Consider the following 57,671-nt stretch of genomic DNA (forward strand, 5'->3'; position numbering starts at 1 on the left):
ATAATGTATACACAAGGTCAGGAGAGGTGGCCTCGTCGTTTTACATAGGGAGATTACGGCGGACGTCACAGACCTAAGCAAAGGCGGATTTAAATACCGCCTTTTTCTTTTTGCAAAAAATTTGTCAGACAATTCGAAACAATAAAATCATAAGTCAATACAAAACAATTATATAGACTCAAAAATGAAATCTGATAGGAATAAGATGAATTGTACAGATTAGCTGTAAACCAGCCAATTCTTTTCTATATAAAATTAGCTCCTGTTAATAAATAGAAAGGATAACTTAAATTATTCCTTATATTATTCGTATTTCGGAATATAATTAGACCTAGACTTTACAAAAATAAGGTTTCGTAATATACTCTTTAATATACATTTTGTATAGTTTGGGCAATGAAGCCCGTAGCCCTAGTATTTGCTGGAGTTGCGGTATTTTGCCCGCAACACTTGATGAGGTCGAGCTGCTAGCGATGATTGAGTTTAGTGATGCTCACTGAAAAATGGGCTGCTGATACAGTCCATTTTTGTTTTGCATCTTTTTCAGGTGATGACAATTGCTATAGGGAGGATAGGTTATGGATTATGGACTTATAATAAAACAGGTCAATGATTTTGTATGGGGACCTGTCATGCTGGCGTTGCTGGTGGGTACCGGTGTTTTTCTTACGGTGCGGCTGAAGTTTAAGCCTTGGCTTAATTTGCCATACGCTCTCAAAATGATTTTGGCCAAGAAGGATTCATCAGAGGGTGATGTTACTCCTTTCCAGTCACTTATGATTGCCCTTTCTGCTACAGTGGGAACCGGTAATATCGTGGGTGTGGCTACTGCTATGGTTTTAGGTGGACCGGGTGCTTTGGTGTGGATGTGGATTTCCGCCGCCTTTGGTCTTTCCACCAAATATGCTGAATCCGTTTTGGCGGTTAAGTATCGTGAAAACAATAATAGGGGAGAAATGGCCGGTGGCCCTATGTATGCCATGAAAAATGGTATTGGTGGCTTTATAGGTAAGACCATGGCAACCCTGTTTGCGGCCTTTGCCGTATGTGCTTCCTTTGGAATTGGCAATATGACCCAGGCCAACTCCATTGCCGCTGCCTTTAATTCCAGCTTCCATGTGGATCCGGCCTTTGTAGGTGCTATTCTGGTTATTCTCACCATGGTGGTACTCTTTAAGGGTGTTCGCTCCATTGGTGCTGTATCCAGTATTGTAGTGCCTGTTATGGCTGCTTTTTATATGATAGTAACTGTAGTGGTTATTGTTGCCAATGCCGCAAATCTTCCAGCTGGTGTTGCTGAAATTTTCACCATGGCATTTGCCCCTGAGGCTATGGCTGGTGGTGTGGGCGGTTCCATTGTGGCTACTATGATGTCAGCCATGCGTTGGGGTGTTGCCCGTGGTGTTTTCTCCAATGAGGCGGGCCTTGGTTCTGCCCCTATTGCGGCGGCTGCAGCCCGTACAGACCACCCATCCCGTCAGGGCTATGTAAATATGACTGGCACCTTCTTTGATACCATGATTATCTGCGTGCTCACTGGTCTGGTTATTGCCTCCTCCGGTGCCCTGGGAACCATTGATCCGGAAGCTGGCAAGGCTGTATCCGGCGCTCATCTGACTATTTTGGCTTTTTCCACCGTATTTGGGGAGCATGCCAGAGTGATTATTTCCTGTTCCTTGGCCCTCTTTGCCTTCTCTACCATTCTTGGTTGGGAGTATTACGGCGAAAAGGCTTTGGAATACCTGTGGGATAATCACGACCTCACTGTAATGTACAGAACCGTTTATGCTTTTGTAACCTATATCGGTGCCACTCAGGCCCTGGATATGGTATGGGATTTCTCCGATACTGCCAACGGTCTTATGGCCATTCCAAACCTTATCTGTCTACTGTGGCTCAGCAAGGATGTGGCCCGGGAATGCTTCGATTATGAGGAGCGGGTAGCAGTTCGGGAGAAGAGGGGCGAAAAGGTTAATCTTAATCTTGAGTCCACGGACTATGCAAAGAAGAGCTTAATTTAAAAATAGAATTTAGATAAAAAAAGCTAGGGTAAATGCAGTACAAATATGTGCTACATACCCTAGCTTTTTTATTGAATAGTTATGGATAGCAGAGCGTTTCCTGTAGCAAGAACCCGTCACTAAATTTTTTTCTTTCCCTCATATAGTAGCAAAAATTACAACTCGCTTCGCCCTTACAGTACTTGCTTCGCTCAAACAAGTAATTTTTACTACTAATACATAGGTAAGGCAAGAAAAAGAATTTTTAACGCTCCGTGTTCAACTGCTCCAGGAAATCGCTCTACTATCTATCTCATATTGCCTCTAAAGCCTGCTTCAGATCATCGATAAGGTCATTTTTGTCCTCAAGACCGCAGGACATGCGCACCAGTCCTGCTGGAATTCCAGCAGCTGTAAGCTGTTCCTCTGTAAGCTGACGATGGGTGGAGGTGGCAGGATTCAAACAACAGGTTCTGGCATCTGCCACATGGGTTTCAATGGCTGCCAGCTTTAAATTCTTCATAAAGGTCTCTGCTGCCTTACGGCCACCCTTTAATTCAAAGGATACCACGCCACAGCCACCCTTTGGCAGATACTTCTGGGCGAGGCTGTTATACTTGTTGCTCTTGAGTCCAGGATAATTTACGGAAACAACCTGTGGCTGGCTCTCAAGGAATTCAGCTACAGACTGGCCATTTTCCACATGACGGGCCATACGCACATGGAGGGATTCCAGACCGAGATTCAGCATAAAGGCACTCTGAGGGGACTGAACGCAGCCCAGATCACGCATAAGCTGAACAACGGCCTTGGTAATAAAGGCTCCCTCCTTGCCGAATTTTTCTGCATAAATAAGGCCGTGATAGGACTCATCAGGGGCAGTAAGGCCTGGGAACTTGTCCTTGTGGGCTATCCAGTCGAATTTTCCGGAATCGATAATGGCACCGCCTACAGCAGCACCGTGGCCATCCATATACTTAGTGGTGGAGTGGGTAACAATATCTGCACCCCACTCTATTGGTCGGCAGTTTACAGGGGTAGGGAAGGTGTTATCCACGATAAGCGGTACTCCGTGGGCATGGGCCACCTTGGCGAATTTTTCAATATCAAGAACAGTAAGGGCAGGGTTGGCAATGGTTTCGCCGAACATGGCTCTGGTATTTTCCTTAAAGGCGGCTGACAGCTCCTCCTCGGAGGCATCAGGGGAAACGAAGGTGGCTTCGATGCCCATTTTTGCCATGGTTACTGCAATAAGGTTAAAGGTACCACCGTAAATGGAGGATGATGCCACAATATGGTCTCCTGCTTCACAGATATTGAATAGGGCGAAGAAGTTGGCTGCCTGACCGGAGGAAGTGAGCATGGCGGCACTGCCTCCCTCTAAATTGCAAATCTTGGCTGCTACAGTATCGCAGGTAGGATTCTGCAGACGGGAATAGAAATAGCCAGTGGCTTCCAGGTCAAAGAGCTTTCCCATATCCTCGCTGGTATCGTATTTAAAGGTTGTGGACTGGATTATTGGAATCTGACGTGGCTCTCCGTTGCCGGGAGTGTAGCCGGCCTGAACACATCTGGTGTTAATGGAATAATCATTGTTCATATACAAAACCCCTTTTTATCAATATGAAATAATTATAACGCCATTGTTCAATTTTTTCTTCTAAAAGAAGAAAAAAATTCTAATAATGAAGAAAATGTGTAAAAAAAGGCACTGGCCGAAGCCAATGCCCTTTAAAATTTTAGTTTAAATTTTACTGCACGTTCAGTGTAAGAGGAACGAACATGTTGGAGAGCTGTGCTCTCTGGATAACTTCCTCAGTGATAGGGTCGCCTTCGTTTACGATAACGACACCAGTTGGAGAAGTAAGGGTACGGCGGGCAGTCTTGCCAAGGATAAACTTGCGCTGTCTATCAATGGTAGTGTTGTTTGCCGCCTGATGCATGGAATCATGGGCTGCAACTGGTTCAGGTGCAGGTTCTTCTTCCTTAACCTCTTCAGCTGCTGGCTCTTCCTCTGGCTGAGCCTCCTCTGCAGGAGCTTCCTCCACAGGAGCCTCTTCAGTTGGTTCCTCAACTACTGGTTCCTCAGCTGCTGGCTCTTCCTCTGGCTGAGCTTCCTCTACAGGAGCTTCTTCCGTAGGAGCCTCTTCAGCTGGTTCCTCAATTACTGGTGCCTCTGCTGCTGGTTCTTCAACGACAGGAGCTTCCACAGCAACCTCAGTGGATTCAGCAGGAGCTGCACTTAATTCATCAGTTTTTTTTTCCGAGTCGATGATGGTTACCTGCTTACCAAAAATGGAAATCTGGTCAGAGGTGATTTCAGACAGGCTGCCATCTGATGCTTCGATTTCGCACTTTTCGATCTTGCCGCCTTCACCGACATAAATCTCAACTACATTACCCTGGATAGTACCGGACTTGGTGATGGCCTTGGTGCCGATAACCTTTACGTTTTCGTCCATCATGGTCTCATAGTCACCGGCATTCTCAAGGGTGAGAATGGTTTCGCTGTTAACAACGGTTACAGCGTCTTCACCGATAGCTACTACAGAAGAATATGGGAGAAGCTTTACGCCTCTGTACCAATCCTCGTCCTCAATAATAATGGCAGCAATGGCACCATTCTTGGCATCAACCAGCAGGCCCTTGCTCATGCCCAGTTCACGGCCCTCAGTGATACTGATGACTGGCAAACCGATAATTTCTACACTCTTTTTCATGGAAAAATCCTCCCTAATGATTTATCAAATAGAGCGAGCCTTTCTCTCATTGTAGATAGACTCGATTTTTGACATATAGTCCTTTGGAATATCGAAGAATGGGGTATCAGGCTGATTTTCTGATATCAGCACCTCTTTGGTGGCCTCAAGATAAATCATACTGTCCTCAAACTCCGCCAGCATGTCAGGACTGTCCGCAACTGCTGGTATTTCAAGTGCATCATAGAAGCACTGAATTGCTTCGTCATAACGTCCGTGATCCTTGTGGATATTGACAATTTCCAGTACAAGGAATGGGGCGTAGGCATCGTCACGATACTGCTCCAGGGCATAATTGTAAGCCTTCAGAGCACTGCTCCAATCAGAAGAGCCCTTTAATTCAAAGGCATAATCCAGAACATCGTCCAATGTAGCAGTGTCGGCCAGCTTTTCATCCACGGAAGGTACTGGCTCAGCCTCAATCATAGGCTCTGGCTCTGGAATTTTTTCTTCTGGCTCTGGTTCAGAAGTATCTTCAAGCTCTATTTCAACTTCAGCCTCAGGAGCTTCCTCCTCAACTACAGTCTCGGTTTCTGTTTCTTCAGGAGCTTCTTCTTCAGCCACATCCTCAATCACAGGCTCTGGTTCCGAAATTTCTTCTTCTGGCTCTGGTTCAGACGCTTCTTCAAGCTCTATTTCAGCTTCAGCCTCAGGAGCTTCCTCCTCAACTACAGTCTCGGCTTCTGTTTCTTCAGGAGCTTTCTCCTCAATTACAGCCTCGGCTTCTGTTTCCTCAGGAGCAACTTCCTCGACAACAGCCTCAATCATAGGCTCTGGCTCTGGAATTACTTCCTCCACCTTTGGCTCAGCTTGAACAATAGGCTCTGGTTCCGGCTCCTTGTCCTTGGCAATTAAAGCCTCGACCTCTTCATCGGAAAGAATGGCTGAATTGACCACTGGAACCAGTTCTTCCTTAGCTGGAGCAGCTTCCTGCTTCAGCTGGCTGTTTTCGCCATCAGTAGCTTCCAGCTGCTTTCGTCGTTTGCGGATAAAGAAATGATTAATACTGGTTATAACTATAGCCGCAACGAGAACCATGGCGCCCAAAACGGTGAAACGGTATTCCGTAAGAAATGGTGCCACTGGAATTGACAGGAAATTTATAAGCAGTGCGCAAACACCACAACCCACCAGGGCCGGAAGGCTCAAGGCCCAGTCCAGGGCACGGGCTACCTTATACACGACCAAAATGGCCACTGTCATAATGATAGCCGTCATAATAAAGAACATCAAATAAAATCACCACTATAGAATTGTAAGTATAGTTTGTGGTTATAACTTGTAGATATTATTCCCCACAATAAAAATATATTCGACAAACCACAGGAAAATCCTTTAAAATAAGCAGAGGAACAATAAAAACTGCATTTCCTTGCAGGGGATTTTCCCATTGTGTCGAATATACAGTTTTGCATTACAAGTATAATTTTATCATAACAATTTAAATAAGCATAGTAGGAAAAGAGGTATTTTTATGCAGGAATTAAATTTGAAGGTATTAAACAAGCCAGGATTACATGCGCGTCCAGCCAAGGAACTAGTAAAATTCAACAAGGGAATTGAGTCTGATGTGGTAATTAAGTTCAATGGCAAAAGTGCCAATATTAAGAGCATGATGGCTGTTATGGCTTTGGGTGCCAAGCAGGATGCTGAGGTTACCGTTACCATTGAGGGTCCAGATGAGGCTGATGTGGCAAAGGCTGTAACTGAAATGTTCGCCAATGGTTTTGGATTCCCTGAAGAGCTGTAATTAAATACTGATCCGTGGGGGGAGGATTTGTTTATGTCAGAGAAAATTCAGGGGAATATTGCCATCCCGGGAATTGCCATCGGAAAAATAATGAAGGTGGGCCAGTCTCTTGATGGGTATATGGCAGCCTATAATCCAGGCAGTGCAGAAGAGGAACTCTCCAAGCTGGAGGAGGCTATTGATACAATATCTGCAGCTATTGATGAAAGCGTTGAGGCCATGCGGGCAGCAGGGCAGGATGAGCAGGCTGAAATTATGGAGGCACATTCCTTCTTGCTGATGGACCCAATGCTTACTGATGGCATGAATGATAAGACCCGTGAAATGGGCCATGCTCCAAAGGCTGTTTTGGAGGCTGCCCAGGAATGTGCTGAAATGCTGGCGGGTATGGACGATGAATACATGCGGGAGCGTTCTGCTGATGTAAAAGACATTGGTCGTCGTATTGCCCGTCATTTGTTGGGGGTCAAGGAGCCGGAAATCGGTGAGGAGCCAGTGGTGCTCTGCGGCTTTGAGGTGGAGCCATCTGCCATTGCCAATATCTCCGATGATAAAATTGCCGGCGTTATTATGGGCCAGGGCAGTACCACCTGTCATGCCGTTATTATTGCCAAATCCAGGGCCATTACCACTGTTGTAGGTCTGGAAAACCGGGTGGAGGATATTCCTGAGGGGGCCAAGGTGCTGCTGGATGGCAACGAAGGCCTTGTGCTGGTAAATCCGTCTGCGGATGAGCTGGCAGCCTACGAGGCAAAAATTAAGGCCCAGCAGGAGGAGCAGAAGCGTCTGGATGCTCTGAAGGATCTGCCGGCTGAAACCACTGATGGGGTGAAGGTGCAGCTGGCTGCCAACATTGGACTTCCAGAGGATGCAGAGGCTGCAGCCAAGTTTGGCAATCAAGGTGTTGGCCTGTTCAGAAGTGAGTTCCTTTTCATGGGCCGTGAGAATATTCCGGATGAGGAGCTGCAGTTTGAGGCTTATAAGCGGGCCATTGTGGCCTGCAAGGGGGAGACCTGTGTCATCCGTACCATGGATATTGGCGGTGACAAGCCTCTGGCATATTTAAATATTCCCCATGAGGACAATCCATTCCTTGGTTATCGGGCTATCCGCATAAGTCTGGAGCGCCCTGACCTGTTCATGCCACAGCTGAAGGGCATTCTGAGAGCCGGTGTATACGGTAAGGCCGCTATTATGGCCCCTATGGTTATCAGCGTGGATGAAGTAAAAGGTATTCGGGCTGCCATGGAAAAGGCTATGGCGGAGCTGGAGGCTGAGGGTAAAGAATACTCCAAGGACGTTGAACTGGGTATTATGGTGGAAACCCCGGCGGCAGCTGTAATGACTCCGGTACTGGCAAAATATGTGGATTTCTTCAGCATTGGTACCAACGATCTGGTACAGTACACTTTGGCAGTGGACCGTGTAAATCCACAGATCAGCAAGCTCTATGATCACTTTAATCCTGCTGTGCTGCAGCTGATTTACCGCACCATTAAATCCGGTGTGGAGAATGGAAAATGGGTAGGCATGTGCGGTGAAATGGCCAGCGACCCTTATGCAGCTGTTATTCTTATGGCTATGGGGATTACTGAGCTCAGTATGAGTGCGCCTTCCATTCCAAAGGTAAAGGAAAAAATCCGTTCTGTATCTATGGATGAGGCCAAGGCCCATCTTGAAAGGGTTATGGCCATGGAAACAGGTGCAGAAATTCGTGAATACCTACATAGCAAAATCTAAAAATAGTGGGACTGCGTTTGCGGTCCCTTTTTCTATTTTCATTTGCTGTGGTATACTTCTTTTTAGGTGATAGTTGTGAGAATTTTTACAAATGATTGGGAACAATATCTGCTTCCTGAAATGGAGAAGCCGTATTATAAAGAGCTTCGACAGTTTCTTATAAATGAATACCGCACCCGGCAAATCTTTCCGGATATGTATTCCATATTTAATGCCCTGCATTATACCAGCTTGGCGGATACCAAGGTGGTTATCTTTGGGCAGGACCCATATCATGAGCCGGGGCAGGCCCACGGACTGAGTTTTTCTGTATTGCCGAATGTGCCACCACCTCCATCCTTGCAGAATATTTTTAAGGAGCTGGAAACGGATTTGGGCTGCAGCGTGCCGGATAATGGCTGTCTGGAGCCATGGGCAAGACAGGGAGTATTATTGCTAAACACTGTTTTGACGGTGCAGGCCCATAATGCCAATTCCCACCAGGGAAAGGGCTGGGAAATTTTTACTGACAGGATAATTTCCATTCTTAATGAGCGGGAAAAGCCTATGGTGTTTATTTTGTGGGGGGCACCGGCAAGACGGAAAAAGGCCATGATTACCAATAAGGCTCATCTTATAATTGAGTCGCCCCATCCAAGTCCTCTTTCTGCTTATCGGGGCTTTTTTGGCAGTCGGCCATTTTCCAGAGCCAACGAATTCCTGAAGTCAACAGGCCAGGAGCCTATTAATTGGCAGCTGCCAAATATACATTAGATTTTATTGGGCAAATGACTAATGGCTTTCACGCCGTCCCTGTGCTAAAACTTTTTCTTGCTTTTTATATAGCGGCAAAAATCATAACTCGCTTCGCCCTAAAGGACTAGCTTCGCGTCGCTCAAACAGATGATTTTTCCCACTATGATTAAGGTATAGCAACAAAAAGTTTCTGAACGCACAGTGACTAAATGTTCAAGCCACTAGTCATTTGCCCATAAATCAAATATTAAAAAATAATTGTTGACAAGCTGCCACCTTTTAGATATAATTCTCGTTGTCTGAAAGACTAATAGGGGTATCGCCAAGTTGGTAAGGCACTGGATTCTGAATCCAGCATTCGTAGGTTCGAGTCCTGCTACCCCTGCCATTTAACTTCAAGAGACTGCGTTGCAGTCTTTTTTTTATGCCTTACCCTATGGGGAAGGGGAATTGTCCCAGTCTTTTGAGACGTTGGATGAGGTAATAAAAAATATTTCTTGCATCGAATCTTTCAGAGTGATATAATTTTCAAGTCACAAGGACAAAGATAGTTTCAAATTTTCGTTTGATAACTTTCTCTGCTCCTTATGTAATAAGGAGCCAAAGACCAAAGAGGGAGGTGATTTCGTGAGAAAGTACGAAGTCATATTCATTGTTAAACCAATGGAAGAAGAGGCAACTAACGCTGTAGTTGAGAAGTTCACTAAGCTGTTTGCTGCTAATGGCGGTACTGTTGATTCCGAGGATCGTTGGGGCAAGAAGCGTCTTGCTTATGAGATCAAGGATTGTACCGAAGGCTACTATGTTCTGCTTAACGTAACTGCAGAGCCTGCTTGCGTAGCTGAAGTTGACCGTGTTATGAAGATTACTGATGATCTTCTCAAGCACATGGTTGTACGTGTAGAAGAGTAATAGTTTCGGGAGGTAAACCATGAACAAGGTTATACTGGCAGGCAGATTAGCTCGTGATCCAGAAATGCGTTATACCACTTCTGGTAAGGCAGTTGCATCATTTTCTTTGGCAGTAAATCGCCGTTTTGGCCGTAATGCCGGAGATCAGCAGCAGACTGCGGATTTTATTCCGATTATCGCTTGGGAAAAATTAGCTGAAATTTGTGGTAATAACCTCATAAAAGGAAGTCAGGTATTGGTAGAAGGCCGTATGCAGGTGAGATCCTACGATGCCCAGGACGGATCCAAGAGATACGTTACTGAGGTAGTTGCGAACGAGATTGAGTTTATGGGATCAAAGCAGCAGCGTGACCCTAATGGTGGTGGATTTGCTCCATCCCCTGCTGCAGCACCAGCTGAAGCAGCTCCTATGGGCGGTTTTGGTGGCAGCCCAGTACCGGATGACGATATTCCATTTTGATAGGAGGGAATATACTTGATTAAGCGTGATAGAAGCAGAAGACCTCGTAAGAAGGTTTGCAGTTTCTGCGTAGATAAAGTAGAAGTTATCGACTATAAGGACGTTGCTAAGCTCCGTCGTTATATCACCGAGCGTGGTAAGATTTTACCTCGTCGTATTTCTGGCAACTGCGCAAAGCATCAGCGTCAGGTTACCGTAGCTATTAAGCGCGCACGTAACATCGCTTTGTTGCCATTTACTGCTGAGTAATAAAATGATAAGGAGGTGTCACTTCGGTGATGCCTCTTTTTATTATGTTCCCTTTTTGAGAGGTTTTTATGGCAACCACAGAAAGATTAATTAAGGATATAACACGGGAACGGCGCTTTCATTTCCGTTTATTTATAGAAGGAATTATTGTAGGTATTTTTGCAGGCTGTGTCATCGCTCTGTTCAGATACCTGTTGGGGGCTTCGGAAATCCTGCGGCCCATGATTTATAACATGGTGGCAGACAGCTTCGTGGCTGGTGATTATTCATTGCCCCTGCTGTACATCGCCACCTTTGTAATAATTGGCTGGCTGCTTATGAAGATAGTTCAAAATGAGCCCATGTGTACCGGCAGTGGTATTCCCCAGATAAAGGGTATACTCATGGGGCGCATGAATATGCGATGGCTGTCCGTGTTGGTTTCCAAGCTCATTGGTGGTGTGCTGGCCATTGGCGCCGGTTTGTCCCTTGGCCGTGAGGGCCCTAGTGTTCAGCTGGGGGCATGTGTGGGGCAGGGAGTGAGCCGCAGACTTATCAGAACCCGTTACGAGGAACGCATATTGATGACTGCTGGTTCCGGAGCTGGCTTGGCGGCTGCCTTTAATGCACCTTTGGCCGGGGTGATTTTCGGTTTGGAGGAGCTTCACAAGAGCTTTTCCCCGGTGCTACTTATGGCTTCTATTACTGCGGCAGTAACCGCCACCACCTTTACTCAGGTTATTTTTGGGGCGGGACCCGTATTTCATATTGGGGATCTGGCAATTTTTCCCTTAAATATGTTTGGTATCCTCATTTTATTAGGTGCTTTCATTGGCCTGTTGGGGCGCATTTTTAACCCCTCCCTGCTCTTTTCCATGAATACCTATGACCGTTTGGGGCTACGCGGTATTAAACGTCCGCTGCTGCCTCTTTTGCTGGCGGCAGCTCTTGGCTTTATTTTGCCGGATATTTTAGGGGGCGGCAATCGGTTGGTGGATGCCCTTTCCCATAATTGGTATCCCCTTTATTTTCTCATAATACTATTTGTGGGTAAGTTCCTCTTTACCATGGTGTGCTTTGGTTCCGGAGTACCGGGTGGCATATTCCTGCCTATGCTGGTGCTGGGGGCTGCTGGAGGTGCAGTATTTGGTAGTGTACTGGCCAGCTTCGGAGTATTGCCTTACATATATGTAGGGGATATTATCGTTTTCGGTATGGCGGCGTATTTTGCGGCGGTGGTAAAATCTCCGATTACTGGCAGTGTTCTCATTATGGAAATGACAGGCTCCTTCCATCATTTGCTGGCCCTTATATGCGTATCCATGACAGCCTATCTGGTGGCGGATCTTACGGGGGGTAAGCCTGTATATGAGGAGCTTTTAAATCGTGCCATCAGACTGAAGGAAAAGGCTCACGGAATAGGTGCCAGCTCCTCTGGACGACGTATTGCCCTGGAGCTGGTGGTGAGCTCCGGAAGCGTTGTGGATAAGGCACTTATCAGGGATATAAAATGGCCTGAGCAAACTGTTGTGGTGGACATAAAAAGGGGGCTGCAGCGCATAAACCCCATGGAGGATGCCCGACTTTATGCAGGGGATTTTGTGTATTTGTTAACCAATGATACTGATATTTCCCTTTTAAAAGATATGATAGAAAAGGAATCTACCCCGAAGCGTTAAAAAATAAATTTTTTCAGTTGTAGTATTTTTTGAAATTTCGTGCAAAAGAATATGAAATATGATAAAGTAATAACGAGTTAAAATGACTGTTGTCTCGTTGAAACGCTATTTTGAAGATTTTTCTTTTTGCAAAGAAAAATTTGAACAATGGCGTTATACCTGGAAAATTGAGACTCATTTAGGATTTTATATAAATTTGATTGTAAGGACGTGGGATAGATGTTTTTGGAAGAGCGCCAGGAAAGCATTATGAATTTGCTTAATGCCGAGGGTAAGGTTCGGGTTAAGGAGCTTAGTGCCAAGTTTAACGTTACAGACGACTGTATCCGTAAAGATCTAGGGTCCCTGGAAAAGCAGGGCCGTCTTAAGAGAACCTATGGCGGCGCAGTGGCTATCAGAGAGAATATTCACGCCATCGAGGTCAGCAAGCACAAGGGCTCCGATGTGGATGCCAAGCGTCGCATTGCTCAGGCGGCAGTTAAGCTCATTCACGAGCACGATATGGTTTTTTTGGATATTTCCACCAGCAATCTGGCCATTGCGGAGCTCTTGATAAAGGACCAGCGGGAGCTTACCATTGTTACCAATATGATTGATATTCTGATTATTCTGGCCCGTCACCCTAGGATTCGCGTTATCTTTGCCGGTGGCAAGATTAACAAGAGTCGTGATGGCTTCTGGGGCGGCATGACCATGGATTTCATCTCCCATTTGAAGCCGGATATTGCCTTTGTGGGGGCTGTAGGTGTGGATGTAATGGAAAACAGCGTATCCACCTACGATATTGAGGATGGTATCAATAAGTCCCGTATTATCCGGGTTAGCAAGCGGGCCTATGTTGTGGCTGAGGCCAAAAAGCTCAGCACCGACGGCAACTATAATTATGCCACCCTGGACACCCTGTCCGGTCTAATTACTGACGCCCTGCCAGATGAGAAAATCCGCAAGGCGGCTGCTGACTATGGCGTGGACATTATTGTGCCATAAGATTTTAATCAAGGAAGTAATATGACAAATAGTAATAAGAACCAGTTCAAGGACTGGAATAATTATTATAATCTTATAATCAAGGGGCTGAAGGTATTTCTTTTTTATCTCTCAGTCCTTTCTCTTTGCCGTGTGATATTTATCGGCCTCCTTCGGGATTACATGGGTGCTGATGCAGCCTCTGCCGATATTTGGCTGGCCATTTTCGGGGGGACCCGCTTAAGTATACAGACGGCTGGTCTTATGACTATGGTGGTGGGATTGCCATCAGCTGTGGCTGCTGTTTTCAGCAGAAAAGGCGGCAAAATACTCTTTAAGGTATTAAGTGCTTTGACAGCGGCTGTTACCATGATACTGTTCTTTGCCAGCATACCCTATTACCATCAGTTCCATTCAAGATTTCATCAGATGCTGTTTAATACAGCCAACGATGATGTTTATGCCCTTTTTGTATCTCTTGTTCAGGAATTTAATCTGCCACTAAGGCTTGCCGGGGCTTTGCTGGTGGCCTTTATGGTGTGGTGGCTGCTCAATAAATTTCTTGAGTTCCAATTTACGGAACGTCTTTGCATAAAGGGAAAGCTGGCATCATTTGGAAGGACCGGTATTTGGGCAGAGAAAATATTGGTAATTGCTGTCTTTTATTTGGTGGCCCGCCTTGTATTTTTCGGTGGCAGCCTTAGCTGGGAAAACTCTGTCAGCTGGGAAAATGCGGGAATTACCAGGGATGCCTTTTTGAATGAGGCTATTTTGGACGATTATCAGGCCATTTATCGTGGGTATCGTATGAACGGGCGGTTACTGTCCTCTGAGGGATTGGATTTTACCCCTCAGCAGATTCAGGAGCTGGCTGCTCACATGGTGGGCAAGAACCCGGACAGCAATAATCTGGAGGATTATATTACCAGAAGCGCCCAGGGTCCCCAGATTGAGAAGCCAAAGCATATCTTCTTAATAGTTTCTGAAAGCTACGCCAACTGGCCTCTGCTGGATAAATACAAAAATCTTCATATCGCCGATGGTATGAGGTCTGTTATCAAGGAACAGGATACAGCCTATTGTCCGGCATTTTTGCCTAATGGGGGCAGTACCGTTTCTGCTGTAACTGGCATTGTGACTGGGCTGGCGGATGCCAATCTGTATCTTACCACTATGCCCGAGTCCTTTGCGGCTCCGTATCCAACCTCCATTGCTCCACAGATGAAGGAGCTGGGCTATGATACCACCATGTGGTACGCGGGGCCTTCCACCTGGGAGAGGATAGAGCCATTTGTATTGGCCCAGGGCTTTGACCATTTTCGGGGCAAGGGCAGTATGCCTCAGGAGGCCACCGGCAGTGTATGGGGTGTTGATGACGAATACCTTTATCAGGCGGTGCTGGAAGGGGTTGACCCTGAAAAGGACAGCTTTAACGTGATTCTTAATGTTTCAAACCATTCACCATTTAATGTGGATCTGAAATCGAAGGGCTTTGATTCCCAGCAGGTTATTGACGGACTGCCTGAGGAGGCCAAGGGAGATGCTGAGCTGATTAATCAGCTGGGACATTTTTGGTATGCGGACCGTGAAATGGCAAAATTTATCAAAACCATCAAGGAAAAGTATCCTGACAGTTTGGTTTTGGTGGTGGGTGATCATGCTGAGCGATATAACATCGATAAGACACCTAACATTTATGAGCGCTATGGTGTGCCTCTTATCATTACTGGCAAGGGGGTAACCCCAAATCTTATGATTCCAAAGGCAGCGGGAAGCCAGATAGATATTGCTCCAACTATTTTGGAAATGATAGCCCCTAAGGGCTTTAAGTATATGTCCATAGGCTCCAGCCTTACCCGCCAGAATACCATGGGGGTTAATTATGCCGTATGGTTCACAAGGGATTATTACGGTGAGGCGGATATTTATCCTCTCCAGCCAATTCCTATTGATGCCAACGGGGGAGCAGAGCCAATGGATGTGTTGGAAATGCAGATATATTGTGATACAGTTCGCTCTATTTCCTGGTGGCTGCCAAAATACGGCAATATTATGGATGAGAGTCTGATGGAGGCAAAGAAATGAGCGGCATTTTAGATAATGGTGTAGGGGATTTATTGGCAGACTGTTCCATATGCCCCCGCCTTTGCCACGCTGATCGCGTAAAGGGAACAGGATTTTGTGGAGGGGGCCTTAAGGCCAAGGTGGCTTTGGTGAGCATTCACCCATGGGAGGAGCCGGTAATTGCCGGAGAAAAGGGAGCTGGAACGGTTTTCTTTTCCGGCTGTAACCTTCGCTGTATGTTTTGTCAGAATCATGAGATTAGTCACGGCCATAAGGGCATTGAGGTATCTGATGAGCGCTTGGGGGAAATTTTCTATGAGCAGCAGCTGCGGGGCGCATCAACTCTTGATTTGGTTACGCCTACCCATTACGTTCCCCAAATAATTAGAGGATTATTTTTTGCAAAAAAGAAGGGTTTTTCACTGCCCGTGGTGTATAATTCAAGTGGATATGAAAATATCTCCACTTTGGATTTACTTGGAGATATGGTGGACGTGTTTTTGCCGGATTTAAAGTATTATTCGGAAGATTTGGCCGGTGAGTATTCCAAAGCACCGGATTACTTTCGGGTGGCCAGCAGGGCCATCAGAAAAATGGTTCAGCTGACAGGAGCTGCTGTGGAAAGGGGCGGTATACTCCAAAAGGGGGTGCTGGTACGGCATATGGTTTTGCCTGGAGCCCGAAAGGACAGTATGGCTTTGTTGAAATGGTTGTGGGAAGAGTTTGGTGACAGCATTATGGTGAGCATAATGAATCAGTATACTCCAGCCTATAAGGCCCTTGCCCACCCAAAGCTAAAACGGCCTTTGACCACCTTTGAATATGATTCTGTGGTGGATTTTGCACTGGATTTGGGATTTACCAGATGCTTTGTACAGGAATCCGGGGCGGCAAGGGAAGAATTCATTCCCAAGTGGACAGGCCAGGGAGTTGAAACTTTCCATATATAATTTAGTTGTCTAAACTAATTATTAAAGGTATAATGGTATTATCCATCTTTTGACGTAATTTGAGAGATCAATTTATCGTGTGTTAAAAACAAACTTCACAGGGAGAGGTGCTTATTTATGGCAGATTTAGAGAATATTCGCGTGCAGGATATTTTTGACATGGACTTCTTACAGAAATTCCAGGATACATTCGCTCGTGCAGTAGGCATGACAGCAGTAACTGTTGATGCAGATGGTAAACCAATTACCAGACCTACTGACTGGTCCGATTTTTGTATGAAGTACACCCGTGATTCCAGAGAAGGCTGTCGCCGTTGTGAGGAGTGCGACAAGCGTGGTGGTGAGACTGCAGCCAGAACCGGTCGTCCATCTGTATATGAGTGCCATGCTGGCCTTATGGATTTCGGTGCTCCTATTCTTCTCAATGGTAAGCAGATTGGTTCCATTTTGGGCGGTCAGATTTTAACTGCTCCACCAGATGAGGAAAAGTTCCGCAATTATGCACGGGAGATTAATGTGGACCCGGAAAAGTACGTTGAGGCTGTTCGCAAGATTCAGATCGTTCCAAAGGCTCGTCTGGAGCAGGCTGCTGATTGCCTTTTCCTTATGGCTACTACTCTTTCCAATATTGGCTATATGGAGTACCGCCTGAAGACTTTGGCCAGCTCCATTAATGACGCCGTTCTTCATTGCTCTGCAGCAATGGAGGAGCTTGCAGCTTCTGCCAATGATGTAAATGATAACCAGAAGGGTCTGAATGTTGAAATTCAGAACGTATCCGATATTTCTGGTAAGATTAACGAGTTTACCTCTCTTATCCGCGATATCGCCAAGCAGACCCGTCTCCTTGGTCTTAACGCTTCCATCGAGGCAGCCCGTGCAGGTACTGCAGGTGCAGGCTTTGCCGTTGTATCCGAGGAAATCGGTAAGCTGGCTGACAGCTCCCGTGAGACTGTAGACAAGATTCAGGAATTCACTGACCGCATTGGTGAGTCCGTTCAGGAAACCGTTGCCAAGGGTGAAGCTACCTCCGATATCGTTGGTCAGCAGTCTGCTGCTATTTCTGATGTAGCTCAGGAGCTTACTTCCCTTTCTGAGACTGCATCCCAGCTGGTTGCTTTGGCAAATAGCAGTAAATAATATTTCATAGTATAAAAAGTTATCCCCATCAATGGATATGCATCCGTTGATGGGGATTTTTCGTTTACAAATTTTTTAAATTTATGAGTGCAGTTTACTTATTTTACGATGTGCTTTCCGGCGGTAAAGGCCTTCTTCCAATATTCATTGGAAAGCTCGTCTATGCGGATACCCTTACTGGAGGAAGCATGGATGAATTTACCGTTTCCTAAATAGATGCCGCAATGGCTGACGCCACCAGAGCTATCGGTGTGGAAGAATACCAGGTCCCCTGGCTCCAGCTTGCTTACAGGAGCGTATTTTCCCAGCTTATACTGCACATCTGCAGTACGGGGCACATCAAAGCCGTTCTGCTTAAAAACATACTGGACATAGCCGGAGCAGTCAAAGCCCTTTGGCGTGGTGCCACCGGAAACGTATTTTACGCCAATATATTTCTTTGCTGTGGCGATAATTCCATTTACCTTGCTCTTTGGCAAAAACGGTTGACTTTCCGGAACGTATTTTGGTTTTGTAGTGGCAGCCGGTTTATCGGTTTTGCTATTTGTATCAGCGGATGGTTTTACTGCAGGCTTTGGGCTCTCAGTTTTTACTGTCCCTGGCCTGAGAGTGTTAATGGCCTTCATGGTTTTTTCGTCCACATTGCCACTGAGCTTGATTTTATTGTCTCGCTGAAAGGCCAGAACCGCCCGTTTCGTGCTGTTGTCGTAAACACCGGAAACCTTCTTGATGTTGTAGCCCAGATCCTTCAGCTTCTGCTGTACTGCCACTACCTCCGGTCCGGAGGAATTCATGGTAAGGGTTTGGGCCATAGCTATGCCGGAATTAAGGGTAAACACTGTTGCCAGTGCTACGCCTGCAACCAGTGCCTTCCTTTTTAGGGATAACCAGTTTGTTATCATGGGGCAATCACCACTTTTCTAAAAGTAACTTGCTTAACAACAGAATTCTGTGGATAAGTCACGGTTTATTCAACTAAAAACACAAGTTATCCACATTGTTATCCACTTTTGCGAAAAAATGTGGATAAACTACTAAAAAATACTTGACAATAATTATATAGAACATCCAGATTAAAATCAGATTAGAAAATCTTTAGAAAACCTTAACAACATCGTAACCCGCATCATTTAAGGCCTTGGTGAGCTTCTGAATGTGGTCATGGTTGTTGGTTTCCACGGTAATTTCCAGTTCTACCTTCTTGAAGCTGTCAGTAACCTTGGACTGGTTGTGATCCAGCTTAATAACATTGGCATTGTTGTCTGCTATAATCTTGGCCACATTCACCAGCTGACCAGGCTTGTCCGGCAGAAGCACGGAGAAGCAGAATACACGGCCTCTGGCAATAAGTGCCTTGTCGATAAGGGCTGAAATTGTGGAGATATCAATGTTACCGCCACTGATAATGGCTGCCACCTTCTTGCCCTTGAATGGCAGCTTGTTAAGGGCTGCAAGGCTAAGTACACCGGCGCCCTCTGCAATGAGCTTATGCTTTTCGATAAGGGAAAGAAGAGCAGACATGATTTCCATTTCGGAAACAGTAATAATCTGGTCCAGATACTTTTTGCAGAAGGCGTAGGTAAGGTCACCAGGGGTCTTTACAGCACAGCCATCAGCCACAGTTTCCACAAAGGAAAGGCTGGAAACCTGTCCCCGGGCAAAGGAATTTTCCATGCAGGCGGCGCCCTCAGGCTCAACGCCAATTACCTTCACATGAGGATTAACAGCCTTGGTGGCCAGGGCTACACCACTGGCAAAGCCGCCACCGCCGATTGGTACCAGAATGGCATCCACATCCTTTAGCTGGTCAATTATCTCCAGAGCAGTGGTACCCTGACCCAAAAGAACCTGCTTGTCATTAAATGGATGGATGTACACATATCCCTTCTTCTTCTGCAGCTCCAGGGATTTTGCATAGGCATCATCGAAGCTGTCACCATGCAGTACAACCTCAGCCCCCATGGCCTTGGTGGCCTCCACCTTTAAAAGTGGAGTGGTGGCAGGCATACAGATAACTGCATTTACCCCCAGCTTCTGGGCAGCAAAGGCCACTCCCTGGGCATGGTTACCGGCAGAAGCAGTAATTACACCAATCTTTTTTTCCTCATCGCTGAGCTGACTAATTTTGTTGTAGGCTCCACGGAGCTTAAAGGAACCCGTATTCTGCAGGTTCTCCGGCTTCAGATAAACGTTGTTGCCACAAAGATCAGAGAAAAAAGGACTTTCAATGAGCTTTGTTTTCTTTGCCACACCGTCCAGCTGCTTTGCAGCCTTATAAACGTCAGCAATAGTGGTATTTTCCAGTATTTCCTCTACGGTACTTACTTTTACTTCTTCTGCCATGTATGTTTCTCCTTACATAATTACGTGATTTGTCTTAAAGTGTAGCATCTGGAAAAAAGGGTGTCAACGCAGGCAACAAAAAGTTGCAAGAAAAGGGGAAGAAGGACACTGGAAAAAGTGGAAACAAAAAAGCGGGGAAAAGGCTCCCCGCCAAATAATCACTAAACATCATATAGTACAATGTCATTTTCTTTTAATGTTTTCTGTACATCAATAACCCGTTGATTGCTGCTTCCCCGGAAGCTGAGGGAAATATCGCGCTTCCATTCCTGATATGGGCCATCCACCAGAACATCAAGCTCCTTCAGCAGTTCCACCTGCTGTGGGGTTCCCTTTAAGAGCTGTTCTATGGTATAGCCGGTGTAACACCAGACATCCAGACCATGCTGATGAATCTTGCGAGCCAAATCAGCCAATGGCGCCGGCTGGCAGAAGGGTTCGCCTCCACTGAAGGTGACGCCCTGCAGCAGCGGATTATCCAAAATAGTCCCCAGTATATCATCCGTATCTTCCACATGACCTCCGTCAAAATCATGGGTCTGGGGATTGTGGCAGCCAATGCAGTTGTGAGGACACCCCTGGGTGAAGATGGTAAAACGGTACCCTTCACCGTCTACAACTGAATCATTGACAGTACCGGCAAGCTTAATTGAGGCCATGCTTTACGCGATCATGCTCCTCGGAACGCTTGGCATTGTTCCAGCGATCAATAGTACCAACCAGATAACCGGTGATGCGACGGATACGCTCAAACTTTGCAGGCTGTAACACGTAATCAAGGGCTACGGAGCCATCCTCTGCCGGGGAAATGGTGAGGCTGCTGAGATCCTCATCGTTTTCCTCCTCCAGCATGTCGATGTAGCTCATGATTTCCTGCTCGCTGACATCATTCAGTCCCTTTACTGTTACATCAATTCCATTTACTACCATTTTTTTACACTTTCCTTTCATATAAAATCACACCTAATAATTACACGCGTGTATTACTTGTCATATTGTGGTCTGCGAACAATCCGGCGCATCTTGTGAGCTGCTTCACTGCGTCCGCACTGAGGGCAAACATCATATATTATACCGTTGTAGCCGCAAACCGGATCCCGGTCAACAGGATGATTTACTGAGCCATAGCCAATGCCATTATCGTGCATGCAGCGAATAATGGCTTCAAAGGCCTTGAGATTCTTGGATGGATCACCGTCCATTTCCACATAGGAAATATGGCCGGCATTGGTGAGAGCATGATATGGACCCTCCAGCTCCAGCTTCTTGGCAGCGGCAATCTTGTGATAAACCGGAACATGGAAGCTGTTGGTGTAATAATCCTTGTCGGTAACTCCCGGGATTTCACCGTATTCCTTGCGGTCAAGACGCACAAAGCGGCCACTGAGTCCCTCGGCAGGAGTAGCCAGCAGGGTGAAGTTAAGACCTGTCTGCTGGGATTTTTCATCCATGCGCTTGCGCATGTGTTCTACTATTTCAAGACCCAGCTGCTGAGCTTCCTCGGATTCACCGTGATGCTTTCCTATAAGGGCGATAAGTGTCTCTGCCAGACCGATAAAGCCCATGGAGAGAGTACCATGCTTTAATACCTCGGCCACGCTGTCGTCGGTTTTCAGCTTCTCGCTGTCAATCCATACACCCTGTCCCATGAGGAAAGGATAATTGCGGACTGTCTTGCTGCACTGAATCTTGAAGCGGTGGAGAAGCTGGCGGAATACCAGCTCAATAATGCTGTCCAGCTCATTGAAGAAAACCTTCTTATTGCCCTTGGCCTTAAGAGCCAGACGAGGCAAATTGATGCTGGTAAAGCTGAGGTTACCGCGCCCACAGGTCACCTGACGGTTCTTGTCGTGGACATTGCCCATTACTCTGGTACGGCAGCCCATATAGGCCACCTCGAAGTTGTAATCCCCCTCCTTGTAGAACTGGAGATTAAATGGGGCATCCAGGAAGGAGAAATTAGGAAACAGCCTCTTGGCAGAGGTGCGGATGGCCTGCTGGAACAAGTCGAAGTTAGGATCGTGCTTGTTGTAGTTGACCCCTTCCTTAACCTTAAAAATCTGAACCGGGAAGATAGGGGTTTCACCATTGCCCAACCCTGCAGTGGTGGCCTTTAAAAGATTTCTGATAACCATGCGGGCCTCAGGGGAAGTGTCAGTACCATAGTTAATGGAGCTGAAAGGCACTTGGGCACCAGCACGGGAATTCATGGTGTTGAGGTTATGGATAAATGCCTCCATAGCCTGATAGGTGGCATCCTCAGTGGCATCCACTGCAGTAGCCACTGCGTAATTATGGGCCCTTTCTGTCTGATTTGGAGAAATGGCCTGATAATTGTGACTCTGCTGATGATATGGCAGAAAGTCCACCAAATGATGTAGATACTCATCGGTATTACCAAGGCGGATATCCATAGGGATGCAACGCCGGATTTCCTTGGACAAGAGCTTTGCATCATTGGAATTCATGCTGAGAACTGCTATAAAGAAAGCAGCCAGAGCCTTGAAATACTCCTTGGCAAAGGTTTTGGCCACACCAGGTGCCATGGCATAATCAAAGTTTGGAATAGACTGTCCACCGTGCATTTCATTTTGATTAGCCTGAATGGCAATACAGCCAAGAGCCGCGTAGGAACGAATGCCGTTTGGCTCCCTCAGATAGCCGTGGCCTGTGGAAAAACCATCCTTAAATAATTTAAGCAGGTCAATCTGGCAGCAGGTCTCGGTGAGCATGTAAAAATCCTTGTCATGGATATGAATGTCGCCGTCAATATGGGCAGCGGCAATATCCTTTGGCAGGATGTAGTTATCAATATAATATTTGGATCCCTCGGAACCATATTTCAGCATGGTTCCCATGGCAGTGTCCGCGTCAATATTGGCGTTTTCCCGCTTTATATCGGCATCGGCTGATTTTTTAAAGGTCAGCTCGTTATATATATCCATTAGGTTCCCCTGAGCCTCACGAATCTTGGTGTGCTCTGCCCTATAGATAATATATGCCTTGGCGGTGCTGGCAAAATTGTTGCGAATCAGTACCTTTTCAACAGTGTCCTGAATAAATTCCACAGTAGGAATATCCTGGGCGGAAATGGCCTCTGTTACCTCGTTGGTGAGGCGTTCCAGTTCCTTTGCTGTAAAGGTATCATCAATGGATTCCAGATTAGCCTTTCTGATGGCATCTGTAATCTTCTGCGAAATAAATGGGACAATGTCCCCATTGCGTTTTCGTATATTCTGTATATAACTTGCCATGTAAACTTACCTGTCCCCCCTCTATAATCTACAGATGATTTTACAATATATAGTATCTAGTGTCAAACTGAAACACTACATCTTGTGGTTTACCTTATCCACAACCGCATATTAGTATATGTGAGTATATTGCATAAATATGCAGAAAATGAAAGAAGACCGCTAATAAAAGTCGGCCTTCTTATTGTATATACAACACATGTATATGAAATTTTGGGGATAAGTTAGTAAGTAGAAATCTTTAGTATGTTAAAAGAGTATAAATAGGTATAGGCATTACTCTTTTACCTCATCCCAGAAGCTCTGTCCTCTTGTGGCATAAGGAATACGCATAATTTTGGAAACAGTGGCGGCAATATCAGCAAAGCTGTGTCTTGTTCCCAAATCAACACCCTTCTTTATTCCCTCACCATAAATCATCATTGGTACATATTCTCTGGTGTGATCTGTGCCGGCACCTCTAGGGTCACAGCCATGATCGGCGGTAATAATCAGCACATCGCCCCGCTTCATCTTAGGAAGGAATTCTCCCAGCTGCTCATCGAAACGGGTGAGGGCAGCTGCATAGCCGTCCACATCTCTGCGGTGACCGTATTTCATATCAAAATCCACCAGATTTACGAAGCAAAGTCCGTAATAATTTCTGTCAAGCTCCGCAATGGCCTTTTCCATGCCATCCTCATTGCTGGTAATTGCCACATGGCGGCTAATACCCCGTCCTGCAAATATATCATTGATTTTACCAATACTTACCACGGAATTTCCTGCCACCTTCAAAAGGTCCAGAATAGTATCTCCCGGTGGCTCCATGGAATAGTCGTGACGTCTAGGGGTACGCTCAAAATTAGGGAATTCACCAATAAACGGACGGGCAATAATACGGCCTACGGAATGTTCACCACTCATTATTTTCCGCGCTTCCTTGCAATATTCATAAAGCTGCTCAACAGGCACTACATCCTCATGGGCGGCGATTTGCAATACGCTGTCTGCTGAGGTGTATACTATGAGGGCACCAGTTTCCATGTGCTCCTTGCCGTAATCTTGAATCACCTGGGTACCGGAATATGGCTTGTTGCAGATAACCTTGCGTCCAAAGGCAGCCTCCAGCTTTTCAATGACATCCTTGGGAAAGCCATCAGGATATGTAGGTAGAGGTGTATCGGAAACAAGGCCGGCAATTTCCCAATGACCAATGGTGGTATCCTTGCCCTTTGATGCCTCCTGAAGTCTGGCGAAGGACGCATCGGGATTCGGTTCCTTTTCGCCATCTTCCACTCCATCTATGTTGAAAAGCCCCAGCTTCTTCATATTTGGAATGTTTAATTTATCTGAGGTCGTAACGCTCTTTAAGGTATTTACGGTGTCTGCATCACCGAATTCATTGGCATCAGGCTCAGCACCAATGCCAAAGCTGTCCAATACTATGAGAAATATTCGCTTGAATATCATAATAAAATCCCCCATTCGAAAAATAATCTTTATCTTACTTTAATTCTACATTTTTCCGCCGTACCCTGCAATTTTCTCTTTTTACAGGAAAATTTCCAATAATTGGGTTATACTTACTATTGAGCAAGTATGAAATAACAATGAGATACTATTGAAGGAAAATGAATGATGTATCTCGGTTTGGAGGTAATATATGTTTGATTTTACAGACTTTGATGTGCATTTGTTCCGGGATTATGTGGAGTCACTTAATCCCCATGAATTATTCCTTTTATTTTTGCCACCGATTATAGGTCTTGTGCTGGCCATATTTGTGGGCTGGTGCTGCAATAGATATGTGAGCAATCAGATAGAGTCCCATCCTACATTACAGAAGCTGACCTGGAAGACCGCACTGATTCGTGGACTGAAAGGGGCCCCTATCCTCATAGTTGTTTCACTATATCTGAGCTTCGTTACCAAAATGATGAGTATGCCAGAACCGGTAGAGCATCTGCTGACCTATATTTTCTTCATTATTTTAATTATTACGGTAATGCAGGTTATAGCCCGCACCGCCACTGCTATTATCAACAATATAATAGTAGCCAGAAATGAAAATATTTCAGAGACTTCATTGCTTACTGATATGGTAAGCTGGAGTATATATGTAATAGGAATTATCATTATATTGGCAGAATGTGGAATATCCATTACACCTTTTATTACTGCCATGGGTGTTGGTGGTATGGCTCTGGCTCTTGGTATGCAGGAAACTCTGGCCAGTGTCTTTGCTGGTTTCACCATGATTTTTGCTCCCCAGATCCGTAATAATGATTTTGTTCGCCTCAGTAACGGCCAGGAGGGGCGTATTGTGGATATCGCCTGGCGGTATACCACCATTGAAAACCTTGAGGGGAATACTATTGTGGTGCCCAATAAGCAAATTGCTTCTGCTATACTTACCAATTACAGTGTTCCGGCTCAGGACATCAAGGTGAAGCTGCAGTGCGGCGTAGCCTATGACAGTGATCTTGATAAGGTGGAGCAGGTGGTGTTGGAGGTGGCCCAGAAGATTCAGGATGATGTAACCAAGGATATTCTGGCCTCCAAGGGGAAGATAGCAGCGGATGCTTCAGTGACAACAGCCAAGCCGGGAATATTCTTTCATACCTTTGGTGACAGTGCCATAGAATTTAGCGTAACCCTTAACTGTAAGGCTTTTACCCATCAGTACCGCATGAAGCACGAATTTATTAAGGCCCTGACCAAACGGTTCCGGGAGGAGGGCATCGAAATTCCATTCCCTATTGTGACTGTACAGCAGACCAGGGACGATGGAGAAAGTAGTAATTGATCGAAAATTACACGAAAATAAAAAACGACAGCAGAGATCCCCTTCTGCTGTCGTTTGTTTTCTTTTATAAATCCCCTATAAATTTAATAATAAAATCTTTACTTTAACTGATTTCCCCCGTAAATCATGGTAGTGGCCTTAAGACTAGGCAACATCAGCTTCATTTCTTTGAAGAAGCTATCCAAGGTATTCGTGTTTTGGGGATTAAGGGACAACATATAATCATAGCCTGAGCTATAATTGCTGTAGCAATTCTGCACAATGTTGTCCTTAAGGAAATAATCCAAAAACAGTTTCTCCTCCTGTGAGTTTTCGATACTTACATACATGTGGGCCTTCAGACCGGGATCTATATGTAGTTGCTGTTCTTGAGTAACAACAGAATTTTTCCTCCTCATAATAATAAACCTCCCTTAAAAATAAAACTTATATGATAAATAAATTTATCACGATGATTATTATAGCACTATTGTCCCGTAATTCAAGAGGATTTAAGAAAATAATCAGGAAAAACTATACTTGTTTAGAATATTTAGTATAACAATTGATGTTAAAGTATAAATAACTAATAATTATAGATATAAATTCTTAATTAATTTCTTTTATTTTAGTAATGGTACAAGTCCAAAATCATGGAGTATTATATTTATATCAGAAACACCAAGATGCTTTTCCAGCCCGTACCATATAACCCTGTCCCAGGAATTCTTTACGTAGAGCTTTTCCTCTTTGGCATAATATAATAAGCGTTGTACTTCTTCGTGGGAAAGCTGCATAGCTACTGCAATGGCCAATAGCTTTGGGCGTCCAGGATTTTTGTCTCCTGAGAATATTTTATAGCCGTAGGTACGTTCCAGATTTGCTGCTTTGATTACATCCTTGGCTTCCATTTTGTGAATTTTGAGCAATTCTTCCAGATATTGACTTACTGAAAGCTTCGGGATTATATTTGAAATATTATTAACGGATTCAATATCATTGGAGGCAGATATTTGATTTTCCAATTCCCTGGTATCGATTTCTTTCATAATGGATTCCTTTCCCCTTGATAGCTTGTATATTTTGATGGTTGCATTCTATTATATTATGGGGTAAGAGTATTTAACAAGGTAGGTGTACCATCCTTGCATAAACTCACTATGGACTTTTTGCAGGAACAATATAAAAAAATAAAATTACTCAGAAGCTCCAGCAAGGGTGAGGTGTGGCTGGTAACTCAGGCAGATGATATAGTTTTAGGTTGCCTGGTGGGCAACCTTTTTGCTTCTGGCTCCTGTATACTGTTTATTAAGCAGGAAAGTTATATTATGTTGTAGAAATGTAGCTAACGAGGGAGGACTAATCATGAAGGATAAAATTATTGATGCAGATTTCAGCGAGATTGAGGTAGAGAATTATACTGAGAAATATTCTGAAGAAGATTTTTGGACTAAAATAAAGAATAACGTCACCAATATTGGAATCAGCCTAATTTACAAGGCGTTACAGCTTTATTATGTGACACAATCACCAAAATGTCCTATGAAGGTTAAGGCCGGAATTTACGGTGCTCTGGGATATTTGATTTCTCCGTTTGATATTATCCCTGATTTCACCCCAATCGCTGGTTATACTGATGATGCGGCAGCTATTGGAGTTGCCCTAATTTTGGCTCAGATGTACATAGATGATAATATTAGGGCTCAGGCCAAAGGGAAAATAAAGGATATATTTGGTGCGAAGGCTCTGGAAAAGCTGGACGAAGACTAAGGGTGTTGCTATGGCTGAAAACGTTTTAAGCAAAAAGAAAATTGATATTAGGGATATAGCCTGTGATGGCTATGGCTTGACTGCAGAAACATCTGGGCTTAACAGATATATGTCGAAGTACCTGGAAAAAGTTATGGCAGAATCAGAGCATAAGCCTGCACATCCTGAGAAAAATGGCATCGAGCGACAAGATAAGTGATAAAGAATTGCTACTTGTAAAATAAAAGTAACTGCGTGAGGCAGTTAATTACCTCATTTAATGAACTGCATGGAAGGTAAAATCCCCGCTAAGGCTGTATGGTCGTACAGTCCCTAGCGGGGATTTTTGCAATTTATTTGTAAAGTCGTGGCAAATCCACCATAAATATTTTTTTCTTTTGTGCATTAGTTTTAACCCAGTCAGAGAAACCACTCTTGGAGAAAAGCAGGTATTGGACTACTTGATATTTTTTATTAAGCAAATCCTTTCTTTCTTCCAGTTGTTCAAAGACGCTCTTATCCAATAATTCATTCTTGTATTTACATTCACCAATAATAGCCTGTTTTCCAATAGTATCAATACCTACTACATCAATATCAGTTTCTTCTTTTTTGGCTGGGTTAGTGCCCCACCATTTTCCGACCTTCATTACCATACAAGCCAATTCACCAGTACAACCTGCATCCATAGTAAAGTAACGGCACATATCCTCAAAAACACTCCCCATATAGTGGGCAATGTTATTTTTTACCACATTTTCGTAATATACATCTCCACGTCCATAGTCAATCATGCTAACGCCCGGAGAAACAAACTGATACCAAAACCTGAACATATTGTCAGCTAATACATACTGGACTTTACGCTTATTGCTCTCATCAGTAATGGCATAGTCTTTACTGAGTATTCCTGTACTAACCAAATTCGCTACTGCGTGAGAAACCTGGGTCTTTTCCATGTGTGTAAGGTCAGCAATGGTGACAATTCTGTTTCTGCCGGATGCTACAGCTTCAATGATGGCATTATAAAGAGCTACATTTTTAAACTCCTGTGTCAGAAGATTATTAGGCTCCTCATACAAATATCCTGTGTCGGAGAAAAACAGATTCTTAAGGTTATCATCCAATGATAATCCATCGTCAAACATAGCCAGATACTTGGCTATACCACCAGTAACACCATATACAACAGCTTTATCTTCAAAACTGTATTTTGGTACAAATTCTGCTGCTTCCCGATAGTTGAAGGCTTTTAATTTTAATTGTGATGTCCTGCGGCCGAACAGAGGACTCTTTTCGCTTAATACTTCATCTTCCATGAAACTGATTGAAGAACCGCTCAGGATAAAGAACATATTTCCTGTGATCCATTCTCTGTCGATATACTTCTGCAGCACTGAAAGCAGCGATTTATCCTGCTCAGCCATATAAGGGAACTCATCAATTATAAATATGATTCGTTCATTTCTGGCCTTTTCACCTATCCAATGAAATAATTGCTCGTATGAATCAAAGCTAATGCCCTGCATTTCTGGAGCCAAAGCCTCAACAACATAATCACTCAGAAGTTTAAGGTTCCTTTGACTGCTGCTTCTCACAGCTGTATAAAATATTGATTTCTTTCCTTCAATGAATTTCTGTAGCAATGTGGACTTACCAACCCGGCGCCGACCATAAAGCACCATCATTTGGAAGCCTTCCTTTTTGCAAATACCATCAAGAGCATTAAGTTCACGCTGACGACCAATAAATTCTTTCATTGTATTCACCTGCCCATCGGATTTTAGTTGAAAATGTTTTCAATGAAATTAACTTCAGCTTATTATACATTATTTTTGATAATATCAGCTACATTTTTCTTTTTCGCTCTCATTCTTCTGCTCAGAGTAGATTTTGAAATTTTTGCTTATGTCTGGCACACAAAAGGCCCTATGACATTTTCTGTCATAGGGCCTAAATTTCTTTCTGGAGCGGGCGAGGGGAATCGAACCCCCCTCTAAAGCTTGGGAAGCTTCCATTCTACCGATGAACTACGCCCGCGCTCAATTCCTTATTATAACGCATTTGTTCAGTTTTTTCCATCAAAAATGGAAAAAAATTCCAATTAGGCGTTTCAACGAGGCCAAATTATTTATGACTCGTTATAACGCATTTGTTCAGATATTTCCATCAAAAATGGAAAAATATTCCAATTAATCATCCAGGAAAGGACTCTTGGTGCTGTTTCTGGAACTGCTGAGAGCTGCGCTGAGTCCTGGAATGCTGTTAATCTTGTCCGCCAGTCTTTCCTGATCACGCTTGGCTGCCTCAGTCATTGGCGGTGCTGTAAAGCTGCCCTCAGTAGGGGATACAGGCATGCCATTGGAATCCAGCTGTGGCTTTGCAGGGGCCTCAACTGCAGTGGAAGCATCCTTTTCACCATTTCCTGCTGCAGAGCTGTGATGTGATTCTATATCGGAAATAATAACCTCCAGAGTATCACCGTTCTTAATAGGATCGGTAAAGTTCACCGGCTGGTTGTTTACCAGAATAGTAAAGGTCTTTCTGGAGGAAGCAGCAGGTGGCTGGAAGCCTACAGCCAGTAATGCATCACTGATGGTAGTGGTTGCCCTGAGGGACTTCATGTAACGTACCTCGGCGCCGTCCTCAATAATGGTTCCAGTGCTGGCAGGATGTCCATTTACCTCCAGAGAAACAGTGGCGGAAGGAATCTTATGCTCCTGTCCCTCGTAGTAGATAACCAGAGTTGCATCCAGCTCGGATACGTTCAGCACGTTGCCCAGCTTTGGCTCCTCGGACTCAATGTATTCAATATAATCCTTTTCATGCACCTCTGTGGACAGAGTAGCAGGATTATCATTCAGCAAAATTGTAGGGGACACAGTGAACTGGGACTCCTTGCCGTTAAGGGTGTATTTTATCTTACGGCCCATAGGTGGCATATTCAGGGAATTCAGCACCTCACCTAACAGGCGGGTGTCCTTGCTGGTAATAATATCCCCATCCTTAAGGAGCTGGCCTGGTTCTGCAGGCTGGCCGTTAATGGTGAACTGGGCGTCAATATGGCGTTCCTCACCATTTATATAAACAGTGTAGGAAGGCGGAATTTCCAGTACATCGTTGATAGTTACCTCTGGCTGAGTACCATCCTTTCCCTGGATAATCTCAATGTGGCTGTCTTCCTTAACCACGGTGTCCAAAGTAGCAGGACGACCATCAAGATTAAGCTGGGCCATGGTACCCATGGTGCCAGGAATGAATTTATTTTCCCCATTCACGGTGAGCATAACACCAAGGCCAGGACGGCCGTTCATTTTTTTCAGCTGAATACCCGCATTTAAGAGGGCATCGGAAACGGTGAGCTCACGGAAATTAAAGAGGCTGTACTCGTCATTATTTACGAATATTTTAAGGAAATGCAGGGAAGTAAGGGCGGCTACCTTCAAAATACCCAATGGAGTAACTGCATCTGGCAGCTTCAGCTCATCTGGAATTTCATTGATTCCGTCAATCTTTTCAGGGTGGCGCACTGCCACGCGGCCAGGAGCCAGTCCTAATATTTCTCCCACATAATCAGCAAGGTGTGGAGTAAGGGAACCGCCACCCACCATAATAACGGCCTGTGGCTGGTCGCTGCCATTCAGCTCCATAATCTGCTTGGCAATAGCATCTGCCAGATTTTTGATGTTTGGCAGAACTGGATCCAGAACATCCTTGGCGGAAAGATCGTATTCTGCTCCCAGAATATCGGTAAAATGAACATCCTTGCCATGGGCAGCATCCCGCTTTAATTGCTCGGCGACGTTAAAGTCCAGAAGGAATCGCTGGGAAATGGCTTCAGTGACCTCATCACCAGCCTGTGGTACCATACCATAGGCAATAACAGAGCCGTTTTTGGTAATGGCCACGTCTGAGGTGCCCGCTCCAACATCCACCAGTACCAGATTCAGGTGGCGCATGGTAGGAGGAATCAGTACGTTGATGGCAGCAATTGGCTCCAAGGTAAGTGCCCGCATATCCAGCTTAGTAGCCTGGAGAGCTGAGTGCATGGAGTCAATAACTTGACGAGGCAGGAAGGTGGCGATAACTGTAGCGTTGGCTATACGTCCGCGCTGTCCTACCAGAGTCTTTAACTGGGTACCATCCAAATCATATTTTATGGTGCTGTAACCAACACAGTAATACTTGGTGGGATCATCAATTGTCTTGGAAGCCGCCAGTTTGGCCTGGGCAGCCTGAACACCAGCAAAATCCAGTGCTCTTTCCTGCTCTGGGGTAATAATGCCATTGATTTCCATGTCAGCATCAGCAGTCATGGTGTAAAGGGCACGGCCGGCGGCGGCCACGGCAGCACTCTTAAGAGGACCAGTCCGCTTAACCAGAGCTTTTTTTACATTATCAATGATTTCGGCTACCTGAGGAACATCGTGAATCTGTCCGTCCAGCATGGCACGGGTTTTATGCTCCTGACGCTCGGTGGCCACGATTTTAAGACCGTTGGCTTCCTTTTCGGCTACGATACCAATAACGCTTCTGGTACCAATATCCAGAGCAAAGATGCGCTCCTTCCGTTCCTTCCTCGGCTCGGAAGTTTTCTTTTTGGTACCCCGTTTTTTAGTGGACTTGCCACGGGTGGTTTTTCTGGTTTTCTTGGTGCTCTCAGCAGTTTCGGTATCATCAGCCTCTGCTGATTCTTCCACTTGGGAAATAATTTCGATTTCCTCAGCTGCTTCCACGGCCTCAACTGGTTCAGGTGCTTCAACAGTCTGGGCTGTAGCAGATTTTTTGGATGCCCTGCTAGCTCTTGAGCTTCTGGTGGTTACCTTGGTTTCTGCAATCTCTTTGGTGTCTTTGGTAGACTCTTTATTGACTGATTTTGCCATTGTATTGTCCTCATTTATTCAAAATTTAAAGGTGATAAAAAAGGTTTATTCGAATATTTCGCGAATAACACAGTAGATTCCTTTTTTGGATTTGCAAAACATAACCTTATTATAACGTATTTGTTCTAATTTTTCCTTTACATTTTGAAAAAGGAGAAATATTCCTATTGGTATCGCGACGAGATGGTGGACATTTTTCATCGAGTTATATATGATTTTGAATGAGAGAATAAAGTCATTATGCTTTATGGAGGCATTAGCTAAAAATGGCAGACACGATTGATAACGATAATACAGGAGAAATGATAACGGGAAGTGACTATAAGCGCATGGTTTTGGGTGCTTATGGGGAGTTTCTCAACGAGTTTGAAAATATAAATGCCGTAAAAGAATCCTCTACATTTTTCTACTCCGGCAAGCCGGGCTCCGATGTTTTGCGTACTATGGGGGCGGCGGTGATTCCTTTGACCGAGGCGGTAAACGAGAGTATTGGCGGCTTGGCCAGGCGCGTTGCAGACGCGTCTGTTTTGGGTGCCCGTGGAAATGCGGGGGTTATTGTTTCCCAGATTTTAAGGGGTATTGCCAAGGGGCTTATTGGAAAGTACACTGCCACCTCCCAGGAGTTTGGCAAGGCGTTCCAATATGGTATTCTCTACGCCCAAAAGGCTGTGCCAGAGGAAAAAAATCGTCCTATAATTGTGGCCTCAAAGGTGGTGGCCAAGGGTGCCCATGATGCGGTGAAATCCGGGAAGCATATCAGCGATATTCTTTTGGCGGCCATTAAGGCCAGCAGCGAAAATAACTCTACCCATAAGGATTGTGGTGAGCAGATTTTGCAGGTATTTTTGGAGGGCTGCTTAAAGGGACTCCAGGGAGATTTAAACTTACCACCGATTGATGTGGGAAAGAAAATGTATGAGGCCAGGGGCATAGTAAGCCCTATCCATGACAAGGCCCGTCCTTACTGCGTCAGCTTTTTGGTGGCAAATCCTAAGCTGTCAGTGCCTCTTATCGAAAAAGAGCTTCAGGAGATCGGTAACTTTGTGGTGGTGGAACGCCGCTTTAAGACCATATTTATTCATGTTCATTCCGAGCATCCCGGCACTATTTTGGAGCGTGCTGTTGCCTGGGGGCACGTGGGAGAGATTCATATTAATATTATGGCAGAGCCTCATGCCATGGCCATGGTGCAGCAGGCCTGCATTATGCCACAGGCTCTGTTGACTGTGGCAGAAAATGAAGAATGGGCCCAGAAGCTCCAGGAGGCCGGGGCCATGGTTATTATTGACGGCAGTGATCCTTCGGGACCATCAGTGGAGGAAATCGTCAATGCGGCCCATAGTGATATTGCCAATAAATATATTCTGTTGACGGATTCGGAGCATCTGCGTCTTGTAATGCATCAGGTGAAGCGTATTATGGGTGACCGTGTCAGTGTGGTGGTGGCCAATAACAATGAGGAGCAGATTTATGCTGTACGGGCATTTTTCCCTGAACTTTCCATGGAGGAAAATGTGGCTCAAATGCGGGAGGCTATCCGCCGTATGTCACAGGACAGAAAAAAAAATATCCCTCAGGAAGATAAGGATAATTAACTGTATAAAAACAAGAAAGGAGCTGCTACCGAAGTAACAGCTCCTCGAAAGCGGGGTCCGCATATGCCGTAGTCCAACAGGCTAAACCTGTATGTTAAAGTGGGTATCCTAAGTAACAGGTTCTGCTATTCGTTCGGAGACGATCCAGCATCTGCTGCACAAAATCAGATTCCCTTATGAAAAAGAGTCGGCTAGACGATGAATGGAAGCTACGGTCAAAGAAGATTATCCCTCTTTAGCTGTATAATACCATAGGTTCATAGGAATAACAAGACTTGACAAAATGGTTAAAAGGTGGGTAAGATTAAAGAATAGTGTGGTAAAATTATAGTTACTATATACAAAATAGCATACAAAGTAGAATCTTTTTTATATGTAGAAAAAATACCCAAAAAAGCTGAAATTTAGGAAGGAAGATAAACAAGGATGAGTAACCAGCAGATGATGCGTGCCATATTGATTGAACCAGGCAAGGACCCGTCTATTATCAAGCTTCCAGCAGCTCATGGACCTCATGATGAGGCCATCAAGGATACTCTGGAGGGCAACTATGGTGCTGTGGAATTTTTCCAGATTCAGCCGGGTATTTCTTTGTTTATTCTGGTTAATGACTTGGCGGCAGCCCTGGGAATGAAGCCGAACCGCCGCTTCCCTGGGGCTGACAGCGACCAGATTATTTGGGGCAAGGCTATTTTTATTGCAGCCTATAATGGTGACGATGAAACCAAGGAAGGCACCTTGGATATGTCCGAGGAAACCTGCCTTATGTTTATAGAGCAAATCAAGCTGAATTTTCCAATGTGCGATGGCACAGAGGAACCACGGCCGGAGGATACCCTTTATTACGATGAGGATGAGGAGGGCAATCCTGCACCATATCGTTGGATTGAGATTTCCAAGCCTTCCGGCTTGCCAAAGCCACTGGAGGCCGGTCGTGTAAAGTTTTACCGTATGCCAGCCCAGGAGGTAATGGAGATAAATGATCGCTACTTTAAGAAGGTGGCGGTATATACCTCTGATTCAAAGCTGAATTAATGCTAGCCAAAATTGACTTTTGTAGTATAATATTAACGTCAATATGAGTAGTTAATTATGAATATATTTTAAGGGAGAAATAAAATGGAAGATAAAATATATAGCGTAGCTGTAAGCTGCCGTGGAGTTAATGGCTGGGTAGAATATGATTCCGAGGCTAAGACTGTAAAGGTATTTTTGGATGATGAAAAGGCTGTGGCTGATGCTGAGAAGTTCCTTAGCGAGAAGCATGTAATCAAGGTGCCTCACGAGTCATTGCTGGACTTTACCGAGGAGACCTTCGATCCTTTAGCAGACGTAAAGAGCTTCCAGACCGTGCTCACCAGACTGTGGGAGAACACCGAGGTCCACGTGGACTGGAGCCGTCCTGTGGAGTACGTAAAGGCTCACCCAACCCTAGATTAAGATGCATAATTAAAAGACAGGTAGAGAGTTGTGAGGGCACCTCAGAAATCTTACCTGTCTTTTTTAGTTGGATTATTGTTTAAGGAAGGGGCGATGTCGATTGACTAGAGCAGTTGAAGCCAGAGCGTAAAGAAATTTTTTCTTATCGTACCTATGTATTAGTGGAAAAAATTACTTGTTTGAGCGAAGTCCTATAAGGACGAAGCGAGTTGTAATTTTTTTTCACTATATGAGGAGAAGAGAAAATTTTAGCGATGGATTCGTGCTATAGGCAACGACCTCGCCGCTTTTATTAAACCTCTGAATCCATCTTGTCCTTTAAAAGCCCCACGGCGGCGCTGGCTCCGATGCGCTCACAGCCTTCAGCCAAATACTGCTTCATATCCTCCAGTGTGCGGATGCCACCTGCGGCCTTCATTTTCACATTTGGACCAATGTGGGCGGCAAAGAGCTTAATATCCTCATGGGTGGCTCCCCCTGTTCCAAAGCCTGTGGAGGTCTTAATAAAGTCTGCCTTGGCATCGGTAACGCATTTGCACAGGGCTTTCTTTTCCTCATCTGTAAGGTAGCATACCTCGATAATAACCTTCAAGATATTGTTCCCCACGGCCTTTTTTATTTCAGCAATTTCTTCGGTGATTTTTTCAAAGCTTCCATTTTTGGCATCCGTAATATTGATGACCATATCAACTTCTTTTGCACCATCTTTTATGGCCTGTTCAGCGGCGGTAATTTTTGCTTCCTTGCTGTCATAGCCCAAAGGAAAGCCAATAACAGTACAAATATTGAGCTTATCCCCAAATTCCTTATGAACCGGCGCCACATAGCTGGCAGGAATACAAACAGAGGCGGTTTTACAGCTAATGGCCTCCTGGCACAGCTCCTTGATTTGTTCCCAGGTGGCTGTTGGCTTCAACAAGGTGTGGTCCACGTGGGCAAGAATTTCAGATCCCTTCATAATAGAAAATCCTCCTATATCGTGATATATTTTAATTATACTATTTGTTAATTCAATGATGAGTTTAATTATATAACATAACATGGTAAAAATTAAGGTGAAAATATGAAGGTAATTGTTAATGGCAAACTGATTACTCCAGGTCCAAATGGGGACTTTCGGGTGGAGCAGGACAAGGTAGTTATATTTGAGGACAGAATACTTGAAATAATTGATAAAGCAGAATTTGATACGCGTGACAGAAGCTCCTTTGAGGAAGTATATTACGCCCAGGGACAGTATGTGTCACCGGGATTTATAAATCTTCATATCCATGGCTGTGTAGGCTCGGATACAATGGATTGCCGGGAAATGGGACTTCGTCGGATGACTGTTTTTCAGGCATCTACGGGAGTAACTTCCATGCTGCCCACCACTATGACCTATGATATGCCAAAGGTGAATGCGGCACTTAATCTTGTTCGTCAGGCTACATCCTACAGGGATGGTGCCAGAATTCTGGGGGCTAATATGGAAGGGCCTTTTATTAGTGAAAGCCATAAGGGAGCCCAGAAGGCATCCAATATTAGAAAGGCTGATTTTGAGCTGATAAAAGAATACAGTGATGTGATAAAGCTTATAACTATCGCCCCTGAGGAGCTGCCAGCTGGCAGTGATTTTATAAGTAAATGCCATGATGCTGGTATCATGGTGTCCTTGGGGCACACCTCGGCAGATTACGACTGCGCCATAAATGCCATTAATAATCAGGGCGCAACCCATATTACACATCTCTTTAACGCCATGACGGGACTTCATCACCGTAATCCGGGAGTGGTGGGAGCAGCCTTTGATTCCGATGCTTTTTGTGAGCTCATAACGGATAATATTCATGTGTCCCCGGGCGCTCAGCGCATAGTACATAAAGTAAAGGGAAAAGAGCGGACAGTTCTGATTACTGATTCCATGCGGGCCTGTGGCCTTGGGGATGGTGAATCGGAACTGGGTGGGCAGAAGGTTTTTGTCACCGGGCAACGGGCTGTTCTTGAGGATGGTACCATCGCCGGCAGTGTACTCACCATGGATAAGGGAATATATAACTATGCCCAAAATATCCATATTCCATTATGGGAGGCCGTGGAATGTGCCACCATAACCCCAGCCAGGGCCATTGGTATGGAAAAGGCTTTAGGCTCCATAGAAGTCGGCAAAATGGCAGATTTGACAGTTTTTGATGAAAATGTTCATGTAAGTATAACATTTTGTGCAGGAAAAGAAATATTTTTGGAATAAATTTGCATAGTTCAATATAAAAGTATATTATATATGTAATATATTATATACTGCGGAAGGTATGATTTTATGGAAATTAAAGACATGCAGGCGTTTTACGCCATTGTAGAAGAAGGCAATATCAGTCATGCGGCCATTCGACTGAATGTGGCCCAGCCGGCACTCAGCCGTCAGATGAAGCGTCTGGAGACTTCTCTGGGGGTAAAGCTCTTTGAGCGTGGCAGCCGCCGTATTCGTCTTACTGATGCGGGAATGCTTCTCTATTCCAGGGTAAAGCACATATTGGGCATGGTGGACGGCACCATGAGGGAGCTGATTGATATTGGCTCCGGCGTGGCGGGAACCATTAAGCTGGGAACCATTACTTCATCTGGTTCCATGCTTATTCCGGAGCTGGTGGAGGACTTCACCAAAAAGTATCCGCTGGTAACCTTCCAGGTATGGGAGGGTGAGGGGGCCCGTATGCTGGAGCTCCTTGACAGTCATATTATTGAGATCGCCATTACCCGTACCCAGGTGGATAACGCCTCCTATGAGTCCATTATCCTTCCGGATGAGCCGCTGGTTTTGGCTATGCACAAGAGCTTTTGTGACGATGACAAGAGTGAGTTTGTTCACATTCAGGACCTGAAGGACAAGCCACTTCTGGTGCCTCTTCGCTGGAAAACCGCCTTTATGTCCCATTGTCAGAAGGCAAAATTTGAGCCAAATATCTTAAGTGTCAGCGACAGCCAGATTCAGAATATGCTGTGGACCCAGCGGGGCATCGGCATTTCCCTGGTTCCATTATCTGCCCGTAGTCTGATGCGTTCCGATGATATCGTGTTCAAGCATCTTGAGGAGGCAGAAATCTATACCCATACTGTTGTATCCTGGCTGAAGAGCCGCACTCTTTCCAGCAGCTGTCAGCATTTTATTGAAATGTTCCGTCAGAAATACGTTAAGTAAGTTGATATTTAGTGAGGTATAAATATGGCAGATGGAAAAAAGATTTTTATAGTGGAGGATGAGAACCGCATTGCCCGTTTCCTGCAAATGGAGCTGGAGCATGAGGGGTTTGAAACTGAGACGGAATCCAATGGCAGCCGTGCCTATGAGCGCATTATCCAGGGTGACTTTGATCTTGTATTGCTTGATGTGATGCTGCCGGATATGGATGGCCTTACAATCTGCAAGAAAGTGCGTGAGCTTTCAGATGTGCCGATTATTATGCTTACAGCCCGGGATGACGTAAATGACAAGGTCCAGGGCCTTGATATCGGTGCTGATGACTATGTTACCAAGCCTTTTGCAATTCCGGAGCTTTTTGCCCGTATGCGGGTGGCTCTCAGAAAGCGTACTGCCCCTGAGCATTCCGGGGAGACCTCCAATGGTGAGGAGCTGAAGCTGAAAAATCTCACCATGAATATAGCCCGTCATGAGGTTATGGTGGATGATGTGCTGGTGGAGCTGACCAAAAAGGAATTTGACCTTTTGGAATACCTTATCCGCAACAAGCGCAGTGTGCTTACACGTGACCAGATTCTCTCCCAGGTCTGGGGCTATGACTATATGGGTGATACCAACGTGGTAGACGTTTATATCCGCTATTTGCGGGCCAAGCTGGATGATAAATTTAATGAAAAATACATTCATACCATGCGGGGGGTAGGCTATGTCGTCAAAGACTAGTCTCTGGAAAAGAATCATCAACTACCCAAAGCAGTGGGAAATTTCCACCCGTCTTACCCTCATTTATGCCGCGGTTATCACCATTCTTTTGGGCTGTGCCTGTATGGCCTCGGTTATCGGTATGTATTATATAATTTATCATCAGGCCGAAACGGAAATGACCATCAGTGTGGAAATAGCCCTGGATAAAATGAATGATCCGCAATTCATGAGCCAGGCGGAGGAAAAGCCCCATGAGGCCACCGAGGAAGTGCTGCTTCCGGGAGTGGTGCTGAGGGTAGCCGACGAGGATGGCAAAATCGTATATGATACGGATAAGCATTTTGCTTCAGTGGACAGGCTTAGGGAGAATTTTACTGATGACAAAATGTTTTGGGCTTCCGAAAAATACCAGCTGGTACGGCTAAAGCATTTTATGATTTATTATCATGAGGTGCCTATGGACTACAAGGGACATCACTATACCTTGATTTTTAGTCGCGTTATTACTGCTGAACGGCCAATGCTGGCCAAGATGCAGGAGCGTCTCATTTTAGGCGGTGCCATAGGAATCCTGTTTGTTATGCTGATTGTGTACATCGGTATAAAGCGGGCCTTCAGGCCTTTAAGGGATTTTATTGCTACGGCCAAAACCATTGAGGTCAGCGACTTGAGTACCCGTATGGAGGTGCCTCCAAGTCATGACGAGATGACGGAGCTGGCTACCACCTTCAACAGGATGCTGGACCGAATTGAGGAGGGCTTTAAGCTTCAGCAGCGTTTTGTTTCTGATGCCTCCCATGAGCTGCGTACTCCGGTGACGGTAATTAAGGGATATGCAGATATGCTGAGCCGTTGGGGACATTCTGATGCGGCGACTCTTGATGAGGGAATTAATGCCATAAAAACCGAGGCGGAGGACATGCAGGAGCTTATTGAAAAGCTGTTGTTCCTAGCCAGAGCTGACCAGAACCGTCAGATTGTGAACAAGGTTCCGCTGGAGATCAGTGAGTTGGTGGAGGATGTATACAAGAAGCTGAAGCTAACCGCCGTCAATCATACCGTGGAGCTTCTTCGCAACGAGGAAGGCTACATAATGGGTGACAAGGTCATTATGAAGGAGCTTATACGGATTTTCCTAGAAAATGGTATAAAATACACACCTGAGGGTGGTACAATCACCATTGACAGCCATGAGATGCCCCACTATATGTGTCTGGAAATTGCAGATAATGGCATTGGTATTGCTCCTGAGGACAGGGAAAAGATTTTCCAGCGGTTTTATCGTGTGGACAGCTCCCGAACCAAGGCTGCAGGACAGCCAGGGGGAACCGGGCTGGGACTTTCCATTGCCAAGTGGATTGCAGATAATCACGATATTGGTATTTCTCTGGACAGCGAATTAGGGAAGGGTACCAAATTTATTTTGATGATTCCGCTGATTGAGGAAGAAAACTAGTGGTAAATAAAAAGGGCAGATGGCAGTTGATTGGAGCGGTTGAACAGGTCGCGTTAAGAAAACTAATTTTTACATTCCTGCATTAGTGATAAAAATTATTTGTTTGAGCGAAGCGAGTTATAATTTTTATTGCTATTACAATAGTTGTAAAAAATAGTTTTAGAGTCCTGTTCTTGCGACAGACAACTGTTATCTGCCCGTTGCTATTACGCAAATAAAGAGAAGCCCGTTCTGCGGTGTGCAGAGCGGGCTTTGAGTTTTAATATGAATTTGGCAGTGGATTACAGAGTCTTGGAAATCAGAGCCATAAATACCAGATCTCCGGAGGAGGAGGCATTCTCGATGCCGTGGCCTTCCCCGTCAGGGCAGTAAGTGGTGGCGCCTACACCGATGGTCATTTCCTTGCCGTTATCGTTGTAGAGAGCCTCACCCTGAAGAATGTGATAGGTCTCAGCATTGCCATGGTGCTCATGGAAACCGATGGAGCATCCAGGTGGAATGGTAACCTTGGCGAACATGTCGTTGCCACCCAGCTCCTTTTCTCCCAAGAGCTTTTCAATGGTGATGGTACCCTTGCCGCCAGCCTTGTTCTCAGCCTTTACGATGTTGCTTGTTAATGTCTGCATAGTTCTTTCTCTCCTTTATTACACAATATGATAACCATATTATCTCACTTATGGTATATTATAACGTAGTTGTTCAAATTTTTCCTCTATTTAGGGGAAAAATATTCTTTATTGACGTTTCGTCGAGGCATAGGTTTTTCTCGACATAACGTAGTTGTTCAAATTTTTCCTCTATTTAGGGGAAAAATATTCTTTATAAATATCAGGGGAGTGGACTGCTGCGTTGAACATTGAGTACCAGTGCGTTAAGAAACTTTTTATTGCTATACCTTGGTTATAGTGGGAAAAATCATCTGTTTGAGCGACGCGAAGCTAGTCCTTTAGGGCGAAGCGAGTTATGATTTTTACCACTATATAAAAGCAAGAAAAAGTTTTAGTGCTGGGACGGCGTGAAACGTAGCAGTCTACTCCCCGAATAATCATTCGATATTTTGGAGCATTAACCATGATTTATATATTAAAATTTGGTGCCAGCCTTCTCATGCCACCGGGAATTTTTATTCTTATATTCTTGGCGTTGGGAATATGGCTTTGGCGGAAAAACGAGAAAAGGGCTGCTTCCGTAGTCGGGGCGGTAACAATAGTATTTTATCTGCTGTCCACCTTCTGGGTTTCGGGACTTCTTATAGGTTCCTTGGAAAATAAGTATTCTATGCCAGAAAAATTTAATGGTGATTGTATTGTGATGCTTGGGGGCGGTGCCTTGTCCGGAACACCAGCATTAGATGGTGAAGGCACTCTTTCCGGGGCGGCGGCCAGTCGTATGGCCTTGGTGGCCCAGCTGTATAAAAAGACTGGATTTCCCGTTATTGTCAGTGGTGGCCAGGTTTATGATGACAGCGGCAACGAAGCCCATATTGCCACTCGGGAGCTGATGCTTCTGGGGGTTCCGGAGGATAAAATATTTATCGAGGATAAGAGTCTTAATACACGGCAAAACGCCATATACACTTGTGAAATTATCAGAAAACATGGCTGGAACAGGCCAATTTTGGTAACCTCTGCCTTTCACATGGATCGCTCGGTGCTGAATTTTGAAAAAGAGGGAGTGGAGGTTATTCCTGCTCCAGCGGATTTTCGCACAAATCGTCCTCAGAGCTTTAATATGAATAAGCTCCGTCCAAATGCAGATGCCTTGAGCGACAGTGTAATTTATATGCAGGAAAAGCTCAGAAGTGTGGTGACTCAGTATCTGGGTTATTGATAATCATAGAAAGTAAGGTCTTATAATGACAAAAAAATTAACTGAAGGTAGTCCTGCAAAGCTAATATTGTTTTTCACTTTGCCGCTAATTGGCGGAAATATTTTTCAGCAGCTATACAGCTTTGTTGATACCCTGATAGTAGGCCGCTTTTTGGGGGTTGAAGCCCTGGCAGCTGTGGGCTGTACTGGCTGTATCATGTTTCTTACAGTGGGATTTATAATCGGCCTGTCATCGGGACTTTCCATATTTACTGGTCAGCGGTTTGGCGCCAAGGATTATGAGGGAGTTCATCACAGCGCTGCCGCTTGTTTGGTACTGGGCTTGGCGGTTGGCTTTGTTTTGGCGGTAATCGGCTACGTCTTTTCGCAGGATGCCTTGGTATTTATGGATACACCACCAGAAATACTGGAGGGGGCGGTGGATTTTATTTCCATTGTCTGTGCTGGTATTCCGATTACAGTGGTTTTCATGCTGGAGGCAAATCTTATTAGAGCTCTGGGGGACAGCCGTGCTCCAACCTATATTTTGGCCACAGCCCTTATTATTAATATTATTGTGGAGCCTTTGTTTCTGCTGGTTTTTGAGTGGGGTATCCCGGGAGCTGCCTACGGCATCCTGGTGTCCCAGTTCATTGGTGGCGTAATTGTGGTTACCTATATTTGGAAAAGGGTTCCTCATTTGATAATTCGCCGTCGGGACTGGCAGTATCTTAATTGGGACTTTATGAAAAAGCATCTGGTCATTGCCTTGCCAATGGCCTTTCAGACTTCTATTATTGCCGTGGGTACCATTATTGTGCAGATGGCCCTGAATCGCTTGGGACCTGTGGCAGTGGCAGCCTTTGCGGCGGCCCAGAAGGTGGAGATGATAGCCCTGATGCCAATGATGTCCTTTGGTATTGCCATGGCGGCATATACGGCACAGAACTATGGTGCAGGAAAATTTGCCCGTATAAAAAAAGGCGTGAACCAGTGTATACTCATGTCCGGAGCATTCAGTATTCTGGTGGGAGTGTTCATTGTTATCTTTGGGCCAAACTTCATGGAGCTCTTTGTGGGAGCCGAGGAGATTGATGTAATTGAGCTGGGGCATGTCTATCTGGTAACTACTTCTGCGTGCTATATTGTGTTGGCGCTGCTGTTTATTTACCGTAATACTCTGCAGGGGTTGGGACAGAGCTTTGTACCAACCTTTGCGGGAATTATGGAGCTGGTTATGAGGGCCATCGTTGGTCTGTATTTCGTGGATACATTGGGCTTCTGGGGGGCCACTATTGCCAGCCCCGCCGCCTGGTTTGGCTCCTGTATTCCTTTGGCTCTGGCCTACTATTATACCCTTCGCAGGATGAAGAAAAATATTCGAAAACTAAAAAGGGAACAAATAATTTCAAAATAAACAAGGACTTTTGAACTGAATAGAGAAATATGTAAGGTGAAAGACTTATAGGGGGGATTTTCTATGGAGTTAAAATTAAAATCCGGTTTTACCTTTGATTACGGCAATCTTGTGGGTGATGGCAAGGTTACTAAGGAAGATGTTAAGGAACTGGCTGGAAAGATTGATGAAGCCAACAAGGCCATTAAGGTTATGCGTGAAGAGGGCATAATTCGTGGGCATCTGTCCAAGGATGGCACACCGGAGAAGGTTTATTTCTCCCAGCTGCCTTATGTGGAGGAGGGGCATCTCAATTCTCCTGCATCCATTAAGCATCTGAAGGAGCTGACTGCTTCTGTAAAGAATCGTGTTGATGCTGTGGTATCCCTGGGTATTGGCGGTTCCTATCTGGGGGACAAGGTTATTTTTGATGTTCAGTGCGGTGAGTTTTGGAATTCCATGACCACAGAGGAACGTGGTGGTATGCCAAAGATTTACTTCAGCGGCAACAATATTGATCCACGTCGCACCGGGGATTTAATCAAGGAGCTGGAGCGTTCAGCCCGTATTGCCAAGTCCCATCTGAAGCGCAAGCTGGTGGTGGATTTGATGGTTATTTCCAAATCCGGCGGCACTCTGGATACCATGTCCAATTTCATGGTTATCTATGAGGAGCTTAAGAAGAATCCGGATATCGAGGTGGAGGTAATCGCGGTTACCGATCCTAACGAGGAAAAGCCTACTATCCTGAAAAAGCTGGCCATGGACAACAACTGGCCACAGTACAGTGTTCCAGATGGTGTTGGGGGACGCTTCTCCATTTTCTGTGATGTGGGCCTTGTGCTGGCGGCTGTATGCGGCTTTGATATTGAGGCTTTCCTCAATGGTGCCAAGGATATGGATATTGCCTGCCAGAACGAAGATGTATGGCAGAATCCGGCTCTACTTAATGCAGTGCTGAAATATATCGCCTCTGAGAAATATGGCCGCGATATGGAAGTTATGATGCCTTATGGTGATTATCTGAAATCTGTTTCCGAATGGTACATTCAGCTGTTGGCTGAATCCCTTGGCAAGCAGGTGGACAGAAACGGCAAGGACGTGTACTATGGCCGTACCCCTATTGTGGCTGTGGGTACCACTGATATGCACGCTCAGACCCAGCAGCATCAGGAGGGCAAGCTGAACAAGGTGGTTCAGTTTATCAGAGTGGAAAATTGGGATACGGATTTTGTTATTCCGAATTCATTCCCAGAGGTGAAGAAGCTGGCTGATATTTCCGGCGTAAAGATGAGTCAGGCTCTGGAGGTGGCCCGTCAGTCCAATGCAGATGCCTTGGCTTCCAACAACCGCTTCAATGCTCTGTTCTCACTGCCAAAGCTGGATGCCTATCATTTAGGTGAGCTCCTTTATATGCTGGCTTTGACCATTGCTTACGAGGGGGAGCTGGCAGATGTGGATGCCTTCAATCAGCCTGGTGTTGAGGCCTATAAGCGCATTATGGGACCAAGTCTGCAGGCACTGAAGAAGTGATCCGTATTTAATATTATTGCCGTGGGCAGGGAACTGCTGCGTTTCACGTCGGCCCAGCACTAAAACTTTTTATTGCTCTTATATAGTGGCAAAAATCATAACTCGTTTCGTCCTTTCAGGACTCGCTCAAACAAATGATTTTTTCCACTATAATCAAGGTATAGCAATCAAAAGTTTCTTAACGTACTGGTCCTAATTGTTCAACTCATCAGTCCCCGACCATGTAACTTATTTTTAAACTAAATAATTCAGTATTATATGGCAGAAATTCGCAAGCGTGTATCCTTTTGCATGGTTTTTCTGTCAGCATAATATGTCGAAAAGGAGAGGCAAAAATGCAGGGAATGATTCAATCCCTTGCTGAAAAGGCTGGCCGGCATTTATTGCAGTTAATGACATTGCTGAAGGAAAATATGCTGGCGCGGGTGGCTTTATTTACAGTCATCTGCGCCCTTATTTTTCTGGCATTTACGGTAATTGATGGCCTGGGAGATTCCTCTCAGGCCATTACTGCTTTTTCAGAGGGGAATTTAATGGAGGAAAATGAGGTTGTCAAAGGCGGCTTTAAGGAAATAAAGGGCATGAAGGAGGTTCGGGAGTTTAAGGGCCTGAATAATCCATTTGAGGAAGGACAAGGAAGGCAGGGGCGGCGAGATAGATTTAAGAAAAGTGATATAACGAAAGCTGGTAATAGAAATTTCGGCGGGGAAAATTCCTCCAGGGAAAATACGAAGGAAGCCAAGGATAAAAAAGCTCCGAAAGGAACAGCTCCCAGGATAAAAGGTATTGTGGAGGGGAGCAGTGGCCCGGCGGTGTTGCTGGAGTATGGCGGAAGTCAATATATGCTGTCAACGGGAGATGTGGTGGACAATATATTCGTGGAGGCAGTGGGAGAGAACAGTGTTAAGGTGAATGTACAGGGGAGAATAATGTGGGTAGAAAGATAATAATTATAGGGCTGCTCATGGCCTTAATGAATGTATTTTGGGGTACTTATACCATGGGTGAAGCCCTGTCCATGCGGGTGGCTGATGGCAGTGCAGCAGAGCTTATCCGCTTTGCGGCCCGGGAAGGAAATATTAATGTGATTATAGACAGCGGGGCGGACAGCCATGTGAGCGTAAATTTTCAGGATATCTCCCCGCGGGAGGCCATTGATAAAATCGTGCTGGCCAGTGGACTTAGCATCAGTGAGCGGGAAGGTACTTTAATAATTGGCAGGGGAAAAAATATTGTGTCCCAGCTGGGGCAGGTCCATGTGATACCGGTTGCCTATGGAGATTTGGAGGAGCTTAAAAGGGAAGCGGAACTGTATTTTCAAAACAAGTATTTAACGGAACCGAAAAAAGCAGCTAAAAACAAGGAGACCAAGTCTGGAAAAGCATCTGAAAATGCCATCAGCAATGATATCAATAAGGAATCAGGGAAAAGCTCCCAGCGAGTTGATGCGGCTGGAAATAGCAGTAACAGCGGCAGCAATATCAGCAAAAATCCCCGGGTGGAGGTGGACATTAATACCCGTTCTCTGTTGGTATATGGTACTCCGGAAGAAGCCAGGGAAATAAGTCAGCTTTTAAAGAGGGTGGATATTCCGGCACCTCAGGTGGCTTTGGAAGCCAAGGTGGTGGCTATGAAGCGGGAGGATCTGGAGAAACTGGGGGTGACCTGGGAGTGGACTAAAATTCCCCATGATTTTACCTATGATGCCACATTGGATTTATTAATTTCCAAGGGCAAGGCCAAGGTGCTGTCAAGACCAAATATCGTCACCATGCAGGGGCGGGAGGCGGTTATAAATATTGGTGGAGAGGTTCCTGTTCCCGAGGTTTCCATTACAAATACCACCACCACTACCTCCATAAAATACAGGCCAGCTGGTATTCTTTTGCAGTGCCGTCCCTTTGTAAACGAGGATGGCTATATTGATTCCCAGCTGAATATTGAGGTCAGTGCCCCCAGCTATGTAAAGGAAATGAATGCCTACAGCTTTCAAAAGCGCTCAGCCCAGACCAGAGTGAGACTCAAAGACGGGGAAACTCTGGTTATCGGTGGTCTCATTAGCAGGGAGGAGATTAAGCAGCTTCAAAAGATTCCATTTTTGGGAGATATCCCTATTTTGGGAAACCTTTTCAAGGCAAACTCCTCCAAAGTGACGGAGGAGGAACTCACCATCTTCATTAAGGCTACAATTTTGTGAGGCCACTAGAACAAAGGTCTTACAATAAAAGATAGTAAAAAAAGGCTATATGAAAAGCCTTCAACAGATAATTCAAATATGGTATAATGTTGAGGTGATGAGTGACTACACTTTTTGTAGTGAATGAAGTGAGGAATTACAATGGCGATAAGAGTGTTAATTGCTGATGATCATGCTCTTTTGAGACAGGGGCTTAAAAGAGTGTTAAATTTTGAAGATGATATTGAGGTTGTGGGAGAAACAGAGGACGGCCAGGAGACACTGGCTAGGACTTTGGTGTTGCAGCCCGATATTTTATTATTGGATCTCAATATGCCTGGGCTGAATGGCTTGGACGTAGCCAGCCAGCTTCAAGCTGCCAAGTGTAATACCAAGATTATTGCTCTGACTATTCATGATAATGACAATTATGTATTGGAAATGCTGAAGAATGGTGCTTCTGGTTATCTCCTGAAGGATGTGGAGCCGGATATGCTCATTAAGGCCATTCACATCGTCTATGAGGGTGGCGCCTATATTTATCCCGAGCTGGAGGAGCGCATTTTCGGCAGCCTTTGTGTGGAGGACGATATTAACGAGAAGGCCAAGGAGCTGTGGCGCACTGGTCGCGGTGAACGCCTTACCGCCAGAGAGCTGGATGTGCTGTCCTGCATTGCCAAGGGCTTCAGCAACCAGGACATTGCTCAGGCCCTGTTTGTCAGCGAGAAGACAGTTAAGAACCACCTTACCAACATTTTCCGTAAGCTGAATGTTAATGATCGTACTCAGGCCCTTATTTATGTTTTGAAGCATAATATCATGAAACTTGACTAAGGCAACCTATGAGCCATGGCATCGCCTGCTGTGGCTCTTTTAATTTGCCCGTGAGTGGTGTATAATTATAAAGATGAATATGATTCATTTAATTGCTTTTTGAAGAGGATAAAATGTATCCAATCAATTTGAAGCTTGATAACAGAAAATGTGCCGTGGTGGGTGGCGGTAAGGTGGCCTGCAGAAAGATAGGCAGGCTGCTGGAAAATAACGCCCAGATAACGGTTATATCCCCTGAGGCGGACAGTGAAATTCAAGACTGGGCCCGGGAGAATAAAATTACATGGAAACAGGAGACTTACAGTAAGGATTTGCTGGAAGGTTTTTTTTGTGTCTTTTGTGCCACGGATAATGGAGCTGTGAACCGTCAGGCGGCAATGGATGCCAAGGCGGCCGGCATTCTGGTGAATGTGGCCAGTGAGCCGGAGCTTTGCGATTTTACGGTTCCCGGCGTGGTAAATCGGGGAAGGATTCAATTTACCGTGTCTAGTGAGGGGGCCAGTCCCGCCTATACCCGATTGCTCAGACAAGATCTGGAAAAGCGGTATCATCATGGATTTGGGGAAATGGCAGATTTTATTGACAGCATACGTCAGGAGCTTATCCATGGAAAAAATGAGGACAAGGCTGCCACATCACAACAACGACAGAAAATTTGGCGTCAGGCACTGACACCAGAAATAATAGAACTAATTTACAATCAGGATTTGGATAGGGCGGAAAATGAAATCAGGAATGCAATTAATCGCGCTGGGTCTTAACCACAGAACAGCCCCCGTAGAAGTGCGGGAAAAATTCAGCCTGTCCCCGGAGACTATCCGGGAGGGCTTAAAAAAACTATATAAATATGAGCATCTCCACGAGGCCGTGGTCCTTTCCACCTGCAATCGTAGTGAGATATATGCGGTGGTTAGCCGGGGATGCAGCAACGCCTTGGCCAGCTTTTGGGGGGATCTGAACAAAACGGAATGCTCCCAGGAGTTTTTCCATCGCTACACCTATAAATATGAGGATGAGGACTGCATAGAGCATTTGCTGCGGGTTACCGCCAGCCTTGATTCTCTGGTTATTGGTGAGGGACAGATTCTCAGCCAGGTGAAGCATGCTTATGCCATTGCCCAGACTGCAGGGGCCACTGGTACTATTTTGAATCTTATGTTCAATAGGGCCATTGCTGCGGGCAAAAGAGTGCGCACCGAAACCAGAATTGCCTTTAATGCAGTATCTGTCAGCTATGCGGCAGTAGAGCTGGCAAAGGGCACCTTTGGAGATTTTTCCAATAGCAGTGTTCTGCTCTTTGGTGCGGGAAAAATGGCGGAGCTTACAGCCACCCACCTTATGAGCCATGGTCTGAAGAATCTCTATGTGGCCAATCGCCATATTGAAAGGGCAGAGCAGCTGGCGGATAAGTACGGTGGCACAGCTGTGGACCTGAATGATGTGTTTGAACTGTTGGACAAGGTGGATATAATTATCACCTCCACCGGTGCTCCCCATTATGTCATTTACAAGCGGGAAATGGTCCATGTGATGGCGGCCCGTCAGGGGAAGCCACTGATGCTTATAGATATTGCCGTGCCTCGTGATGTGGAGCCCGATGTAGGCTGTCTTGCGGGGGTGAAGCTCTATAACATTGACGACCTGGAGGCTGTAGTAGACGACAATCTCCACGAGCGACAGCGTGAAGCCGTCAGGGCCCAGCGCATAATTCAGGAAGAGGTGGACGCTCTCTTGGAGCGGTTTAACTACCTTTCCATGCAGCCAGTTATGGCTCAGCTTACGGACAAGGCAGAATTTATTCGGGAGCGGGAGCTGAAGAGAGCCATGCGGAAGCTGCCGGAGCTCACAGAGGAAGAATACAAGGTTGTTGATAAAATGACCCACATGATAGTGCGCAAGATGCTTCGGGATCCTATGCGCATGGTTAATAATACAGCAGGCACCTCGCGGGAAAGAGTGCTGAAATTTGCCATCCGCAAGCTGTTTAAGCTGCAGGAGGAATCCATAGATGAGTGACAATAAAAAAGAAAAAATCGTAATCGGCACCCGCAGCAGCCAGTTGGCCCTGTGGCAGGCGGATTACATTGCAGACAGACTGAGAAAACAGTATCCGGGTCTGGTGGTGGAAAGGGTGCTTATGACCACCAAGGGGGATAAAATTCTTGATGCCCCATTGGCTAAAATCGGTGGTAAGGGACTTTTTACCAAAGAACTGGAAACGGCCATGCTTAATGGTGATATTGATATAGCAGTACATAGTCTGAAGGATATGCCCGTGGAGGTGCCTGAGGGACTGAAAATAACTGCAGTTACCCAGCGTGAGGACCCGGGAGATGTACTGGTAAGTCCTAAATATAAGCTGTTCAGCGAGCTGCCTAAGGGGGCCAAAATCGGTACCTCCAGCCTCAGAAGAAAGGCCCAGCTCCTAAGTGCAAGGCCGGACCTTACCATTTGTGATTTACGGGGAAATGTGAATACCCGTCTGAAAAAGCTGGAGGAGGAAAACTTCGATGGCATCATTCTGGCAGCGGCTGGGCTGAAGCGTCTGGGCTTTGGCAGCCGAATTACCGATGTGCTGGACAAGAAGGTTTGTCTCCCAGCAGTGGGCCAGGGGGCCTTGGCTGTGGAGTCAAGGGCTGATGACAAAGAAGTCAATGAACTGGTGGCTTTCCTTAACGATGATGACACACTGACCTGCACCAAGGCCGAGCGGTCCTTCTTAAACCGAGTTCAAGGTGGCTGTCAGGTTCCTGTGGGCGTATATGGCACCATGGATGATGGTGTCCTCAATGTGGAGGGGGTTATAGCCTCTCTTGACGGCAGCAAGGTCTACAGAGACCACATCATGGGCCAGCCAACAGATGCAGAAGCTTTGGGACAGCAGCTGGCAGACCGACTTCTGGAAGCCGGCGGCCGAACAGTTCTTGCAGAGTTAGGTATAGAGCTGTAATAAAGATAAAAGAAGCGGTGAAACTTTTTCGGCTTCATGCGAAAAATTTCCCCCGCTTTATTAAGTGATAATTATAGTACATGAAGTGGCAAATGACAGTTGACTAGCGCGGTTGAACAGGTCGCGTTAAGAAAATATTTTTTACATACCTGCATTAGTGATAAAAATTATTTGTTTGAGCGTAGCGAGTTATAATTTTTATCGCTATTCCAATAATAGTAAAAAATATTTTTAGTGACCTGTTCTTGCGATAGGCAACTGTTATCTGCCAATATTAAGGAGATAACATAAGGAGAACAATATGGCAGGAAAAGTATTTCTCGTTGGCGCCGGTCCCGGAGACTATCGCCTCTTAACCATAAAGGCAGTGGATTGCCTTAAAATAGCCGATACCGTTGTATATGACCGCCTGGCAGACCCACGCATCCTTCAGTATGCCCCAAAGGATGCAGAATACATCTATGTGGGCAAGGCCTCCAGCCAGCACACCATGACCCAGGACAAAATATGTCAGCTTCTGGTGGATTTGGCCAAGGAGGGCAAGACAGTAGTACGTCTTAAGGGCGGCGACCCATTTGTCTTTGGCCGTGGTGGCGAAGAAGCCCTGCTTCTGAAGGAAAACAATCTGCCCTTTGAAGTGGTACCAGGGGTTACATCAGCCATTTCTGTACCGGCCTATGCGGGCATCCCTGTTACCCATCGGGGCGTAGCAGCATCCTTTTCCGTAATCACCGGCCACGAGGACCCTACCAAGGAAACCTCTGACATTAACTGGCCACAGCTGGCCAAGGCCACTGACACTCTCGTATTCCTCATGGGTGTGGCCAACCTGCCTAAGATTACTTCAAAGCTCATTGAAAACGGCAGACCAGCATCTACACCTATTGCCATTATCCGTTGGGGTACCAAGCTGAAGCAGCAGGTGTGGACCAGCACCCTGGATGATGCGACGGATATGGCTAAGCGTGAAGCCATTAAGCCACCATGCATTTTCCTTGTGGGTGATGTGGTAAATCTGCGGAAGGATTTGGCGTGGTTTGACAATGTGGCAATGAAGCCACTCTTTGGCAAGAAGATTCTGGTGACCCGTTCCCGGTCTCAGGCTTCCAAGCTAACCTTCCAGCTGGAGGAGTTAGGGGCAGAGTGCATGGAGGCCCCTGCTATTTCCATTAAGGCCCCATCAGATGATTACAAGGCTTTGGACAAGGCTATTGAGAGCCTTGATAAATATAACTGGCTTATTCTCACCTCTGCCAATGGTGTAGAGCACTTCTGGCAGCGTCTTGATAAGGCTGGTAAGGATGCCAGAGCACTGGCGAGTGCCAAAATTTGTGCTATAGGCTCTGCCACAGCAGATGCATTGAAGGCCCATGGTCTGGTGGCTGATGTAGTACCAGATCGCTATCAGGCGGAGGGAATTATTGATGCCCTTAAGGGCGAGATTAAAGAGGGCACAAAGGTACTCATTCCTAGAGCTGCAGAGGCAAGGGAAATCCTTCCAGAGGCCCTTAGAAAAGTCGGGGCGGAGGTGGATGTGGTTCCAGCCTATGAGACGGTTATGGGAGACGGAGATGCTGAGGAAATCAAGAAGGAACTGTCCGCAGGCAATATTGATGCCGTAACCTTCACCAGCTCTTCTACTGTAACCAACTTCCTCAAGCTGCTTGAGGGAGATACGGCTCTTCTTAACAAGGTGAAGCTGGGAGCCATCGGTCCGATTACCGCCGAAACCATGAAGAAAAATGGCCTTACTGTAAGTGTTGAGGCCAAGGAATATACTATTGACGGCCTTGTGGAGGCCCTGAAGGAGGCATTTTGATGATTGAGCAGAAGCTGCGCCCTCGTCGTATGCGTATCAGTGAAAATGTTCGTGCCATGGTTAGAGAGACTAACCTCTCTGCCAAGGATTTTGTTTACCCAATGTTTGTTATCCCAGGGGAAAACAAAAAGGAAGAAATTTCCAGTATGCCAGGATGCTACCGCTATACTGTGGATTTGGCAGTGAAGCTGGCCAAGGAGATTTATGAGCTGGGTATTCCTTCCGTGGAGGTATTCGGACTTCCAGAATACAAGGACGAAATTGGCTCCAGTGCCTGGGATATGAATTCCCCGGTTCAGCGGGCCATTAAGGCTATCAAGGAAGCAGTGCCAGAGCTGGTTATTATCGGCGATGTATGCCTTTGCCAGTACACCAGCCATGGTCATTGCGGTCAGCTTTGTGGCCATTATGTGGATAATGATGCTACATTGAAGCTCCTCCAAAAGGTGGCTGTAAGCCAGGCCCAGGCCGGCGCAGATATTATCGCCCCATCAGATATGATGGATGGTCGCGTGGCAGCCATTCGTGAAGCACTGGACGAAAATGGTTTTATCAACGTATCCATCATGTCCTATGCAGTAAAATATGCTTCTGGTTATTACGGCCCATTCCGTGATGCAGCGGATTCTGCACCACAGTTTGGCGATCGTCGTGCTTATCAGATGGACCCTGCCAACAGCCGTGAGGCCATGAAGGAAGTAGAGCTGGATCTGGCTGAGGGTGCTGATATTATTATGGTGAAGCCTGCTCTTGCCTACATGGATATTATTTCCAAGGTTCGTGACCGCATTAATTTGCCAGTGGCCTGCTACAATGTAAGTGGCGAATATGCCATGGTGAAGGCAGCTGCCGCCAATGGCTGGATTGACGAAAAGCGCATTGTGCTGGAAACCCTTACCAGCATGAAACGGGCCGGTGCCGATATTATTATTACCTATCATGCAATTGACGCCGCCAAGTGGCTTATGGAGAGGTAAAACATGAGACAAGTAAGGGTGATGATGTGTTGAACAATTAGTCACGGTACGTTAAGAAACTTTTTAGTGCTATACCTTGATTATAGTGGGAAAAATCATTATGTTTGAGCGGAGCGAGTTATGATTTTTGCCGCTATATAAGAGCAATCAAAAGTTTTAGTGCCGGGACGTCGTGAAACACAGCATTATCCTTACTGTACTGAAAGCAATTATATTTAACAGGAAAGGATTATAATATGCTTAATTTAGAGAAATCTGCCGCAGCCTTTGAAGAAGCGAAGACCTTAATGCCCGGCGGTGTAAACAGCCCTGTCCGTTCCTATAGAAATGTGGACTGCAACCCTCCCTTTATCGAGAGAGCTGAGGGCTCCCATATTTACGATATTGACGGCAATGAATATATAGATTATGTGGGCTCATGGGGCCCAATGGTGGTAGGCCATGCTCATCCTCAGGTGGTAAAGGCCTTGCAGGAGGCAGCCACCCGTGGCACCAGCTACGGAGCTCCTACCCTTATTGAAAGTGAGCTGGCCAAGCTGGTAATGGAGGTATATCCTTCCATTGAGGTTATTCGCATGGTTAACTCCGGCACCGAGGCCACTATGAGTGCATTGCGTCTGGCCCGTGGATTCACCGGACGCAACAAAATTTTGAAGTTTATCGGCTGCTATCACGGCCATAGTGACAGCCTTTTGGTTAAGGCTGGTTCTGGTTTGGCTACCTTTGGCGTTCCAGATAGCCCTGGTGTTACTCCTGGTACTGCCAACGACACCATTACCATTCCATATAACGATTTTGAAGCCTTTACTGAGGTTATGAAAAAGAGTGGGAATGAGATTGCAGCGGTTATTGTGGAGCCAGTGGCTGGCAATATGGGCTTGGTACTGCCAAAGCCAGGATATCTTGACCTTCTGAGAAAGCTCACCAAGGAAACTGGATCGTTGCTGATTTTCGATGAAGTAATGTGCGGCTTCAGAGCATCCCTGGGCGGCGCCCAAAAGGCCTATGCCGTTACCCCTGATCTTACTTGTCTTGGCAAGATTATTGGCGGTGGTCTTCCAGTAGCAGCCTATGGCGGTCGCCGTGATATTATGAATCATATAGCTCCGGCTGGTCCTGTATATCAGGCGGGTACCCTTTCCGGAAACCCATTGGCCATGACAGCTGGCTTGGAAACACTTAAGATAATCACTGAGGAGCCAGAGCCGGGAGAACCAGATTACAGCCGTGTTCTCACCATCAAGACCAAGAAACTGGTACTGGGCATTGCTCAGAAGGCAAAAGAAGCCGGTGTAACACTTCAGGTTCAGCAGGCGGGCTCCATGTTTGGTTTCTTCTTTAACGACAAGGAAGTAGTGGATTACGAAACCTCAGCTGCTTCCAATCAGGAGGCCTTCAAGGTGTGGTTCAAGGCCATGCTGGAGCAGGGCATCTATCTGGCCCCATCCCAGTTTGAAACCCTGTTCATGTCCGGTGCCCACACCGATGAAGACATCGATAAAACCATCGAAGCTGCAGGAGTAGCCCTTAAAAAGGTTGCAGAGTTTCTAAAATAATCATTCCGATAGTGACATTGCTTTCAGCAAGCAATTGCCCCTATCGAAAAGCTATAATCCAATTTTATTCATATTTTAATCAGATTTAAATGTTACCATTGTATAAGAGAGGCAGGGGGATACTGTGTTGAACATTTTTAGGAGTGGGGGAATTTTTTCGCCTGCAAGACTGGAGTCCACCCGCCGGAGGCTCATCATGGGCACGAAATAATTGAATGCCTCGATGTATGTGCGACTGTGTCGCCATCGAAGAAGTCAATAAAACTCAGTGCATGATGATTTGGACGGAGGGATGAAGCCGAAAAAGTTTCACCGCTTTATTTTAGTTGTGAAACACAGTATTATCCTGCCGTTCTTGAAAGCAATCATAATATACATTTACCACTGAATGTAGGAGGATTTTGAAATGCTTAAGAAATTATTCAGTATCTTTTTAAGCGGTGTGTTCCTGGTATCTTCTCTGGGCACGGCAGCAGCAGAGGTTCCAAACACCGCCAACGGCAAGCTGGGAGCTGTGGAAACCATTACCTACGGTCAGGAGCAGACCGGTGCCATCGTAGAACGAATTAAAAAGCTGGAAAAGGATTACGAGTGCAGCAACACCAGCGGTGGTATGATGAACCGCATCAATAACCTGTACGACACCACCTTTGATAATTCTTCCAGTCCATCCCTTATTACCCAGCTCAACGCTTTGGAGTGGACCATTTCCCACAAGGTAAGTGCAGACCCTATCCAGAAGCGCATCAGCGATATGGAGCTGCAGATTAATGGCAAGAATTCTGATGCTTCCATCAAGAAGCGTATCGAAGGACTGGCAACCTTTGCCTTTGGCAGCACCACTATTCCGTTAAGTCAAGTGAATGTACCAGCCAACACCTTGGTAAAGATTTCTCTGGTAACTCCAATTAATGCTAAGGAATTGAAAAAGGGTGACATTATTAAGTTCAAGGCAGCCGAGGATGTTATCGAAAATGATATGCTTCTTATAACTGCCGGTGCCTTGGGTGAAGGTGTAGTTACCGATGTTTCCCAGGCTCAAAACTTTGGCCGTGATGCCAAGATAAACATTGATTTTAAGGACATGGAGGCTGTTGACGGCACTAAGATTGACATGACCTTGGGCGAGGAAGCCAAGGAAAACATGGAACAGATGGGCATGGCAGCCGGTGCCAGCCTGGCCGGCATGATCATTCTTGGACCTATCGGTATCATTGGTGGTGCCTTTGTAAAGGGTAAGAATATAAATCTCCCTGAAGGCACTGAGATGTATCTTCAGACCGAAAAGGATTGTTCAATATACGCTATTCCAACCACCAGCGCCGAGCAGTTCTGATTTAGTATTGAAAAGCTAAAATATTCATAGAGCCTCTTCCGATAAATTATTATTATCGGAAGGGGCTTTCTTGTGTTATATGGTTAAATGGAGTATCATATAGTAGAGTATGTATGCAATTAAGGGCAACTGTGCCCATTTATAGATAGGGGATACATTTGATGAAGAGAAATACCAAGGCATTGTTGTGTGCCGGATTGATGGCTGTTAGCTTGGTTTTGCCTCAAGTAGCAGACGCATCCAAATATAATGCCAGTACTGATACAAATGCGGATGTACTGGATTATCTGGAAAACAATAAACGCTCCGCCAGAGAAAATGCCATTACCGATGAGCAGAAACAACTAGTGCATGATGCTTTTGAAATGCGAAAAAATCTACGGGACCCATTGGATCCTACCAAGAATGTTCCGGTGGCAATGGAAGGTGACGAGCTTTTTTATGATCAGCGTAATGGTGATTTTTATGCCATAGGACAAGTTAATATTACCTTCTTGGATGCCCAGCGTTTTCAGACTGAAGAGGTCAACGG

General features: G+C 45.6%; 52 protein-coding genes and 2 tRNA genes (1 of these 54 cut by a window edge). 38 read left to right on the plus strand and 16 right to left on the minus strand.

Annotation, left to right across the window (positions count from 1 at the left end):
• The first annotated feature begins 578 nt into the window (after positions 1-578).
• Positions 579-2,021: an alanine/glycine:cation symporter family protein gene (locus T355_RS0104900; protein ID WP_027396774.1), complete on the plus strand. Its 1,443-nt coding sequence runs from the start codon at positions 579-581 to the stop codon at positions 2,019-2,021.
• Positions 2,022-2,313: 292 nt separating this feature from the next.
• On the opposite strand, the gene T355_RS0104905 is transcribed toward T355_RS0104900, so the two are convergent.
• From T355_RS0104905 to T355_RS0104915, 3 genes are all read right to left on the minus strand, one after another.
• Positions 2,314-3,600, minus strand: coding sequence for an O-acetylhomoserine aminocarboxypropyltransferase/cysteine synthase family protein (locus T355_RS0104905; RefSeq protein WP_027396775.1), 1,287 nt, complete (start codon positions 3,598-3,600; stop codon positions 2,314-2,316).
• A 151-nt stretch (positions 3,601-3,751) separates the two neighbouring features.
• A complete protein-coding gene (locus T355_RS0104910) occupies positions 3,752-4,720 on the minus strand; it encodes a PRC-barrel domain-containing protein (RefSeq protein WP_027396776.1) in 969 nt (322 codons plus the stop codon).
• A 24-nt stretch (positions 4,721-4,744) separates the two neighbouring features.
• Positions 4,745-5,992 carry a hypothetical protein gene (locus T355_RS0104915; protein ID WP_155851671.1) on the minus strand — a complete coding sequence of 416 codons (1,248 nt, stop codon included), beginning with the start codon at positions 5,990-5,992 and terminating at the stop codon, positions 4,745-4,747.
• Between the two features lie 241 nt (positions 5,993-6,233).
• On the opposite strand from T355_RS0104915, the gene T355_RS0104920 reads away from it, so the two are divergent.
• From T355_RS0104920 to T355_RS0104980, 12 genes are all read left to right on the plus strand, one after another.
• A complete protein-coding gene (locus T355_RS0104920; protein ID WP_027396778.1) occupies positions 6,234-6,509 on the plus strand; it encodes an HPr family phosphocarrier protein in 276 nt (91 codons plus the stop codon).
• Positions 6,510-6,542: 33 nt separating this feature from the next.
• Complete coding sequence (gene ptsP / locus T355_RS0104925) at positions 6,543-8,249, plus strand: phosphoenolpyruvate--protein phosphotransferase (protein WP_027396779.1); 1,707 nt, start codon at positions 6,543-6,545, stop codon at positions 8,247-8,249.
• 75 nt (positions 8,250-8,324) lie between these two features.
• Complete coding sequence (locus tag T355_RS0104930; protein ID WP_027396780.1) at positions 8,325-9,002, plus strand: uracil-DNA glycosylase; 678 nt, start codon at positions 8,325-8,327, stop codon at positions 9,000-9,002.
• A 294-nt stretch (positions 9,003-9,296) separates the two neighbouring features.
• Positions 9,297-9,372 (plus strand) — tRNA-Gln (locus tag T355_RS0104940).
• Between the two features lie 239 nt (positions 9,373-9,611).
• Positions 9,612-9,896, plus strand: coding sequence for a 30S ribosomal protein S6 (gene rpsF, locus T355_RS0104945; RefSeq protein WP_027396781.1), 285 nt, complete (start codon positions 9,612-9,614; stop codon positions 9,894-9,896).
• Between the two features lie 19 nt (positions 9,897-9,915).
• Positions 9,916-10,356: a single-stranded DNA-binding protein gene (locus tag T355_RS0104950; protein WP_027396782.1), complete on the plus strand. Its 441-nt coding sequence runs from the start codon at positions 9,916-9,918 to the stop codon at positions 10,354-10,356.
• Positions 10,357-10,371: 15 nt separating this feature from the next.
• Complete coding sequence (gene rpsR / locus T355_RS0104955; RefSeq protein ID WP_027396783.1) at positions 10,372-10,605, plus strand: 30S ribosomal protein S18; 234 nt, start codon at positions 10,372-10,374, stop codon at positions 10,603-10,605.
• Between the two features lie 68 nt (positions 10,606-10,673).
• Positions 10,674-12,263: a ClC family H(+)/Cl(-) exchange transporter gene (locus tag T355_RS0104960; protein ID WP_027396784.1), complete on the plus strand. Its 1,590-nt coding sequence runs from the start codon at positions 10,674-10,676 to the stop codon at positions 12,261-12,263.
• 219 nt (positions 12,264-12,482) lie between these two features.
• The gene (locus T355_RS0104965; RefSeq protein WP_027396785.1) at positions 12,483-13,250 is read left to right on the plus strand and encodes a DeoR/GlpR family DNA-binding transcription regulator; all 768 of its coding nucleotides are present in this window, start codon (positions 12,483-12,485) and stop codon (positions 13,248-13,250) included.
• A 21-nt stretch (positions 13,251-13,271) separates the two neighbouring features.
• Complete coding sequence (locus T355_RS0104970) at positions 13,272-15,314, plus strand: LTA synthase family protein (RefSeq protein ID WP_027396786.1); 2,043 nt, start codon at positions 13,272-13,274, stop codon at positions 15,312-15,314.
• Positions 15,311-16,243 (plus strand): radical SAM protein, encoded by a 933-nt coding sequence (locus tag T355_RS0104975; RefSeq protein WP_051555382.1) that lies wholly within the window; start codon positions 15,311-15,313, stop codon positions 16,241-16,243. The genes T355_RS0104970 and T355_RS0104975 overlap by 4 nt, the downstream gene beginning before the upstream one ends.
• A gap of 117 nt (positions 16,244-16,360) precedes the next feature.
• On the plus strand, positions 16,361-17,383 hold the full coding sequence (locus T355_RS0104980) for a PocR ligand-binding domain-containing protein (RefSeq protein WP_027396788.1): 1,023 nt from the start codon (positions 16,361-16,363) through the stop codon (positions 17,381-17,383).
• Between the two features lie 98 nt (positions 17,384-17,481).
• Here T355_RS0104980 and T355_RS0104985 read toward each other — a convergent pair whose 3' ends face one another.
• The 6 genes from T355_RS0104985 to T355_RS0105010 form a co-directional block, all read right to left on the minus strand.
• Complete coding sequence (locus T355_RS0104985; RefSeq protein ID WP_027396789.1) at positions 17,482-18,285, minus strand: NlpC/P60 family protein; 804 nt, start codon at positions 18,283-18,285, stop codon at positions 17,482-17,484.
• Positions 18,286-18,478: 193 nt separating this feature from the next.
• Positions 18,479-19,726 (minus strand): threonine ammonia-lyase, encoded by a 1,248-nt coding sequence (ilvA, locus tag T355_RS0104990; protein WP_027396790.1) that lies wholly within the window; start codon positions 19,724-19,726, stop codon positions 18,479-18,481.
• Positions 19,727-19,887: 161 nt separating this feature from the next.
• The gene (nrdG, locus tag T355_RS0104995; RefSeq protein WP_027396791.1) at positions 19,888-20,385 is read right to left on the minus strand and encodes an anaerobic ribonucleoside-triphosphate reductase activating protein; all 498 of its coding nucleotides are present in this window, start codon (positions 20,383-20,385) and stop codon (positions 19,888-19,890) included.
• On the minus strand, positions 20,372-20,656 hold the full coding sequence (gene nrdD / locus T355_RS0105000) for an anaerobic ribonucleoside-triphosphate reductase (protein WP_027396792.1): 285 nt from the start codon (positions 20,654-20,656) through the stop codon (positions 20,372-20,374). The genes nrdG and nrdD overlap by 14 nt, the downstream gene beginning before the upstream one ends.
• 53 nt (positions 20,657-20,709) lie before the next feature.
• Positions 20,710-22,980, minus strand: a complete 2,271-nt coding sequence (locus T355_RS0105005; RefSeq protein ID WP_027396793.1) for an anaerobic ribonucleoside triphosphate reductase — start codon at positions 22,978-22,980, stop codon at positions 20,710-20,712.
• Between the two features lie 276 nt (positions 22,981-23,256).
• A complete protein-coding gene (locus T355_RS0105010) occupies positions 23,257-24,432 on the minus strand; it encodes a phosphopentomutase (RefSeq protein ID WP_027396794.1) in 1,176 nt (391 codons plus the stop codon).
• A 193-nt stretch (positions 24,433-24,625) separates the two neighbouring features.
• On the opposite strand from T355_RS0105010, the gene T355_RS0105015 reads away from it, so the two are divergent.
• The gene (locus T355_RS0105015) at positions 24,626-25,768 is read left to right on the plus strand and encodes a mechanosensitive ion channel family protein (RefSeq protein WP_051555383.1); all 1,143 of its coding nucleotides are present in this window, start codon (positions 24,626-24,628) and stop codon (positions 25,766-25,768) included.
• A 98-nt stretch (positions 25,769-25,866) separates the two neighbouring features.
• Here T355_RS0105015 and T355_RS0105020 read toward each other — a convergent pair whose 3' ends face one another.
• Entirely contained in the window at positions 25,867-26,166 is a 300-nt protein-coding gene (locus T355_RS0105020) for a hypothetical protein (protein WP_027396796.1), read from the minus strand.
• A 204-nt stretch (positions 26,167-26,370) separates the two neighbouring features.
• Positions 26,371-26,796: a hypothetical protein gene (locus T355_RS0105025; protein ID WP_027396797.1), complete on the minus strand. Its 426-nt coding sequence runs from the start codon at positions 26,794-26,796 to the stop codon at positions 26,371-26,373.
• 96 nt (positions 26,797-26,892) lie between these two features.
• Between T355_RS0105025 and T355_RS0105030 the strand changes: the two genes are divergently transcribed.
• Genes T355_RS0105030 through T355_RS0105040 form a run of 3 tightly spaced genes read left to right on the plus strand, consistent with a single transcriptional unit; the run spans position 26,893 to position 27,716 of the window.
• The gene (locus tag T355_RS0105030) at positions 26,893-27,084 is read left to right on the plus strand and encodes a hypothetical protein (RefSeq protein ID WP_027396798.1); all 192 of its coding nucleotides are present in this window, start codon (positions 26,893-26,895) and stop codon (positions 27,082-27,084) included.
• A 28-nt stretch (positions 27,085-27,112) separates the two neighbouring features.
• Complete coding sequence (locus tag T355_RS0105035; protein WP_027396799.1) at positions 27,113-27,517, plus strand: YkvA family protein; 405 nt, start codon at positions 27,113-27,115, stop codon at positions 27,515-27,517.
• 10 nt (positions 27,518-27,527) lie between these two features.
• Entirely contained in the window at positions 27,528-27,716 is a 189-nt protein-coding gene (locus T355_RS0105040) for a hypothetical protein (protein ID WP_027396800.1), read from the plus strand.
• 133 nt (positions 27,717-27,849) lie between these two features.
• Here T355_RS0105040 and T355_RS0105045 read toward each other — a convergent pair whose 3' ends face one another.
• The 3 genes from T355_RS0105045 to T355_RS13620 all read right to left on the minus strand — a co-directional run bounded on the left by T355_RS0105045 (position 27,850) and on the right by T355_RS13620 (position 32,379).
• On the minus strand, positions 27,850-29,256 hold the full coding sequence (locus T355_RS0105045) for an ATP-binding protein (RefSeq protein ID WP_037329864.1): 1,407 nt from the start codon (positions 29,254-29,256) through the stop codon (positions 27,850-27,852).
• Positions 29,257-29,462: 206 nt separating this feature from the next.
• A tRNA-Gly gene (locus tag T355_RS0105050) sits at positions 29,463-29,536 on the minus strand.
• 152 nt (positions 29,537-29,688) lie between these two features.
• The gene (locus tag T355_RS13620) at positions 29,689-32,379 is read right to left on the minus strand and encodes a cell division FtsA domain-containing protein (RefSeq protein ID WP_071997167.1); all 2,691 of its coding nucleotides are present in this window, start codon (positions 32,377-32,379) and stop codon (positions 29,689-29,691) included.
• 266 nt (positions 32,380-32,645) lie between these two features.
• Here T355_RS13620 and T355_RS13625 point away from each other — a divergent pair, with 266 nt between their 5' ends.
• The 3 genes from T355_RS13625 (at position 32,646) to T355_RS0105070 (ending at position 35,414) form a co-directional block, all read left to right on the plus strand.
• On the plus strand, positions 32,646-33,974 hold the full coding sequence (locus T355_RS13625; protein ID WP_051555384.1) for a DAK2 domain-containing protein: 1,329 nt from the start codon (positions 32,646-32,648) through the stop codon (positions 33,972-33,974).
• A 426-nt stretch (positions 33,975-34,400) separates the two neighbouring features.
• Complete coding sequence (locus T355_RS0105065) at positions 34,401-35,009, plus strand: DUF3846 domain-containing protein (protein WP_027396802.1); 609 nt, start codon at positions 34,401-34,403, stop codon at positions 35,007-35,009.
• 84 nt (positions 35,010-35,093) lie between these two features.
• The gene (locus tag T355_RS0105070; protein WP_027396803.1) at positions 35,094-35,414 is read left to right on the plus strand and encodes a hypothetical protein; all 321 of its coding nucleotides are present in this window, start codon (positions 35,094-35,096) and stop codon (positions 35,412-35,414) included.
• 292 nt (positions 35,415-35,706) lie between these two features.
• Here T355_RS0105070 and deoC read toward each other — a convergent pair whose 3' ends face one another.
• Positions 35,707-36,372, minus strand: coding sequence for a deoxyribose-phosphate aldolase (gene deoC / locus T355_RS0105075; protein WP_027396804.1), 666 nt, complete (start codon positions 36,370-36,372; stop codon positions 35,707-35,709).
• A gap of 105 nt (positions 36,373-36,477) precedes the next feature.
• Between deoC and nagA the strand changes: the two genes are divergently transcribed.
• The 4 genes from nagA (at position 36,478) to T355_RS0105095 (ending at position 40,753) form a co-directional block, all read left to right on the plus strand.
• The gene (gene nagA, locus T355_RS0105080; RefSeq protein WP_027396805.1) at positions 36,478-37,644 is read left to right on the plus strand and encodes an N-acetylglucosamine-6-phosphate deacetylase; all 1,167 of its coding nucleotides are present in this window, start codon (positions 36,478-36,480) and stop codon (positions 37,642-37,644) included.
• Between the two features lie 69 nt (positions 37,645-37,713).
• The gene (locus tag T355_RS0105085) at positions 37,714-38,592 is read left to right on the plus strand and encodes a LysR family transcriptional regulator (RefSeq protein WP_027396806.1); all 879 of its coding nucleotides are present in this window, start codon (positions 37,714-37,716) and stop codon (positions 38,590-38,592) included.
• Between the two features lie 24 nt (positions 38,593-38,616).
• The gene (locus tag T355_RS0105090; protein ID WP_027396807.1) at positions 38,617-39,315 is read left to right on the plus strand and encodes a response regulator transcription factor; all 699 of its coding nucleotides are present in this window, start codon (positions 38,617-38,619) and stop codon (positions 39,313-39,315) included.
• Positions 39,299-40,753, plus strand: a complete 1,455-nt coding sequence (locus tag T355_RS0105095; protein WP_051555385.1) for a sensor histidine kinase — start codon at positions 39,299-39,301, stop codon at positions 40,751-40,753. The genes T355_RS0105090 and T355_RS0105095 overlap by 17 nt, the downstream gene beginning before the upstream one ends.
• Positions 40,754-41,034: 281 nt before the next feature.
• On the opposite strand, the gene T355_RS0105100 is transcribed toward T355_RS0105095, so the two are convergent.
• Positions 41,035-41,379 carry a cupin domain-containing protein gene (locus tag T355_RS0105100; protein WP_027396809.1) on the minus strand — a complete coding sequence of 115 codons (345 nt, stop codon included), beginning with the start codon at positions 41,377-41,379 and terminating at the stop codon, positions 41,035-41,037.
• A gap of 445 nt (positions 41,380-41,824) precedes the next feature.
• On the opposite strand from T355_RS0105100, the gene T355_RS0105105 reads away from it, so the two are divergent.
• The 14 genes from T355_RS0105105 to T355_RS0105170 all read left to right on the plus strand — a co-directional run.
• Entirely contained in the window at positions 41,825-42,583 is a 759-nt protein-coding gene (locus T355_RS0105105) for a YdcF family protein (RefSeq protein WP_027396810.1), read from the plus strand.
• A 25-nt stretch (positions 42,584-42,608) separates the two neighbouring features.
• Positions 42,609-43,979, plus strand: coding sequence for an MATE family efflux transporter (locus T355_RS0105110; protein ID WP_027396811.1), 1,371 nt, complete (start codon positions 42,609-42,611; stop codon positions 43,977-43,979).
• A 63-nt stretch (positions 43,980-44,042) separates the two neighbouring features.
• Positions 44,043-45,491 carry a glucose-6-phosphate isomerase gene (locus tag T355_RS0105115; protein ID WP_027396812.1) on the plus strand — a complete coding sequence of 483 codons (1,449 nt, stop codon included), beginning with the start codon at positions 44,043-44,045 and terminating at the stop codon, positions 45,489-45,491.
• A 335-nt stretch (positions 45,492-45,826) separates the two neighbouring features.
• Positions 45,827-46,438: a hypothetical protein gene (locus T355_RS0105120; RefSeq protein WP_027396813.1), complete on the plus strand. Its 612-nt coding sequence runs from the start codon at positions 45,827-45,829 to the stop codon at positions 46,436-46,438.
• A complete protein-coding gene (locus tag T355_RS14680) occupies positions 46,423-47,688 on the plus strand; it encodes a type II secretion system protein GspD (RefSeq protein ID WP_051555386.1) in 1,266 nt (421 codons plus the stop codon). The genes T355_RS0105120 and T355_RS14680 overlap by 16 nt, the downstream gene beginning before the upstream one ends.
• A gap of 141 nt (positions 47,689-47,829) precedes the next feature.
• Positions 47,830-48,501: a response regulator gene (locus T355_RS0105130; RefSeq protein WP_027396814.1), complete on the plus strand. Its 672-nt coding sequence runs from the start codon at positions 47,830-47,832 to the stop codon at positions 48,499-48,501.
• Between the two features lie 113 nt (positions 48,502-48,614).
• Positions 48,615-49,262, plus strand: coding sequence for a precorrin-2 dehydrogenase/sirohydrochlorin ferrochelatase family protein (locus tag T355_RS0105135; protein ID WP_027396815.1), 648 nt, complete (start codon positions 48,615-48,617; stop codon positions 49,260-49,262).
• Positions 49,225-50,517 (plus strand): glutamyl-tRNA reductase, encoded by a 1,293-nt coding sequence (gene hemA, locus T355_RS0105140; RefSeq protein WP_231482984.1) that lies wholly within the window; start codon positions 49,225-49,227, stop codon positions 50,515-50,517. Before T355_RS0105135 ends, hemA begins: the two co-directional genes overlap by 38 nt.
• The gene (gene hemC, locus T355_RS0105145; RefSeq protein ID WP_027396817.1) at positions 50,510-51,451 is read left to right on the plus strand and encodes a hydroxymethylbilane synthase; all 942 of its coding nucleotides are present in this window, start codon (positions 50,510-50,512) and stop codon (positions 51,449-51,451) included. The genes hemA and hemC overlap by 8 nt, the downstream gene beginning before the upstream one ends.
• Before the next feature lie 301 nt (positions 51,452-51,752).
• The gene (cobA, locus tag T355_RS0105150; protein WP_027396818.1) at positions 51,753-53,270 is read left to right on the plus strand and encodes a uroporphyrinogen-III C-methyltransferase; all 1,518 of its coding nucleotides are present in this window, start codon (positions 51,753-51,755) and stop codon (positions 53,268-53,270) included.
• A complete protein-coding gene (hemB, locus tag T355_RS0105155) occupies positions 53,270-54,247 on the plus strand; it encodes a porphobilinogen synthase (RefSeq protein WP_027396819.1) in 978 nt (325 codons plus the stop codon). The genes cobA and hemB overlap by 1 nt, the downstream gene beginning before the upstream one ends.
• Before the next feature lie 236 nt (positions 54,248-54,483).
• On the plus strand, positions 54,484-55,803 hold the full coding sequence (gene hemL / locus T355_RS0105160; protein ID WP_027396820.1) for a glutamate-1-semialdehyde 2,1-aminomutase: 1,320 nt from the start codon (positions 54,484-54,486) through the stop codon (positions 55,801-55,803).
• Between the two features lie 406 nt (positions 55,804-56,209).
• Positions 56,210-57,139, plus strand: a complete 930-nt coding sequence (locus T355_RS0105165; protein ID WP_027396821.1) for a hypothetical protein — start codon at positions 56,210-56,212, stop codon at positions 57,137-57,139.
• Between the two features lie 161 nt (positions 57,140-57,300).
• A protein-coding gene (locus tag T355_RS0105170) for a hypothetical protein (RefSeq protein WP_027396822.1) crosses the window boundary here: on the plus strand, positions 57,301-57,671 show its 5' portion. The gene runs 1,165 nt beyond the window's last position; 371 of the gene's 1,536 nt are visible here — the first part of the coding sequence; the start codon lies at positions 57,301-57,303; its stop codon lies off the right edge, out of view.

The sequence above is a fragment of the Anaerovibrio lipolyticus LB2005 genome (genome assembly GCF_000621545.1).
GTDB classification, from domain to species: Bacteria; Bacillota; Negativicutes; order Selenomonadales; family Selenomonadaceae; genus Anaerovibrio; species Anaerovibrio lipolyticus_A.

Bases quoted from the DNA above. Each gene is read 5' to 3' on its own strand.
- T355_RS0104900 (WP_027396774.1), top strand. From the start codon at position 579: ATGGATTATGGACTTATAATAAAACAGGTCAATGATTTTGTATGGGGA.
- T355_RS0104905 (WP_027396775.1), bottom strand. From the start codon at position 3,600: ATGAACAATGATTATTCCATTAACACCAGATGTGTTCAGGCCGGCTAC.
- T355_RS0104910 (WP_027396776.1), bottom strand. From the start codon at position 4,720: ATGAAAAAGAGTGTAGAAATTATCGGTTTGCCAGTCATCAGTATCACT.
- T355_RS0104920 (WP_027396778.1), top strand. From the start codon at position 6,234: ATGCAGGAATTAAATTTGAAGGTATTAAACAAGCCAGGATTACATGCG.
- ptsP (WP_027396779.1), top strand. From the start codon at position 6,543: ATGTCAGAGAAAATTCAGGGGAATATTGCCATCCCGGGAATTGCCATC.
- T355_RS0104950 (WP_027396782.1), top strand. From the start codon at position 9,916: ATGAACAAGGTTATACTGGCAGGCAGATTAGCTCGTGATCCAGAAATG.
- T355_RS0104960 (WP_027396784.1), top strand. From the start codon at position 10,674: ATGGCAACCACAGAAAGATTAATTAAGGATATAACACGGGAACGGCGC.
- T355_RS0104965 (WP_027396785.1), top strand. From the start codon at position 12,483: ATGTTTTTGGAAGAGCGCCAGGAAAGCATTATGAATTTGCTTAATGCC.
- T355_RS0104970 (WP_027396786.1), top strand. From the start codon at position 13,272: ATGACAAATAGTAATAAGAACCAGTTCAAGGACTGGAATAATTATTAT.
- T355_RS0104975 (WP_051555382.1), top strand. From the start codon at position 15,311: ATGAGCGGCATTTTAGATAATGGTGTAGGGGATTTATTGGCAGACTGT.
- T355_RS0104980 (WP_027396788.1), top strand. From the start codon at position 16,361: ATGGCAGATTTAGAGAATATTCGCGTGCAGGATATTTTTGACATGGAC.
- T355_RS0104985 (WP_027396789.1), bottom strand. From the start codon at position 18,285: ATGATAACAAACTGGTTATCCCTAAAAAGGAAGGCACTGGTTGCAGGC.
- ilvA (WP_027396790.1), bottom strand. From the start codon at position 19,726: ATGGCAGAAGAAGTAAAAGTAAGTACCGTAGAGGAAATACTGGAAAAT.
- nrdG (WP_027396791.1), bottom strand. From the start codon at position 20,385: ATGGCCTCAATTAAGCTTGCCGGTACTGTCAATGATTCAGTTGTAGAC.
- nrdD (WP_027396792.1), bottom strand. From the start codon at position 20,656: ATGGTAGTAAATGGAATTGATGTAACAGTAAAGGGACTGAATGATGTC.
- T355_RS0105005 (WP_027396793.1), bottom strand. From the start codon at position 22,980: ATGGCAAGTTATATACAGAATATACGAAAACGCAATGGGGACATTGTC.
- T355_RS0105010 (WP_027396794.1), bottom strand. From the start codon at position 24,432: ATGATATTCAAGCGAATATTTCTCATAGTATTGGACAGCTTTGGCATT.
- T355_RS0105015 (WP_051555383.1), top strand. From the start codon at position 24,626: ATGTTTGATTTTACAGACTTTGATGTGCATTTGTTCCGGGATTATGTG.
- T355_RS0105020 (WP_027396796.1), bottom strand. From the start codon at position 26,166: ATGAGGAGGAAAAATTCTGTTGTTACTCAAGAACAGCAACTACATATA.
- T355_RS0105025 (WP_027396797.1), bottom strand. From the start codon at position 26,796: ATGAAAGAAATCGATACCAGGGAATTGGAAAATCAAATATCTGCCTCC.
- T355_RS0105035 (WP_027396799.1), top strand. From the start codon at position 27,113: ATGAAGGATAAAATTATTGATGCAGATTTCAGCGAGATTGAGGTAGAG.
- T355_RS0105040 (WP_027396800.1), top strand. From the start codon at position 27,528: ATGGCTGAAAACGTTTTAAGCAAAAAGAAAATTGATATTAGGGATATA.
- T355_RS0105045 (WP_037329864.1), bottom strand. From the start codon at position 29,256: ATGAAAGAATTTATTGGTCGTCAGCGTGAACTTAATGCTCTTGATGGT.
- T355_RS13620 (WP_071997167.1), bottom strand. From the start codon at position 32,379: ATGGCAAAATCAGTCAATAAAGAGTCTACCAAAGACACCAAAGAGATT.
- T355_RS13625 (WP_051555384.1), top strand. From the start codon at position 32,646: ATGGCAGACACGATTGATAACGATAATACAGGAGAAATGATAACGGGA.
- T355_RS0105065 (WP_027396802.1), top strand. From the start codon at position 34,401: ATGAGTAACCAGCAGATGATGCGTGCCATATTGATTGAACCAGGCAAG.
- T355_RS0105070 (WP_027396803.1), top strand. From the start codon at position 35,094: ATGGAAGATAAAATATATAGCGTAGCTGTAAGCTGCCGTGGAGTTAAT.
- deoC (WP_027396804.1), bottom strand. From the start codon at position 36,372: ATGAAGGGATCTGAAATTCTTGCCCACGTGGACCACACCTTGTTGAAG.
- nagA (WP_027396805.1), top strand. From the start codon at position 36,478: ATGAAGGTAATTGTTAATGGCAAACTGATTACTCCAGGTCCAAATGGG.
- T355_RS0105085 (WP_027396806.1), top strand. From the start codon at position 37,714: ATGGAAATTAAAGACATGCAGGCGTTTTACGCCATTGTAGAAGAAGGC.
- T355_RS0105090 (WP_027396807.1), top strand. From the start codon at position 38,617: ATGGCAGATGGAAAAAAGATTTTTATAGTGGAGGATGAGAACCGCATT.
- T355_RS0105095 (WP_051555385.1), top strand. From the start codon at position 39,299: ATGTCGTCAAAGACTAGTCTCTGGAAAAGAATCATCAACTACCCAAAG.
- T355_RS0105100 (WP_027396809.1), bottom strand. From the start codon at position 41,379: ATGCAGACATTAACAAGCAACATCGTAAAGGCTGAGAACAAGGCTGGC.
- T355_RS0105105 (WP_027396810.1), top strand. From the start codon at position 41,825: ATGATTTATATATTAAAATTTGGTGCCAGCCTTCTCATGCCACCGGGA.
- T355_RS0105110 (WP_027396811.1), top strand. From the start codon at position 42,609: ATGACAAAAAAATTAACTGAAGGTAGTCCTGCAAAGCTAATATTGTTT.
- T355_RS0105115 (WP_027396812.1), top strand. From the start codon at position 44,043: ATGGAGTTAAAATTAAAATCCGGTTTTACCTTTGATTACGGCAATCTT.
- T355_RS0105120 (WP_027396813.1), top strand. From the start codon at position 45,827: ATGCAGGGAATGATTCAATCCCTTGCTGAAAAGGCTGGCCGGCATTTA.
- T355_RS0105130 (WP_027396814.1), top strand. From the start codon at position 47,830: ATGGCGATAAGAGTGTTAATTGCTGATGATCATGCTCTTTTGAGACAG.
- T355_RS0105135 (WP_027396815.1), top strand. From the start codon at position 48,615: ATGTATCCAATCAATTTGAAGCTTGATAACAGAAAATGTGCCGTGGTG.
- hemA (WP_231482984.1), top strand. From the start codon at position 49,225: ATGAAATCAGGAATGCAATTAATCGCGCTGGGTCTTAACCACAGAACA.
- hemC (WP_027396817.1), top strand. From the start codon at position 50,510: ATGAGTGACAATAAAAAAGAAAAAATCGTAATCGGCACCCGCAGCAGC.
- cobA (WP_027396818.1), top strand. From the start codon at position 51,753: ATGGCAGGAAAAGTATTTCTCGTTGGCGCCGGTCCCGGAGACTATCGC.
- hemB (WP_027396819.1), top strand. From the start codon at position 53,270: ATGATTGAGCAGAAGCTGCGCCCTCGTCGTATGCGTATCAGTGAAAAT.
- hemL (WP_027396820.1), top strand. From the start codon at position 54,484: ATGCTTAATTTAGAGAAATCTGCCGCAGCCTTTGAAGAAGCGAAGACC.
- T355_RS0105165 (WP_027396821.1), top strand. From the start codon at position 56,210: ATGCTTAAGAAATTATTCAGTATCTTTTTAAGCGGTGTGTTCCTGGTA.